We start from the raw sequence: 57671 nt of genomic DNA, 5'->3' as shown, positions 1-57671 counted from the left end.
TAGACCAGCGTCGCCGCCGTGAACGCCTCAAAGCCCTTGAAGGTGTAACTCTCCACCTGCCTCGCCTGGTAGGTAATCTCCGCCACCCCGATCGTCATGGCCAGGGACGAGTTCTTTGTCACGTTGAGGAACTGGTTGATCAGGGGCGGAATCGTCAGCCGGACCGCCTGGGGCAGGACAATGAACAGCATGGAGCGGATATACGAAAAACCGGAGCTGCGGGCCGCTTCCATCTGCTCCTTCGGGATGGAGCGGACACCGGATCGGATGTCCTCGGCGATAAAGGCGGATGTGTAGATGGTGAGCGCGATGACCGCCGCGGCGAACTCGAAATTGACGCTGTTGAGCCAGTCGTTCACGGCCTTTGGCAGGACCTGATAGGAGCCGAAGTACCAGAAGAAGATCTGGACCAGGAGCGGAGTGTTGCGGAAGAATTCCAGGTACGCGTGGGAAAACCAGAGAATGGGCCTGACATTGCTCATCCTCATGACGGCAATGATCAGGCCCAGTAGAAAGGAAAGGACAATCGACCAGACGGAGAGCTCAAGGGTGATCTTGAGCCCCGACACGAGCCACTCGAAATACTGGCCCGAAGTGACGACCGACCAGTCGAACTGATAGCTGAACACCGCTTGTTACTTCTCCCAGGGCTCTTTCTTCGTCGTAATCTTGAAAGTGCGAGCCATGTGGAAGGCCATCCCCTTGGGTCCGAACCACTTGTCGAAGATCTTCTTCGCCTCGCCCTTCTTCTCCATCTCCACGATCGTCTTGTTCACGAAGTCGACCAGGTTCTTGTCCCCCTTCCGCATGCCGAGACCATAGGGCTCGTCGGAGATCTGGATGTCGGGGATCTCGTACTTGGTCTTGTCCGGGGCCTTGTCCAGGATGTTGGCCAGGATCGACTCGTCGGTGGTCACCGCCGCGACCTTGCCCTGCTGCAGGGCCAGGAAAGCCTGGGGATAATCGTCGAAGGACAGGATGGTCGCCGTCGGCAGGGCCTTCTTGGCGTTCTGCTCGGAGGTCGAGCCCTTGGCGGTTCCGATTCTCTTGCCCGCCAGGTCCTGCAGCTTCTTCACCTCTCCCTTCCGGGTGATGAACTTCTGCCCGGTGAAGAAGTAGGTGTAGCTGAAGTCGATCTGCTTGGCCCGATCCGCCGTTTTGGTCATCGTGGCGGCGATCATGTCGATGTTGCCGGCGATGAGCTGGGGGATCCGCGAGGCCGAGGTGACGGGTTTCAGTTCCAGCCTGACGCCCATCTTCTTCGCAATGGCCCGGCAGAAATCGACGTCATAACCGACGATGTCCCGGCTTTTTTCATCGATGTAACCGAACCCGGGCGTGGAATCCTTCACGCCGCAGACGAAGACGCCCTTCTTCTTCGCGTCCGCCAGCGTGTCGGCCGCTGCAGCCGCACCACAGAGGGCCACGAAGAAAAGCACCGCCATCAACCATACCGCCGTCCTTTTCATGTTCCTTCCTCCTTCTATTATTTAAGGTTAGTGCATGGGCGACAGGATCTCTTTCAGGAAGAGCTGGGCCCTTTCATGTTTTGGATTCCGGAAGAACTCCTCCGGAGCAGCCTCTTCGAGAACAACCCCGTAATCCATGAAGATGACACGGTCCGCCACTTCCCGGGCAAACCCCATCTCGTGGGTGACCACCATCAGGGTCATGCCCGTGTGGGCGAGCCCCTGCATGACCTGGAGCACCTCGCCGATCATTTCCGGGTCCAGGGCCGAGGTGGGCTCGTCGAAGCACATGATCTTGGGCTTCATGGCCAACCCCCGGGCGATGGCCACCCGCTGCTGCTGCCCGCCGGAGAGCTGGGAAGGATAGGAATCCCGACGGTCCGCCAGCCCCACGCGCTCCAGGAGCGCCATCGCTTCCTCTTCCGCCTGCTTTTTCGGAAGTTTGCGGATCTTGATGGGGGCCAGGGTAATGTTCTTGATGGCGGTCAGGTGGGGGTAGAGATTGAACTGCTGGAAGACAAAGCCGATTTCAGCCCGGAGCTTGTTGATGTCCGTCTTCCGGTCTGAAAGGTCCTTGCCGTCGACGACAAGCCGGCCTTTCTGGATGGGCTCCAGCTTGTTGATCGTCCGGATGAGGGTCGACTTCCCCGACCCCGAGGGGCCGCAGACGACGACGACCTCGCCCTGCTTCACATGGAGATTGATGTCATTGAGAACGTGCAGATCCTTGAACCACTTGTGGACGGCATCGAACCGGATCATCGTGAACTCCGCGTTTCACTTGTCATTTCACGGAAGCGGCAGTGGGTGCAGGCAGGCAATGCCTGTAAGGTCCCATGAAATGGAAGCAACCTATAACCCATTCCACCGAACAAATCAACGGCCGCGTTTTCCCGCCGCGTTTCTCGATCCCGGAACATCCTTTTTCCCGCCGCCCCGGCCGTGCATCCGCTTCCGTCGCCAAGCGCCCTCGCGGGTTTCCGGCGTTTTGTTCCTTGAAATGGGGAGGGAATTGGTGTACGTGTGAAGCGCAAACGGAATCCCGTTTCCCGCAAGCAACTCCCTTATCCCGTTCATGGAGACGTTTCATGCAGAAGATCACCTGTCCTCTCTGTCAGAAGAGTTTCATCTGGACCGACAACATGGACCCCAAGGGGAGATGTCCCACCGAAGACTGCGAATGGCGGTACGACATCCACGAAGAGCTGCGGAAAAGCGTCGCCCAGAAGATCCCTCAGGCCGACGGGAAGATGGCGTGCCCACACTGCGGGGCCCCCGTCGAGGGACGACTCGTCGTCTGCGACGGTTGCGGCTATGTCGTGGCCGGGGCGAAAGCCTATAAAAAAACGGATGTTTTCATCTTTGTCGCCATCATCCTCCTGGCCCTGTCCCTCATCTACCGGTTCCTGTAGCGGCGGGCTCCGACCATGCGCCGCCGACATTCCGAACAAAAGCCTTTCAGGAACGAGCCATGAACAGAACCCCTCTCTTCAGCCGCCATGAAGCCCTCAAGGCCCGGATCATCGATTTCGGGGGCTGGGCCATGCCGGTCCAGTACACTAACGTCATCGAAGAGCACCATGCAACACGGGAGCGGGTTACCCTGTTCGACACCTGTCACATGGGCGAGATCGACGTATCGGGCCCCGATGCACTGCCGTTCCTCCAGATGGCTCTGACCCGCGACCTGGCCCCGCTCGAGACGGGCCAGATGCGCCTTAGCCTTCTTGTGAATGAGAAGGGCGGGATCCTGGACGACCTGACGGTATACCGTTTCGGCATGGACCGGTACCGGCTGGTGACCAACGCCTCCACCCGGGAAAAGGATTGCCGCTGGCTCCTGAATCTGCGGGAACGAACGGGTCACCAGGTCGACATCATCGATCGGAGCGACGCCATCGGCAAGATCGACATCCAGGGACCCCGGGCGGAGGGGATTCTTCAGGAACTCGTTCCGGTTCTTCTCAAGCCGCTGTCCTATTACACGTTCCTGGAAACGTCCGTCGGGTCCGTCCCGGCTGTGATCTCCCGGAGCGGCTACACCGGCGAGGACGGCTTCGAAGTCTATATGGCGTCGGAAGAGGCGGGGAGCGTCTGGGACCTCCTTCTCGACACCGGCCGGGTTCAGGGGATCCGGCCTGCCGGGCTGGGCGCCCGCGACACGCTTCGCCTGGAAGCGGGGATGATGCTCTACGGGAACGAGATGTGCGAGGGCGTCACCCCTTACGAGGTCGTCTATGGCTGGCTGGTGAACCTCGAGAAGGACTTCGTCGGCCGCGACGCCCTGGCCAGGCAGAAGCAGGAAGGAATTCGCCGCAAACTGGTGGGATTCCGGATGGAAGACCGGGGGATCGCCCGCCACGGATACCAGGTCTTCCGGGACGGCGCGGTCATCGGCGACGTAACCTCCGGCACCTTTGCGCCGACCCTGCAACGGGCCGTGGGATTGGCCTTCGTCCCTCCCGATTGCCGCGAGCCGGGAACCCCGCTCACGATCCTGATCCGGCAGAGCGAGGCCCGGGCGACCGTGGTCCCGCTTCCCTTCTACCGGAAGGAAAAGAAAAACGAATTCTACAACACCTTTCTATAAGGAGCACCTATGGCCAAACCGAATCCGACGGATCGCAGATACTCCCGGGAGCACGAATGGGCCCTCGCGGGGCCTGACGGAACGGTCACGGTGGGCATCACCGACTATGCCCAGGAGATGTTGACGGACATCGTCTTTGTAGAGCTGCCGCAGACGGGCAGAAAGGTCCGCCAGGCGGAGGCCTTCGCCGTGGTGGAATCGGTGAAATCCGTCTCCGACATCTACGCCCCCGTAAGCGGCGAGGTCATCGCCATCAATTCCGAACTGGAAAGCAGGCCCGAGCTGGTCAACCAGGACGCCTTCGGCGAGGGGTGGATCGCCAGGATCAAAATGGACGATCCGTCGGAACTGGACGGGCTGATGGACGCGGCGGCGTACAGCGAGATGATCCTGCAGGAACCACACTAGGCTGTTGAAAAAGGGCTGCCTGCTGCGTTCCCCTCGTCTCTCACCGCTCGACGTACCGAGGGGTACGACTCGCGGATCGAGACTTCGGGAGCCTTGCATTCAACCCTTTTTGAACAGCCCAGAGGATCGGTTCACAACCAGGCTGTTGAAAAAGGGCTGCCTGCTGCGTTGCCCTCGTCCCCTGCCGTTCGACGTACGAAAAAGTACGCTTCACGGCCCGGAACTTCGGGCGCCTTGCATCCGACCCCTTTTGAACAGCCTGAAAGACCGTTTCACTACTGGCTTCTTCGGACAAAGACGAGGAATGGAAACGGCGAAGCACGACAGCTAAAAGAAGCGGAAACCCCTCTCAGGACGGTGCCATGGAATACGTGCCCCACACAGAGCAGGACCGGCGGCGGATGCTGGAGACCATCGGCGTCGCCTCGGTGGAGGATCTGTTTTCCGACATCCCGGAACCTTTCCGCCTGAAGGCCCCCCTGAACCTGCCGCCGCCCCTGGCGGAGCAGGAGGCCTTCTCCATTCTGGAGGAGATAGCATCCCGGAATCGTCCGGGCCGCATCGTCCTCGCCGGGGCGGGCGCTTACCGGCACTACATTCCCGCCGTCGTGGGCCACGTAACGGGCCGTTCCGAATTTTACACCGCCTACACGCCCTACCAGGCGGAGATCAGCCAGGGCATTCTCCAGGCCATCTACGAATACCAGACCATGATCGCCGGCCTGACGGGAATGCGGGTGGCCAACGCATCCATGTACGACGGTGCCTCCGCCGTCGCGGAAGCGGCGGTCCTGGCCGCCAAGACCCTGGGACGGAACCGGATCGTCGCGGCCCGCTCCGTCCACCCCGAGTATCGCCGGGTACTCTCCACCTACGCCTGGGCGAACGGGTACGATGTGGCGGAGGTCCCTTTCGGCGCCGACGGCCGGGTCGACGGGAAAGCGCTGCGGGAAGCCGTCGACGAACGGACGGCGGCAGTCGTTCTCCAATCCCCCAACTTCTTCGGGGTCATCGAGGACCTCTCCGATCTCGAGCCGGCGGTCCATCGCCACGGCGCGCTCCTCGTCGCCGGATTCACCGAGGCCCTGTCGCTGGGTCTCCTGAAGCCCCCCGGGGCATCGGGGGCGGACATCGTCGCGGGAGAGGGGCAGAGCTTCGGCAACCCCATGGCCTACGGAGGCCCCTACCTGGGGATCTTCGCCGCCTCGGAAAAGCTGCTGCGCAAGATTCCGGGGCGCCTCGCCGGGGCCACGGTGGATCGGGACGGGAAACGCGCCTTCGTCCTGACCCTCCAGACAAGGGAGCAGCACATCCGCCGGGAGAAGGCCACCTCCAACATATGCTCCAATGAGGCGCTATGCGCTCTCGCCGCCTCGGTCTATCTCGCAAGCCTGGGGAAGAACCTGAAAAAGCTGGCCGAGCTGAATGCCTGGAAAGCCCTCTTCCTGAAGGATCTTCTCCTCGGGTTGCCGGGCTGGAAGCCCATCTTCAGCGGCCCCGTGTTCAACGAATTCGTGCTCCGCAGCCCGGACCCCCGGGGCGCCAATGAGGCCCTCGAAAGGGAGGGGATCGTCGGTGGCTTCGAGCTGGGGCGGGAATACCCGGAGCTGGAGGGCTGCCTGCTCTTCTGTGCAACGGAGATGCTCTCCAGGGGTGATATGGAAAGAGCGGCGGAGATTCTGGCCGGCGCTCGGAACTCCGACTCATAAATGAAAAAAATCATGGACGATTCCAGGCCTCCCACCCATGTCGTCACCCGGCTTGTCAAGAGCGAGGACCTGAACCATCACGGCACCCTCTTCGCGGGCCGGAACGCCGAGTGGTTCGTGGAGGCGGGTTTCATCGCCGCCGCGGGCATCACCTCCCCGGCGAACGTCCTGTGCGTCAACATCCACGGCCTGGTGTTCAAGAAGCCCGTGCCCAGCGGCTCCATCATCCGCTACGAGAGCCGCATCGTGAAGGCCGGGCGGACCAGCCTCCTGGCCTACATCCAGGTGTTCCTGCAGAACGATATGAGGCTGCTCGTGGACGGCTTCCTGACCTTCGTCCACGTGGACCGGGAGGGACGGCCGTTTCCCCACGGTGTCTCCGTCCCGGAGACCCAGGAAAACCGCCCCATCCTGGAGCGGTTCCGCACCATTTCCGCGTGACGCGGGGAGGAGGACCCCTTCCTGCCCCGAACCATTTCCAGCGAACAAGGAGGACATGATGAAAACGGCATCGAACATCCGGAAAAACCGGCTACCTCTGACCCTTCTTTCCGCCTTCCTGTTCCTGGCGGTCGCCCTGGCCGCCCCGCCGGCTGCCGTCGCGGCCTCCTCCAGGACTGCCGACGAAGCCATGCTCACGTTCGACCGGTTCATTGACCTCTATATCAAGAAGGATCTGAAAGGGGTCATGGCCCTTCACGACGACAGCGTCACGGCCATCGGTACGAACCTCGACGAGCAGTTCATCGGCCGGGAGGCGATGAGCAGGGCCTACGCCCGGGACTTCGCCCGCATCGACAAGATCAAGTCGATCGGCTGGTCCGTCCTGTCCTCCGGGGCACAGGGATCCGTTGCCTGGGTAGCCGCGGATCTCAGAATTTCCTGCATCATTGGCGGCGCTGACCGGAACATCGGCGGCCGCCTGACAGCGGTCCTCCGGAAGAAAGGCAAGAGCTGGCTGATCGTTCAGACCCACTACTCCCTGCCGGCGGACCGGATCGTACGGATGGACGCCATGGTCACCTTCGGGCAGATCGACGTCAACAGTGATGGCAAGATCAGCTTCGAGGAAATCAAGATCTGGATCCGGGACATCACCCCCGAGGCCTTCCGGAATGCCGACCGGAACGGCGATGGGTACCTGAACCGGGAGGAGTACGAGCTCCTTCGAAAGAAGTAGGACGAACAGGGGAATCCGTCATGGAACTGATTTTTGAAAAGAGCCGGCCCGGCAGGCAGGCAACGACCATTCCGGTGAGCGACGTCCCGACATCGCCCCTGGAGGAATGGATCGACCCGGACCTGCTGCGGGGCGACGTGGACCTTCCGGAGGTGGCGGAGGTGGATCTGATCCGCCACTACACGGCCCTCTCCCGTCGCAACTTCGGCGTCGACCTGGGGTTCTACCCTCTGGGATCCTGCACCATGAAGTACAATCCCAAGCTCAATGAGGAAACGGCCAGGCTGTCCGGTTTCGCCAACCTCCATCCGTACGCCCCGGACGCCTTCGCCCAGGGCACCCTGCAACTCCTTTTCGAATTGAAACAGGCGCTCGCCGAAATCTTCGGCATGGCCGACTTCGCCCTCCAGCCCGCCGCGGGCGCTCATGGAGAGCTGACGGGCGTCATGATGATCAAGAAGCACTTCGAGAAACGGGGCGAAAAGCGAACGAGGATCCTGATCCCCGATTCCGCCCACGGCACGAACCCCGCCTCGGGAGCCCTCTGCGGCTACTCCGTGACAACGGTCCGATCCAACGGCGAGGGCGGCGTGGACCTGGACCATCTGCGGTCCCTCATGACGGAGGAAGTCGCCGGGCTCATGCTGACGAACCCGAACACCCTGGGGCTCTTCGAGCGGAACATCGCCGCCGTCGCCTCGATCGTCCACGAACAGGGGGGACTCCTCTACGGAGATGGCGCCAACGCCAACGCCTTCCTGGGCATAGCCCGACCGGGAGATCTCGGATTCGACGTGATCCAGCTCAACCTGCACAAGACCTTCTCGACGCCCCACGGTTGCGGGGGGCCCGGAAGCGGACCCGTCGGGGTTTCAAAGGAACTGATCCCCTTCCTGCCCGTTCCCCGGGTCGTCCTGACCAATGCAGGCTACCGGTGGGATTCCGAAGCACCGGACACCATCGGTCGCGTCCGGGCCTTTTACGGCAACGCGGGCGTCATGGTGAAGGCCTATACGTACATCCGGACCCTCGGGGCGGCGGGGCTCCGGCACGTCGCCGAAACAGCGGTCCTGAACGCCAACTACGTGAAGGCACGCCTCGAACCCCATTTCGACCTCCCGTACCCGCGGACCTGCATGCATGAATGCGTCTTCTCCGGTCGCCGCCAGGTCCGGGAGAGCGGCGTTCACACCTCGGACATGGCCAAGCGCCTCCTGGACTACGGCTTCCACCCGCCCACCATCTATTTTCCCCTGATCGTTCCCGAGGCGATCATGATCGAGCCGGGCGAGACGGAAAGCATCGAAACCCTGGACGCCTTCTGCGATGCCATGATCGCCATCGCCGGGGAGGCCCGGGAAAATCCGGACCAGGTCCGCTCGGCCCCGCTCACGACACCGGTCCGCCGCCTCGACGAGGTGAAGGCGGCCCGGGATCCCGACGTCGTCTGGAAACGATCCTCCACGGAGACCTCCGCATGAAGAAATTCCTGGAGCCGCGCTCCGTCGCCCTGATCGGCGTCCCCCGGTCCGCGGGCCCCGACAGCTACAACAACGCCGAGACCATGCTCCGCTACGGCTATGAAGGCCGCCTCTACCCCATCAACCCCAACGCCGAAGAGATCTACGGACTGAAAGCCTACAAGAGCGTCCTGGACCTCCCCGAACGGGCGGACCTGGCGGTCATCTCCACCGGCCGGGACCGCGTCCTTCCTGCCCTTCGGGACTGCATCCGCGCCGGCATCGACCGGGTCGTCGTCATCACCCAGGGCTTCTCCGACGCCGACGAACAGGGAAAGGCGATGCAGGAGGAGATCGTCCGGACCGCCCGGGAGGCTGGAGTCCGGGTCCTGGGTCCGAACACGATGGGAATCCTGAACAACTTCAGAAACTTCACCACGGCCTTCATGGACACGGAGCGCCCCCGGGCCTACCCGCCCGTCTCCGTCATCGCCCAGACGGGCTTCATCCAGATGGCAGCCCCGAACATGGGCTACCGGCACTGGGGAAAGGCCATCGACATCGGCAACGGCGCCGACGTGGACGTCGTGGACGCTTTGGAATACCTGGAAGATGACCCGGAAACGGAGATCATTTTCATTTACATGGAGGGCGTCTCCCGGGGCGCGGCGTTCCTGGAAACGGCAGCCCGGATCACCCGCCGGAAGCCCGTCCTGGTCTTCAAGTCGGGGCGCACCCGGGCAGGGGCGCGGGCGGCCCTCTCCCACACGGGCTCCCTTGTGGGGGAAGACGCCGTCTTCGAGGCGGCCTTCCGCCGGACGGGGATCATCCGGGTGAACGACGGCTCCGAGCTGACCGACGCCGTCCATGCCCTCCTCTTGCTGGGTGAAATGAAAGGCCCCCGCATCGCCGTCCTGACGATCACCGGGGCGGGCGGCATCATGGTGGTCGACGCCTGCGAGCCCCTGGGGCTCACCCTGGCGAATCTCCCCGAAGGTCTGGCGAAGGAGTTGAAGCAGGGGATCCCCGACTGGATCGGCGTCGGCAACCCCCTGGACATCTGGCCCATCGGCATGATCGGCGGCGACTACCCGGGTGCCTTCGGCAAGGCCCTGACGGGTTTCCTTCGGGACCCCGGCGTGGACGGTGTCATGGTCATCCTGCCGGCCACGGTCTCCCCGCTTCACCAGTCCATGAATCTTGTGGAGGTGTGTGAACGATCCCGGCGGGAAGCAGGCAACGGGAAACCCGTGGCCATGTGGGTTTACATCGACGTGGAGCCCTTTCTGGACCGCTACGAGGCCATCCCGGGAATCGGCTGCTTCCCCACGATCGAGCAGTCGGTCCAGGCCCTCTCCTTCTGCCGGCGCTGGCACGAGGCGAAAAACCGGAGGGAGCCCCACCCGCGATCATTCCCGGTGGATCGATCCGTCCTCGATCCGCTCCTCGCGAAAGGACGGGAGCGTGGATTCCTTCTCGGCGAAGACGCCCTGGCGGTCCTGAAGGCCTTCGGGATCCCGGCAGCGCAGGGAGCCATTGCGGCCGGCCGCTCCGAACTGGAGGCCCTGGCCCCCCGCTTTCGCTACCCCGTGGTCCTGAAACTGGCGGGGGACGCCTTCCTTCACAAGACCGAGTGGAACGGCGTCATCCCCGGCATCGCCCGGCCCGAAGAGCTGGCCGACGCCTACGAGCGGCTCCTGGAGAACGTCCGGCGCCGCAGCCCGGGTACGGCCGTGGAGGCCGTCCAGATCCAGGAGCAGGCCCCCGGCCTGGAGATCCTCCTGGGAATCAAGCGGGATCCCCAGTTCGGCCCGGTTGTCGCCTGCGGCCTGGGGGGCATCCACGCGGAGGTCTTCCGCGACGTAAGCCGCGTCCTGGCTCCTGTCGATGCGGAGGAAGCGGAGGAGATGCTCCGCTCCCTGAAGAGCGCCCCGCTGATCGAGGGAACCCGGGGCCGCCCGGGAGCCGACCGGAAGGCCCTGGTGGACGTCCTGGAGCGCCTGTCCTTCCTGGCCCTGGAGATCCCGGACATCGCCGAGCTGGACATCAACCCCCTGATGGCCTCCGCGGAGGGCTGCCTCGCCGTGGACGCGCGGATCGTCTGGCACGGATCCCGCTGACCGGTCGTCCCGATCCTCCGATCCCGGGGATAATGCGGCGCCTATTCCTTGAGGAGGCGGCGGGCCTCGTCCTTCGATTCGTAGAGATGGGGCGCCACGTCCCGTTTTGCCAGCTCGTCGCCAAGCTTCATGCGTAGAAACGTGCTGGTGGTGTAGCGGGTCACCTTCTCGTAGAACTGCATCACGTACTTGACCATCTCCGCGTACTCGTCCACGAGCTCGGGAAGGATGTTGAAGTTGTCGTAGTTGACGATGGTGTAGACCTTCTTTCCCAGCGGCTTCAGCATGCTCTCGACATGATCCTGGATGCCGCGGATCTGCTCGACGGACTTCACGTAGAAATTCTCGAAATTCACGTAGAACGTGTTTTCCCGGGCATCGTACACCAGCCGGTCTTCGATCGGGATATCCAGGAGCTCCCGGATGATCCCCATGGGCGCGACGCCGAAGATCCGCGGGTCCATGAGCCTTGGGGGCGTCTTCATCACCGGCCGGAAGCCCATCCTGGAAAGAATGTCCCTGTCCAAATCGACCCCGGGGGCGATCTCGACCAGTTCCATCCCGTCCTGCGTGAGGCTGAAGACGCACCGCTCCGTGACGTAGAGGACGGGCTGACGCCTCAGGGCGGCGTATCTGCCGCTGAAGGTGATCTGCTCCACCTGCTTGACGAACTTCTGCTCCCGCCCCTCCGTGTCGATCCGAAGCTTGCCGTCAACGACGGAGACCTGCAGCCCCCCCGCCGTGAATGTGCCGAGGAAAACGATTTTCTTCGCGTTCTGGCTGATGTTGATGAAGCCTCCCGGTCCGACGAACCGGGGTCCGAACTTGCTCACGTTGACATTGCCCGCCTCGTCCATCTCCGCGGAGCCGAGGAAGGCAATGTCCAGGCCGCCCCCGTCGTAGAAATCGAACTGGTAGGGCTGGTCGATGAGGGCGTCGATGTTCGTACCGGTCCCGAAATTGAGGCCGCCGTTGGGCATCCCGCCGATCACGCCCGGCTCCGCCGTCAGCGTGAGCAGGTCCAGGATGCCCTCTTCGTTGGCGATACGGGCGACCCCCTCGGGCATCCCGATGCCGAGATTCACCACCTGGTTGGGCCGAAGCTCGAAAGCGGCGCGCCGGGCGATCACCTTGCGCGGCCCCTGATCCATGGGCGGAACGGAGGCCATGGGCACGCGGATCTCGCCCGTGAATCCGGGGTTGTACGGTTCCAGGAACGTCAGCTTGTGGTTCTCGGGCCTGGCAACCACGACGCAGTCCACCATGATGCCGGGGACCTTGACGCTCTTCGGGTTCATGGTGTGCCGGTCGGCGATCCGCTCCACCTGCGCGATGACAAAGCCGCCGCAGTTCTTCGCGGCCATGGCCTGGGCCAGCATCTCGATCGTGAGGGCCTCCCTTTCCATGGTGATGTTCCCGTCCGTATCGGCGGTCGTACCCCGGATGATGGCCACATCGATCGGGGGCAGCTTGTAAAAGAGGATCTCCCGTCCCTCGATCTCCATCAGCTTCACCAGGTCCTCGCCTTCCCGTTTCGTCCTCTCGTTCAGCTTGCCGCCGTCCAGCCGGGGATCGATGAAGGTGCCGAGCCCCACATAGGACAGCAGGCCCGGCTTCTGCGCGGCCAGGTTGCGGAAGAGGGTGCTGATGACCCCCTGGGGGAAATTGTAGGCGAGGACCTTCTCCTCCCGGATGAGCCTCTGGAGCTGTGGGGCGAGACCGATGTGCCCGCCGATGATGCGGCCGATCAGGCCTTCGTATCCCAGGTGATTCAGGCCCCGGGTCTTGCCGTCGCCCTGGCCGGCTGCATAGATGAGCGTCAGGTCCAGGGGGTGGCCCTCCTGCCTGAAGCGTTCTTCGAGAAAAATGAGGATATCCTCGGGAACGCCCGCGCTCACGAAGCCGCCGGTGGTAACGACGTCGCCGTCCCGGATGATCGCGACGGCCTGCTCCCCGGATACGATCTTGCCCTTGCGGCGGATCTGGGCCCGGATTTCGTCCAGGATCGGATGCTCCATCATGTTTCACCTCCTGAGAACGATCAGAGTCAAGTCTACCCGATGCCGGGAAAGACCCTGTTGCCCATTCCCGGAGACCGTTGCATCTCCCTCCCCGGGAACGGCTGCCCCGTCTGATATTGCAGCGGGCGATTGCCCGGATCCGTAAAGTCTGTTGCATGGTAGAGCAGATTCACGCTGAATACGGCCATCGTCTTGATGAGGGTGATCATCCCGATGTCGGGATACGATTGCCTGCGGGTTAGTCCACAGACGGCCAGGAGGGTGATGACGGCCCCGTTGTGAGGCAATGTATCACATCCCCCCGATGTCATGGAAGCGACCCGATGAAGAATTTCCAGAGACATGCCGATCGAATTCGCCGAGACCTGCCAGTCTCTGGACATCCGGTCCAGGGTGACGGACGCCCGAGGCCGAACTCGTAATGCCCGCCAGCGTCGTCACGGACACCGCCTGCGAAACGAGCGGCGTTCTCTCGATGTGGATGCGGTTGAAGGCGATGCCGGCAGGCGAAAATACCTTCGGCAGACAGCCGCCGATCCTTAAGCAGCCTGTCCTCCGTTGACTTCCATCCCTGGAACGGTATAGGATCGCACAAAAATGAACCGGGAATCCGCGCCCGGCGCGTCGGCGGCGAAACCACCGAACATTCAACCTCCTAAAAAAACAACGGAACCCATGAAAAAACTGCTGACTCTGTCCAGGAAGGAACTGGTGGCCAGGCTCTGGGCCGCCGACCCGAACATCCACCGGATGCTTCGCGACTCCAAGCACGTCGAAGAGGCCAGGCATCTCCTCTTCGACTACTTCAACGCCCTCGACCGCTCGATGTTCAACATGAAGCCGGGGACGTTCTTCTCGAACATGAACATCATCGAGAAGAGAAACGCCAAGGAGTGCATCCGGGTCTTCGCCAACACGATCCGCACGGAGAACGAGCACATCACGGGAACATCGCCGCTGACCCTCCTGTGCAACCTGGCCCAGGAAAAGGAAGGGGCGGTCGACGCGGTCACGGAGGCCTTTCTTTGCGAATACCTGGCCCTCTTTCTCGGGATCACCGGCAAGTACGGCAAACACACCAAAGACCGCGACATCTTCCGGATGGCCGACGGCCGGGAGGCCGCCCTCATCCGCTCCGCCCAGCTGGACGAGTACGGGGCCTTCATCCGGAAATTCCTGAAACGCTACCGGACCGGCCGGGACAAGGCCCTGGTGAAGGAGCGGGCGAAGCTCCGGGACGACATCCTCCGCCACTTCGGGGCTTCCGAGGCGGACTGGGGAAACTATCTCTGGCACCTCAAGCACGTGATCCGGGACCTGGAAACCCTTCGCGCGCTGGTCACCCTCCAGGCCGACGAGATCGAGGGGATCGAGGCGGCGAAGGAAGCCGGCATCCCCTTCGAGATCACGCCCTATTACCTGTCCCTGTTCCACAAGGAGGGCCGCGTCGACCACGACCGCCAGATCCGCGCCCAGGTCATCCCCAGCGCCCGCTACTGCAGGGGTGTCGTCGATAGCGCCCGGTCCGGGGTGGACCTGGACTTCATGGGAGAGAAGTCCACGAGCCCCATCGACGGCATCACCCGGCGCTATCCCGAGATCGTCATACTCAAGCCCTACAACTCATGTCCCCAGATCTGCGTCTACTGCCAGCGGAACTGGGAGATCAAGGCCATGGACCAGCGGGAGGTCCAGATGAGCCGGGCCAAGGTCCGGGAGGCCCTGGGGTGGATCCGGGAAACCGAGTCCATCACGGAGGTTCTCGTGACCGGCGGGGATCCGTTGACCCTGCGGAACGAATACCTCGACTGGCTTCTGGGAGAGATCGCCACCATCGAGCACGTGGAGCGGATCCGCATCGGGACCCGGATTCCCGTCACCCTGCCGTTCCGGATCAACGACGGGCTCCTGGAGATTTTCCGCCGGTACCACCAGTGGGGAAAGCGGGAGCTGGCCATCGTGACGCACTTCGAGCACCCGACGGAAATGACGGAGGACTCCCTGTCGGCCGTGGGGAAAATCAAGGCCCTGGGCATGAACGTCTACAACCAGCAGGTCTTCACCTATTACAACAGCCGCCGGTTCGAGACCTGCCTGCTCCGGAAGGTCCTGAAACTCTCCGGGATCGACCCCTACTACACCTTCAGCACCAAGGGGAAGGAAGAGACCGTCGATTTTCGGGTCCCCATCGCCCGCATCGAGCAGGAGCGGCGGGAAGAGGCACGCCTGCTGCCGGGGCTGGTCCGCACCGACGAGCCGGTCTTCAACCTGCCCCGCCTGGGCAAGTCGAACCTGAGGGCCTGGCAGGATCACGAGGTCATCATGATCCTGCCCAACGGCCACCGGATGTACCGGTTCTACTCCTGGGAGGTGCGCCTGGTCACGGCCTTCGACTACATCTATACGGACGTGCCCATTTACGAGTATCTCCAGCGCCTGGCCCGGGACGGGGAGAACGTGAACGACTACGCGACGATCTGGTATCATTTCTGACGGCCTTGCGAAGAACCCCCGGTCTTGTGCTTCCGTTCGGCCAGGGCTTTTGATGGCCTGACTCCAGGCTGTTCAGAAACGAGGAGGGAAAGGGGACGGATTTCAAACCCGTCCCCTTTTCCCTTCCCATCCTTGAACATCAGGAAGATCACTTCATGCCTGAGACGACCCTCCGAAAACCTCCCTGGCTGAAAGTCCCCCTCCCCCGGGGACCGGCCTTTGCGGCCGTCGACCGGACCCTGGCCGACCTGGATCTCCACACCGTCTGCCGGGAGGCCCGCTGTCCCAACCGGGGGGAGTGCTTCTCCGCCGGGACAGCCACGTTCCTGATCCTGGGCGACACCTGCACCCGGAACTGCCGTTACTGCAACGTCCGTCACGGGATTCCGGCGCCTCCCGCTCCGGAGGAGCCGGAACGCGTCGCCGAGGCCGCCCGGCGGCTCCGTCTCGGTTACGTCGTCATCACCTCCGTCACCCGGGACGACCTCCCGGACGGAGGCGCCTCGGCCTTCGCAGCCTGCATCGGAGCCCTGCGCCACGAGATCCCCCGCTGCCGCGTCGAGGTCCTCGTCCCCGATTTCCGCGGCGACCGGACCGCCCTGGAGCGCATACTCGAAGCCGGTCCGGACGTGATCAACCACAATATCGAGGTGGTCCCCCGGCTGTTCCCGGCGCTGCGTCCCCAGGGGAACTATCGGACGTCGCTGGAGCTGCTCCGCCGGGTCGACGAAGGGAACGTCACGGACGAGGGGCGCCCCGCGGCCAAGTCCGGCCTGATGGTGGGCCTGGGGGAAACCCGGGAGGAAATCTCGCGGGTCCTGGAGGATCTCCTGGAAACCGGATGCCGGCACCTGACGGTGGGCCAGTACCAGCAGCCGACGCGGGAGCACTGGCCCGTGGCCCGCTGGTGGACCCCGGAGGAGTTCGCCGGGATCGAAGAAGAGGCCCGGAACATGGGATTCCGGCGCGTGGCGTCGGGACCGCTGGTGCGATCTTCCTACCGGGCCGCGGAGGCATTCCCGGAAGCGCCGGGACCGGAAGCCGTCCCGTAATCTCGCGGGCGGACACGACCCGAGGCTTGGATTCCCCTGTGATGGACAAAAAACGGTGAGCAACGAGCGCAAGATCATTCTATACACCTGCTGGGCCCATTCCCTGTTCCACTGCTTCGAGGTGGCCTTCCCCGCCCTGGCCATCCCCCTGACCCTGGCCCTCGGCCTGGACCTGACGGTCGTTTTGGCCCTGGGATTCCCCATGTACCTCCTCTTCGGACTCTGCTCCCTCCCGTGGGGAATCGCCGCCGACCGTTTCGGGAACCGCCGCATCCTGGTCCTGGCCCTCTTCGGCAGCGCCGCCGGCGCCCTGTGGACCGCCCTGGCTGACTCCCCCACCGCCATCGCCGCATCCCTGGCCGTGACGGGGGCCTTCATCTCGGCGAGCCATCCCGCCGGCATGGGATTCATCACCGGGGGCGTGAAGAACCGCGGCACCGCCCTGGGCATCAATGCCGTGGCGGGTAGCGTCGGACTCGTGGCCGCGCCGATCCTGGCGGGGCTGTTGAACTGGCTCTCCGGCTGGAGGGCCGTCTATGGTGTCCTGGGCCTGGCGGCCCTCCTGGGAGGCATTGCGCTGGCGGCGGCGAGGATCGATGAAACGCCCATTCCCGGCCAGGGCCGCTTCGCGCTGCCTCCGGCAAAGGATCGGAGCGCCGGCCTCCGGCGGCTGATCCTGTTCTTCTGGATCGTCACCCTCGGGGGCCTGGCCTACCGGATCAACATCGTCTCCCTGCCGGCGTACCTGGAGTATCACGCCCCGTTCCTCCTGGAATTCATGCGGGCGATCCGTCTCCCGGACCACCCGGCAACAGCCACCTTTGCCGCCGCCGCGCTCACCTCCCTCGTCTACGTCGCCGGGATCTTCGGCCAGCTCACGGGGGGCAGGCTGGCGGACCGGCGTGATCTGATCAAACTCTATCTCCTGTTCAACATCGTCTCGATCCCCTTCGTCCTCGGGATGGGCCTGTTCCGGGAGCAGCCGCTGTTTCTCGCCTCCTGCCTCTATGTCTTCTTCGCCCTGGGCATCCAGCCCATCGAGAACAGCCTGATCGCCCTGTTCACGCCGCCGGCCTGGCGAAGCACGGGATTCGGCGTCGCCGCCGTTCTGATCTTCGGCGTCGGGTCCGCCGCGGTGTACCTCGTGGGGGCATTGAAGGACTCCTGGGGCTTCCCTTCGGTCTACTGGGCCGCCGGGGGTCTGATGGGCCTGATCGTCCTCCATATTCTGCTTTTGAAGAGCTGGACTAGGGGCGCATCCTTCCGCAACCTCTGACAGGCTGTTGAAAAGGGGCTGCCTGCTTCGTTCCCCTCATCCTTTACCGCTCGACGTACCAAAGGGTACGACTCGCGACTCAGGATTTCGGGCGCCTCGCATTCAACCCCTTTTGAACAGCCTGGAGAACAAACCTGTGACGGGCCGTTGAAAAACATCCCTCTGCTTCGTTTCTCTCGTCCCTCACCACTCGACGTACCAAGGGGTACGACTCGTGGCTTGGGACTTCGAGGGCCTCGCATCCGAACGTTTTTGACCGGCCCTGGCGGATGACGGTTTTCCGTTTACACCGGGGGGCGCTTCGTCTATGCAGAACACAGCCGTTCCGGCGAGCTATGGTTGATAGAGAGCCGATTCCCGAACGGACGGAGCAGGGAGAACCATGGAGACATTCGATCTGATTGTCATCGGCGGCGGCCCCGGCGGTCACGCCGCAGCGGAGGAATCCGCGCGTCTGGGGGCGCGCACCACCATCCTGGAGCGCAGCGGATGGGGAGGGACCTGCACGCACCACGGCTGCATCCCCACGAAGGCCCTCCTGGCCTGCAGCCGGGTTCGTTCCACCTTGAAAAAGGCGGGGCGCCTGGGCGTGAAGGTTCCCGACGCCGCGCTCGACTTCGCGACGGCACGCCGACACATGGAGCAGATGGTCCGGGTCTCCGCCCTGGGGGCCCACCAATCCCTCCGGGAGGCCGGCGCGGACTGTCGGGTCGGCACAGGATCCCTGAAGACTCCGGGGCAAGTGGAATGGACCGCCCCGGATGGAACATCCTCCCTGCTGGCGGCCCCGGCCATTATCCTTGCCTGGGGCTCCGAGCCGTCCCTCCCACCCGGCATCACTCCCTCCCAGCGGGTCCTGACTTCCGACGGATTCCTCGAATGCAGGGAACTTCCGGAGAGCGCTGTCGTCCTGGGCGGAAGCTTCATCGGCGTGGAGTTCGCCACGTTCCTGGCCGAGGCGGGCTGCAAGGTCACGCTGGCGGAAGCCCTCGACCGGATCCTTCCCATGGAGGACGACGACGTCTCCACCTTCATTTCCCGGGAGCTGTCCCGCCTGGGAATCGCCGTTCATACCTCCGTCGCCGCTGAATCCATCCGGGAGGAGGAAGGAGGCATCCGGGCCCGGCTGGCGGGCCATGCCGGTCCGCTGGAGATGGAGGCCTCGGTCGCCCTCGTCTGCACGGGGCGGCGTCCGCTCCTGGACAAGGAGCAGCTGGACCGGCTCGGCATCGTCCATGACCGGCTGGGGATCCGGGTGGACGAGAACCTGGAGACCACCTGCAGAGGGGTCTTCGCCGTCGGGGACGTGACGGGAGGGGTGCTCCTGGCCCACCGGGCGGCACAGCAGGGAAAAGCCCTGGCCAGCCGCCTCTTCGGCGACGGCTCGGTCCGTCACGACGACGCATTCGTGCCTTCCGTCGTCTATACCCACCCGCCGGCCGCCCGGGTTGGACTCACGGAGCGGCAGGCCGCCGAACGGGGTCTCGCGGTCCGGGTGACCCGGTCCGACTATGGGGCCAATATCCTTGCCCGAACCGAGCTGGCGGGCTCGGGGTTCGCCAAGGCTGTATTCCTGGGGGATCGCCTGGCGGGAGCCGCCATAGCCGGCGAGGGGGCGGGAGAGCTGATCGCGCCGCTGACGCTGGCCGTCCGGTCCGGCCTGGAGAGGACGGCACTCAGGAACTGGGTCCTCCCGCATCCGGGCTACAGCGAGGTCTTCCAGGGACTCTTCCGGGATGGAGGGGCATAGGCGGCATCCCCTGCCGCACCGGGCTCATCTCTGATGCAGAGAAATACAAGCGGGAAGAAACGAGCGCACCGGGACAGGCCGCGGAGCGGCCATCTCCGGTTTATCCGTTCCAGCCTTTCGCCGGACTCGTCAGGGACTGTCTTCTAAAAGGTAGGAGAATATCAGTGGCGCCACGATCGTGGCATCGGATTCGATGATGAAGCGGGGCGTGTCCGGATTCAGCTTGCCCCAGGTGATCTTTTCGTTGGGAACCGCCCCCGAGTAGGAGCCGTAACTGGTCGTGGAGTCGCTGATCTGGCAGAAATATCCCCAGACGGAGATTTCCCGGATCTTCAGGTCCTCCCGGATCAGGGGAACGACACAGATGGCAAAATCACCAGCGATGCCGCCGCCAATCTGAAAGAAACCGAACGGACCCACCTGCGAGGCCTCCCGGTACCACCGAACCAGCTCCATCATGTATTCCATGCCGGAACGGACGGTGTGAACGTTTCCCACCTTGCCCTGAATGCACAGCGAGGCATAGGCGTTCCCCAGGGTGGAGTCCTCCCAGCCGGGGACGAAAATGGGCAGATCCCGGTTACAGGCTGCCATGAGCCAGCTGTCCGCCGGGTCCGCCTGGCACAGCCTTTCCCGGTGGACACGGATGCAGCGGTACATGAATTCGTGGGGGAAGAACCGACTTCCCTCCCGATCGCAGGCCATCCAGTCCTCGCCGATCAGCCCTTCCAGGCTTCGCATGGCCTCCGTGGAGACACTGGTGTCCGTCACGCGGTGGAGCTGCCGGTCGTAAAGATCCTTCTCCTGTTCGGGGGTCAGGAATCGGTAATCGGGAAGGTCCAGGCGGCGGGTCTCCACCAGGTTGAAGAGGTCTTCCTCAAGGTTGGCCCCGGTGCAGGAGATGGCGTGGATCTTGTCGCGGCGGATCATCTCGGCGAGGGAAATGCCCAGGCGTGCGGTGCTCATGGCCCCGGCGAGGCTGACCATCATCCGGCCTCCCGCCTCCAGGAAGCGCCGGTAGGCCTCGGCCGCTTCCACCACCACGGCGGCGTTGAAATGCCGGTAATGCCGCTTCATGAATGCCTGGATGCTCACCGTCATCCTCCATCGCGCGCCACCTCCGTCGTTTTCAAGAGCCCTGACCGTAAAAGGCCGGCTCGGCCGCATCAGGAAAGACTCCGGATACGGACGGGCCACAAAAAAAGATGACCGTCTATAGAAAATTTTTGACCCAAGCGTCAAGGAAAAGAATGCACAAACCCAGAGGAAACGCAGAACTGGCGCGGGATTGAAAGATTTCAGCAGGTAGGATGGGCACTGGTCAGGGAAGGAGAAGCTGGTTATCCCGGGACCGCGATTCCCCCACGGACAGGACATAGATGGCGGGCATCCCCAGGACAGGGCAGCGGTTCTCGCAGATTCCGCATCCGATGCAGCGCTCCAGGTCCACCCGGGGCTGCTTCACCGTCACCGGGCGTCCGTCCCGGTCCTTCACCGTGACCTCCTCGAGCAGAACGGCCTTCTGCGGCGTCGGACACACCTCCTCGCAGACAATGCAGGGAACGGCATGCGACCAGGGAAGGCAGCGGCCCTGATCGATCATGGCCAGGCCGATCTTTACGTCCGTCTTCTCCTGCGGCTTCAGGCTGCGGATGGCCCCCGTCGGGCACACCTGCCCGCAGAGCGTGCAGCGGTACTCGCAGTAGCCGACCCGGGGCACCAGGACGGGAGACCAGATCCCCTCCAGCGAGGTCTCCGCCAGGGCCGGCTGGAGGCCGCCGGTGATGCAGACCTTCATGCACTCGCCGCACTTGACGCAGCGCCGCAGGAATTCCCTTTCCTCGAGCGATCCGGGAGGCCGGATCAGCCGGGGATCCGCCTGTCCCGCCCGGGTCGGACCGATCCGGAGAAGCGGCACCGCCGCGACCCCCGCGGCGGCGGCGGCGACAACGCGGCGGCGTCCCAGGTCCAGCGACGATCCCCCTGCCTTCCTGCCAAAGCCGAAGGAGACGGCGTTCTTGGGGCAGGCGTCGTCACAGTTCCCGCAGAGATAGCATTCGGTCTTCCGCCACTTGTCCAGGCTCTGGGGGGAGCATCCTCCCTCGCACCCGGGTACGCAGGCACCGCAGGAATCGCACCCCTCGCTGACGGAGCGGGACAGCAGGGACCAGCGGGAGAGGATTCCCAGGAGCGCACCGAGCGGGCAGAGATAACGGCACCAGTACCGCCGCTCGACCCAGTTGAGCGCCAGGATGCCGAGGAACAGGAGCCCCAGAATAAACCCCTGGCTGAACAAGGGCTGCCGGAGGGACAGGACGCTTTTGTGGAGGACATCCAGCAGCCAGTCCGCCGCCGGTGCCAGCCCCGGCACCGGCCAGCGGGACAGCGCGTCGAGGAAGGACGTGATGCCGTACTGGAAGGCCGGATAGACCGAGAGCGACAGGGAGCGGATCAAAAGGCTCAGGGGATCGAAAATGCCGGCGATCTGAAGGGTGAAAGCGGAGGATGCCAGCAGAAAGACCAGGAGCAGGTACTTCAGGCGGAAGCTTCCCATCGGGACGACCCGCCGGCGCTTCCGGACGGCGGCGCCCGCGAGGTTGTGAAGCGTCCCCAGGGGGCACACCCAGCCGCAGAAGAACCGGCCCAGAAAGACCGTCGCCAGGGCCACCGCTCCCGCCAGCAGCATCGAGGGAAGAAACGACCGGCTCGAGAGGATCGCCGTCAGCGCCAGCAGGGGATCGGCGTCGAGAAAAAACTTGACCGGGTACCCGAGCTGGTCCGCCCCTTTCGACTCCGTCTGAAGGAAGAGCCACAGGAACAGGAGCAGGAACAAGGCCTGCGAGGCAAATCGCGCTTTTCGGATCACCGTCTTTCCGCTTTCAGGGTCGAGGGAATGGTCCGCCTCCCTGGCCGCCGCGGGAGGCGGCATGCTTTTTTCACGCCCGGATCCGCCGGATTTTCTGCCTGGACAGCCGCATGTTCCCCAGGCCGGCCTGGTGGCCGAGGCGGACGCACCCCAGGGCGTCTTCCTTCAGGCCGAACAACGTGCTGCCGAAGGCGTCCACAGCGACCTGGTCCTGGCCGACCACCACCGTGTTGAGCAGGCGCACATCCGACAGGTCCCCGCCCGTGGGCCCATTGGCAACCAGAATCCGCACGGCGTCGAGAACCACCAGCGTGGGCCGGACCGTCCGGGCCATGTCGACGAGGCAGGGATCGATCCGCTGGTGAATCCGTCCCCGCGATCCCCCCATCACTCCCATCCAGTTCTTCATTCCCAGGGTCAGGATGGACGTGCCGTGGACCTTGGCAATGGGGACGTTGATGATCTTGTCGGCCTCGAAGACCTCCGTGTAAAGGGGCCAGGACTTGAGGGTCTCGCCCTGGATCTTCATCTCTTTGAACTTCCGGTCCTCCACGAAGGACACATCGGCCCCCGCTGCCCCGGCCGCATCGGCGATGCCGCTCTGCTTGTAGGCCCGCCGGGGACTGCTGACGGTGTGGTCGAAGACCTTCACCTTCTTCGCCCCGGCCTCAAAGCAGAGCCGAACCAGGGCTCCGACTACCTCGGGATTCGTGGTGGCGGCGTATTCGGGCGTTCGGTCCCAGCCGATGTTGGGCTTGATCACGACGACGTCGCCCCGGGAAACGAACCGCCGCATCCCCCCGAAGGCATCCACCGCGGCCCTGGTGATCCGGGCCGGCGAAGGCCCCGTTGCCACGATCATGTCCGGTTTCTCGGCGGCCGCCATCGAACCATCCGGCATCAGGAGACCCGGCAGCGCCAGGGTCGCCCCGGTAACGGCGGCCGTTTTCAGGAACTCCCTGCGGTTCATATCGCATTCCTCCCGGGCTTTATTTTCATGAATCCTGAACAGGTGGTCAACAGAAAAAACAGGGACTTGCGCAACTCCCCGGAAACAATTGGATTGACTCGTCCTGACTCTCTGTATGATAATGCCGGCGTACATTCAGGAGCATCAAACCGTCTGCCGCAGCAGGGAATCCCATGAGCAAAGGCAAGATTCACCCCGGCCCCCTGGAAACACGATACCGGGCAGCCCTGGAGGAGGCCCGGAGCGCCTCCGTGCGGTCGCGCCTCCGGCGGAAGGACCCGTCCCTCTGGCCGGGGCCGGCCGCGGAAACCGCCCATCGCCTGGGCTGGCTCGATTGCCCACAGTCCATGGTCCCGCATCTTCCGGACCTGGAGGCTTTTGCAGAGACGGTGCGGATGGAAGGCTTTCGGCGGCTTCTCCTCCTGGGCATGGGAGGGTCCAGCCTCGCCCCGGACATGTTCGCCCGGCTCCTCGGTACGGAGCAGGGGCTGCCCCTGGAGATCCTCGACACGACGGACCCGGCGACGATCCGCTCCTTTACGGATCGCTTCCCGCCGGAGGAGACCCTCTTCATCGCCTCCACCAAGTCGGGAGGAACCGTCGAAACCCTGTCCCTGCTGAAGCATTTCTATCGCCGCGCCTTGCACCGGCTGGGGGCGGAGCGGGCGGGCGGCCATTTCTGCGCGATCACCGACCCGGGAAGCGGCCTGGCGTCGCTCGCCGAGGCCTGCCGATTCCGGAAAACCTTCCTGAACGACCCGGACATCGGCGGCCGCTTTTCCGCCCTGTCCCTGTTCGGCCTCGTTCCCGCGGCCCTGGCGGGTGCCTCGCCCCGCCGCCTGCTGGAAGACGCCGCCAAGGCCGCGGAGAGGGAGTGGCGGGAAGCGGAGCCGGGTTCCGCAGGAGGGCTGGAGCTGGGAATTTTCCTGGGCGAGGCGGCGGTGGCGGGACGGGACAGGCTGATCCTGTGCCATCCCCCGGAGCTGGCACCCCTGGCGGACTGGCTGGAGCAACTCCTGGCGGAGAGCACCGGGAAACAGGGGAAAGGAATCCTGCCCGTTCCCGGCGAGGTCCCGGACGGGCATCCCCTGTCCTGGAATGACGGAGTCTTCGCCTTCCTGTACCCCGGGGAAACCGGGCCTCCCGGGGACCGGCTTCGTCATGCCGAGCGGTGCGGCTGCCCCTGGGTCGCCCTCGATGCGGATCCCCGGCGGGACCTGGGAGCATTCCTCTTCCTCTGGGAAACGGCCACGGCCTGTGCCGGCTGGAGGCTGGGGGTGAATCCCTTCGACCAGCCCGACGTGGAGTCCGCCAAGGAAGGAGCCCGCCGGTTCCTGCAGGATCCCGCCCGGGCGGGGCGGGTCTCCGGCGAGCCGTCCCTTCATTCCGGAGAAGGACGGGAAGACCGGGCGGCCGCGGACATCCGGGAGTTTCTCGGGGATCCCTCACCACATGGATACACCGCCATCCAGGCGTTTCTCCCCTGCGAGCCGGAGATCCGGTCCGCCCTGGAGGACCTCCGCCGGGCGGCCCAGGGTCTGTCAGGCCGTCCGGCGACGGCCGGTTTCGGCCCCCGCTACCTTCACTCGACGGGACAGCTCCACAAGGGAGATGCCGGGCAGGGCCGCTTCATCCAGATCACCGCCGACGACCGGGAGGATCTCCCGATCCCCGGAACCATGGACAGCGACGAGTCGACCCTGACCTTCGGAACACTGAAGGCCGCCCAGGCGGCGGGTGACCGCGAGGCCCTCGCACGGGCGGGCCGCCGGGTTTTCCACCTGCACCTGGGCCATAATCCGGCGGAGCGGCTGCACGATCTGACGAAGCATCTCCGGGACTGACCAACCCGGAGCAAACGATGGATGCTCCGGCAGACGGCATCCTGCATCAGGCCCCCAGACAGCAAAGGATGGAATCATGGCTGGAACAAACCGCCTCGCCGGCGAAAAGAGCCCCTATCTCCTGCAGCACGCCTCCAATCCCGTGGACTGGTACCCCTGGGGAGAGGAGGCCTTCACCCGGGCCAGGCGCGAAGACCGCCCCGTGTTCCTGTCTATCGGCTACTCCACGTGCCACTGGTGCCACGTCATGGCCCACGAGTCCTTCGAGAACGAGGAGGCGGCAGCCCTGCTGAACGGGGCCTTCGTCTGCGTCAAGGTGGACCGTGAGGAGCGGCCGGACCTGGACCATCTCTACATGACGGCCTGCCAGATGATGACGGGTTCCGGAGGCTGGCCCCTGACGGTCGTCCTAACACCGGACCGGCGACCCTTCTTTGCGGCCACCTACATCCCCCGGGAGACCCGCCTGGGCCGCACCGGCCTGATGGACCTCGTTCCGAAGATCGTCCATCTCTGGCGGACCCGGCGCCAGGACGTCCTCGAGTCCGCCGGCAGGGTGCTGCAGGCCCTCCAGGAGTCCGGGAAAGACGCTCCCGAAGAGGATCTCCCGAAGGACATCCTCGATCGAGCCTACGGTGAGCTGCGGGACCGGTTCGACCACGAGTCCGGCGGCTTCGGGGAGCGTCCCAAGTTCCCGGTCCCCCACCAGATCCTCTTTCTGCTCCGCTATTCCCGATCGACCCGGACCGGCTGGGCCCTGGAGATGGCGGAGAGGACCCTGAAGGCCATGCGGGCGGGGGGGATCTGGGACCACGTGGGCTTCGGCTTTCACCGCTACAGCACCGATGACCAGTGGCACCTGCCCCACTTCGAGAAGATGCTCTACGACCAGGCCCTTCAGGCCCTGGCATACACAGAAGCCTTCCAGGTCTCGGGAAATCCCCTGTACCGTTCCGTCGCCGGAGACATCATGACCTACGTGCTCCGGGACCTGGCAGACCCGGGCGGCGGGTTTTGCAGTGCCGAGGACGCCGACAGCGAGGGTGAAGAAGGAACCTTCTACGTGTGGAAAGCGGAGGAGATTCGGCGGATTCTGGGGAAAGAGGCGGCCCGGGCCTTCGGGGAGGCATACCAGGTCCGCGAGGAGGGCAATTACCTCGAGGAGGCCACGGGACAGCGGACGGGCAGGAACACCCTCCACTGGAGAGGGGATCCCCCGGCGGAACTGCCGCCCGATCTGGAAAAGGCCCGGCGGACGCTCTTCGCCGCTCGGGAGAAACGGCCCCGCCCCCACCGGGACGACAAGGTCCTGACGGACTGGAACGGCCTGATGCTGGCCGCCCTGGCCAGGGCGGCGGCATCCGGCGACTCCCGCTGTGCCCAGGCCTACCGGCGCTGCCTGGCCTTCTTCTCGGAGACGATGCTCAGCAACGGGATGCTGCTCCACCGCTGGCGGGACGGGGAAGCGGCCATCTCCGCCAACGTGGACGATTACGCCTTCCTTATCCGGGGGCTCATCGAGGGCTACCAGGCCTTTCTGGACCCGTCCCTCCTGGCGGCGGCGATCCGCCTCCAGGTGGAGCAGGACCGCCGTTTCTGGGACGACCGCCTGGGGGGATACTTTTTCTCCCCCGCGGAAAACCGCGACCTCCTGGTCCGTAAAAAGCAGATCTACGATGGTGCCATCCCGTCGGGCAACTCTGTCTCGGCGCTGAACCTGGCCCTCCTGGGCCGGCTCACCGGCGAGAGCGGCCATGAGGAGCGGGCCGTGCGGATCCTGCGCTGTTTCTCTTCCGCTGTTGCCGCGATGCCCTCGGCCTATACCATGCTCATGGCGGCGCTGGACTTTCTCACCAATCCATCCTATGAAATCGTCATTGTCGGAGACCCCGCCGCCCCGGACACGGCGGCCCTGCTGACGGTCGTCCGTGAGCGGTATCTTCCCGGCGGGACGATCCTGCTCCGGCCGGCGGGGCGAGGCGCCGGGGAAATCGGGAAGATCGCCCCCTTCGTGAAGGACATGAAACCGGTCGGAGGCAAGGCGGCGGTTTACGTGTGCCGGCATTTCAGTTGCCGGGAACCGGTCACGGATCCCCGGAAGCTCCGGGACGTACTGGAAGAGGAAGGATCATGAGCACGCTGGAGACCTGGAAAGAGCGGCACCCGGAGAAATTCGCCCCGGAAGAGGCGATTTTCGGCCATATCCACCGGGGTGATGTGATCTTCGTAGGCTCCGCCTGCGCAGAGCCGCAGTACCTGGTCCATTCCCTGATCCGGTACGTCAAGGCCCACCCGAAGGCCTTCTTCGACGCAGAGGTCCTCCACATCCGGACCCTGGGCGTTGCACCCTACGCCTACGAGCGGTTCAGGCAGAACTTCCGCCACAATTCCTTCTTCATCGGCGAAACCACCCGGGACGCCGTCAACCAGGGCGTGGCGGACTATACGCCCATATCCCTCTCCAAGGTTCCGGAGCTGTTCTACCGGGGGCTGGCCAACGTGGACATCGCCCTGATCCAGGTCTCGCCGCCCGACGACCACGGGTACGTGAGCCTGGGAGTCAGTGTCGACATCGTCAAGGCCGCCGTGGATCAGGCCAGCCTGATCGTGGCCCAGGTGAACCGGCATATGCCGCGGGTTCACGGAGACGGATTCCTCCACGTGGAAGACGTCGATTTCCTGGTGCCCCACGACGAGCCTCTCCTGGAGTACGCCCCCGAGACCGACACCGAGATCATCCAGCGCATCGGCCGCTACGTCTCGAAGCTGATCCAGGACGGGGACACGATCCAGGTGGGACTGGGGAGCCTGCCCAACGGCGTCTTCACCCACCTGGGGGACAAGCAGCACCTGGGGATCCACACGGAGCTCCTGGGCGATGGGATCGCGGACCTGATGCGCCGGGGCGTCGTGGACAATTCCCGGAAGACCGTCGACCGCGGGAAGACCGTGGCCACCTTCTGCATGGGCCACCGGGAAACCTACGAGTACATCCACGACAATCCCGCCGTCGAGTTCAAAGCCATCGACTACACGAACAACCCTCTCGTCATCGCCCGGCAGGATAATATGGTAGCCATCAACAGCGCCCTGGAGATCGACCTGACGGGGCAGGCGACGGCGGAGTCCATCGGCCGCCGATTCTATAGCGGGATCGGGGGACAGGCGGACTTCATGCGAGGCGCCTCCCTGTCACGGAACGGAAAGACCATCCTGGCCCTCCAGTCCACCGCCTCGGCAGAAATGATCTCACGGATCGTGCCGTTCCTCAGGGAAGGAGCGGGAGCCACCCTCATCCGGGGGGATGTCCAGTACGTGGTGACCGAGTACGGCATCGCCTATCTCCACGGGAAGAACGTCCGGGAGCGGGCCATGGAGCTCATCGGCATCGCTCATCCGAAGTTCCGTGCCCGGTTGATGGAGGAGGCGAAGAAGGCCGGCCTCGTATACCGCGACCAGGCCTATATCCCCGGGGAGCGGGGGATGTATCCGGAACACCTGGAGTCCTACCGGACCACCAGGAAGGGCTTCAACATCTACTTCCGGCCCATCAAGATCAGCGACGAGCCGCGCCTGAAAGACTTCATCTACTCCCTGTCGGAGCAGAGCATGTACCGGCGCTTCATTTCGTCCCGGAAGGACATGCCCCATGAGCGGCTGCAGCCTCTGGTGATCATCGACTACACCAGGGAGATGGCCATCCTGGCCGTGACCGGAACGGAAGAGAAGGAGACCATCGTGGGCGTGGGCCGCTACTACATCGAGCCGGACAGCCACTCTGCAGAAGTGGCCTTCGCCGTACGGGACGACCAGCAGAACCGGGGAATCGGCATCGAGCTCCTTTCGTACCTGACGTTCCTCGCCAAGCGCCAGGGTCTCCTTGGCTTCACCGCTACCGTCGTGGCGGGGAACGAGCCGATGCTCCACGTCTTTGAAAAGGGCGGCTTCGAGATCGAGCGGCGCAGCGGCGGCGGCATCCACGAATTGAAGATGACCTTCCGGGAGGAGGGTTACAATCAGGGAATGCGTTGAAAGGAACGTTGCAATGAAAGTGGCGGGGGTCGAAGAGATCCGGGCGATGGACCGGTGGGCGATCGAGAAGCTGGGAATTCCGGAAGAGATCCTGATGGAAAATGCGGGACTGGCCGCGGTCGCCCTTCTGGAGCGTCGGGTCGGCGTGGCCGGGAAACGATTCGTCGTCCTCTGCGGAAGCGGGAATAACGGCGGGGACGGGCTGGTCGTGGCCCGGAAGATCCATTCCCTGGGCGGGATCCCCAAGGTCTTCCTCCTGGGCGATCCGGGCCGGTTCCGGGGGGCCTCGGTGACGAACTTCGGGATTCTCCGGCGCCTGCCCGTGGACATGCGCCCCGCGGACGACCTCCTGGAGATCCGAAAATACATCGTCCATGCAGACGCCGTCGTCGACGCCCTGCTCGGCACCGGTCTCGACCGGGAGGTGTCCGGTCTCTACCGGGAGGCCATCGATCTCATCAACGACAGCGGACGAAAGACCCTCAGCCTGGACATCCCTTCCGGCGTCAACGGCGACACGGGAGAAATCATGGGCACCGCCGTGAAGGCCTCCTGGACGGTTACTTTCGGGCTCCCGAAGCCGGGAAACATTCTCTACCCGGGGTTCGGCCACTGCGGAGAGATCTTTGTCTCCGGCATCTCCTTTCCGCCGGAGCTGACCGGCCGGGAGGAACTGAAGATCGCCCTGAACGGTTTCATCCCCCTGCCGCCCCGGGACCCGGAGGTCCACAAGGGAGCCGTCGGGGACGCCCTCTTTATCGCCGGAGCCGCGGGCTACCTCGGGGCACCCCAGTTTGCCGCCCTGTCGTTCCTCAAGGCCGGCGGAGGCTATGCCCGGCTGGCGGCTCCCGCCTCGATCGTGCCTTTCCTGGCGCAGGGCGCCGCCGAGGCCGTCTTCACCCCCCAGCGGGAGACGGCCTCCGGCAGCCTCTCCCGGAGGAGCAAGGCGGACATCCTGGCCGTTGCCGGGAAGGTGGACATGGTGGTCCTGGGACCGGGCCTTTCCCTGGCGGCGGAGACACAGACACTGGTGCGGGAGCTGGTCAAGGGGATCGGGAAACCCGTCCTGATCGACGGCGACGGCCTGACGGCCCTGGCGGTGGATCCGGGAATCCTTCGGAAGCGGAAGGCGCCGACGGTTTTGACGCCGCATCCCGGCGAGATGTCCAGATTAACGGGGAAAACTGCGGCCGACATCCGCCGGAACCGGATCGCCGTCCTCCAGGCCGCAGCGCGGGACCTGAAATCCATCATCGTCCTGAAGGGCGCCCACAGCCTGATCGGCTGCCCCGACGGCCGGGTCTTCGTCAACCTGAGCGGAAACGCCGGGATGGCCACGGCGGGGTCGGGAGACGTCCTCACGGGAACGATCGCCGCCATGTTCGGGATGGGCCTGCCGATGGAAGAGGCCGTCCGGAAGGGGGTTTTCCTCCACGGCCTGGCGGGGGACCTGGCGGCGGACGCAAAGGGGGAAGACGGCATCACCGCCCGGGACATCCTGGAATTCCTGCCCGCCGCCCTGAAGAGGGACCGCGAAACGCCGCCGCCGGAACGGTCCGGCCTCTGTCGCCTCCCGGCGATGATCGGATGACGGATATCCGGAAACGTGTTTTCCGGCGAATCAGGTCCGCCGTTCCAGGATAAACCCGGCGATGGCGAGCAGATGCTGCCTGGCCTCTGAGGAATCGAACCCGTCCAGGCATGCCCTCGCCTCCGCCACGAACGCCTCCGCCTTTCCGAGGGTATAGGAAATGCCGTCGTTACGGCGGATGCAATCCACCACTTCCCCGACTCCGTCGGCGCCGCCCGACCGCTTCATCTCCTCAACCAGTCCGACGACCCGGTTGCGCTCCGTTTCGGGGCAGCGGGCAAGTGCGGCAATCAGCGGGAGGGTCAGCTTTCCCTCCTGGAGGTCCTTGCCGATGGTCTTGCCGAAGAGGGCCTCCTCGGCCATGTAGTCCAGGGTGTCGTCGGTCATCTGGAAGGCCATGCCCAGGAGAAGGCCGAAGCGCCGGAGCGCCTCCACACCCGCCGCCCCCCGGTCGCCCAGAATCCCGCCGATAGCGCAGGCCGCCGCCATGAGGATGGCCGTCTTCTTCTCGATGATGGTCAGATAGTCCTCTTCCGTGATGCGGACGTCCCCGCTCCGGATAAGCTGAAAGACCTCCCCCTCGGACATGATGTTCGTTGTCTCCGACATCAGGCGGAGCACGTCGATGCTCCCGTCGTCCGAGAGGATGCGGAAGGACTTGGAATAGAGGAAGTCGCCGACGAGTACGCTCGCCGCATTGCCCCAGACGGTGTTGGCCGATGCCTTGCCCCGGCGGAGCTGTCCCTCGTCGATGACGTCGTCGTGGAGAAGGGTGGCGGTGTGGATGAACTCCAGGACCGCGGCAAGGCGGGCGCATCGTTCGCCCCTGTATCCGCTGAGGTTGGCGCAGGCAATCAGAAGCAGGGGCCGGAAACGCTTCCCGCCGCTTCCGATCAGGTAGCGCGAGATCTCCGGAATCAGAGCCACCTCGGAGCGGAACTCCCGCTCCATGAAGGCCTCGACCTGCCGGAGATCGCCGGCGTAATGCTGGAAAACGTCCTGGATCGTCATGGAAACCACCGGTTTGAAGTGAGCCCGATGATAGGGAAGAGGGGATGCCTTGTCAATCCGAATCGGGCAAAAAAAAGCGCCGGCCTCGGGGCCGGCGCCGGTGTTCTGCAGCCCGGGTTATCTCTTGGGCGGCTTCATCATGAAGAAGGCGATGATGATGCCCAGCACCGCGAGCCCGGCCGTGGGGTAAAAGGCAATGGCATAGGAGCCGAAGGCGTCCTTTGCCTGCCCGGAAATGATGCCGCCGAGGATCGCCCCCACGCCATAGGCGAAGTACACGAGGCCGTAGTTCCTGGCGTAATTCTTCACGCCGAAGAAGGTGGTCGTCGCCGTCGGGGCAATGGCAAGCCAGCCGCCCAGGCAGAGCCAGAAGCCGACGAAGCAGGCGACATACATGGTCACGCTGCCTTCACCCGCCGTAAGCATGCCCAGGGAGCAGACGAGGATGATGACAAAGGAGATGATGGCGGCTATCCTGGGTGAGAGCTTGTCTGTCAGGACGCCGAAGAGCGGCCGGCCCACGCCGTTGAAGATGGCGAAGACACCCACCAGCGTGGCGGCGGTTGCCGCGTTGATCTTGATGATCTCCTGGGCCACGGAGCTGGAGATGCCGATGGCCATGAGGCCCGCGAGACAGCCGATGGTGTAGCAGAGGAAGAGGCCGTAGAACGTGGTGGTCTTTGCCATTTCACCCATGGCGAAGTCGTTTCCACCGCCCGCTGCCGCGGCCGGGGCCTTCCAGCCCGCGGGGACCCATCCGTCCTTCGGGTAGCGGAAGGGCAGGAAGCACACAGCAACGATGACCAGGAAGGCCGCTCCCATGTACATGAATGTTTCCATGGGGCCGACGGCCTTGATCAGGGCCGCCGCCACATTGGCGGAAACGAAGGGCGATCCGCCGAAGCCGGCCAGGGTGAGACCCAGGGCCAAGCCTCGCTTGTCGGGGAACCAGCGTCCCACGACCGCCAGGGGCACTCCGTAGGCGAGCCCCACGCCTGCGCCGCCGATGAGGCCATAGGTAATGGTGAGCATGTTAATGCTTGTCGACTGGCTGGCCATGATCCAGCCCACGCCGACGATCACGCCGCCCAGGATGCCCAGGTTCCGGGGGCCCAGCTTGGCGATGATCTGGCCGCCGAAAAAGACCATGACGGCAAAAAGGGCCAGGAAGATCATGAACGGCATTCCCGCTTCCGTGGCGCTGGCGTTCAGGAGCTTCTGGACGGGCCCCCGGAACACGCTGTAGGCGTACACGCTCCCGAGGCAGATGTTGATGATGAATCCGAGAACAACGAAGATCCAGCGGCCTGATTCCGCCGGCATACCGAAAACCTTGTTATCACTCATGCGATACCCCCCTCTCCTCTCATAGATAATTGGTCGCGACGATAGCCAAGCGGGGAGTCTTTGTCAAGGATTAAGGGAAATTGCCGCCTGGACAGGGGATGGAAGAAGACGCGGTGCCACGCATCCGGCATTCAGGTGCGGCTTCCCGGCGCGGACGGTTGACGGCCCAAGGCCCGGAGCTGTTCCCGGGTGTTGACATTGAGGAAGGGGTCCTGACCGGCGAAGAACGGCGCGGTTTCCGCCTCTCCGACCGTCAGGATGTGAAATCCTTTGTAAAATCCCGTTACTTTCCGTTCATTCCGCTCCAGGAGACTCCGTATGACAGGCAGGCATTTCAGGCTGTAGACAGCATGCAGGGGCTCCGGGCGATCTCCCCGGCAGGGAACGACGATGTCGTATCCCTCCGCCAGGGACACCAGGTAGCGGATAAACGGGGCGTCCAGGTACGGCATGTCGCAGGCACAGACAAAGGCCCGCGGAGCCCCGGCGTGAAAGAGGCCGGAATGGATGCCCGCCAGGGGCCCCATTCCCTTGAAAATGTCCGTCACCACGGTGACGCCAAGATCCAGGTACTCCAGGGGCTCGTTCGTCACGACCAGGATCTCGTCACAGACATCCCGAAGGATCTGGACGGCCCGGTCGATCATCCGCTCCCCTTCCACCGTCAGGAAGGCCTTGTTGGCTCCCATCCGGGTGTTTTTGCCGCCCGACAGCACGATTCCCGCAATGCGCTCCATGGTCCAGGCTCCGAATTTCAGTTCATGCCGGGATACAATTTCCGGGACCGGTCGACGATCCTCTCGATGGCGTCGGTGAGGGCGCCGTTCAACTGGGCCTGCAGGGTTTCCCGGGAGAAGCCGAGGTCCTTGAGGGAGGCGGTGCTCTCCACCGTCGTTCGATGAACGATCTTCCCGCTTTTGATGTCGGCCATGACCAGCGTCAGCTTGACCTTCGCCTGGTAAAGGTTGACGGGATTGAGGCGATTCGAGCGGTCACAGGTCACTTCCAGGGTGTCGATGGTTCCCCCTACCAGGACGTCTCCCCACTCGGGCCGGATCGTCTCCGCGCGAAGGTCCCAGGACGGCGAGATCCTCGCCACGGAGCAGCCGGAGCGCAGGAGATAGGAGCGGATGCCCGATGAAACGGCCTCCCCGGCGGTCACCCGCTCCGGAAGGACCGGGATCCGCTTCTCCCCGGCCTCGATCACCGTTCCGATCCGCAGGGGATCTCCGGAAGGCCTGGCGTCACGGAGGGCCGCCACGGCCACCAGCCGGTCCCCGCAGGGCCGCTCCTGGACCGTGATCGGTTTTGTGGGCATGTACCGCATGTCGATGCTGTAAAGGCTCGTTCCGGCACATCCTCCGAGGGCGGCCGCGAAGAACAGGATCGCGCAGGCCGCCGACAGCATTTCGATGGTTCTTTTGTGCTTCATTTCTCACCTCTTGAGGAATCGGGAGATGTCCCGGCCGGATCCCGGCGGCTTTTCCATTTCCAACCAGGGAAAACATCGAACCATAGCGATGCATCCCGCGCCCGGCCCCCTATCCGTTGTCCCGATCGACCGCTTCCGTCAACCGGCTGGAGAAATCCGGGATTGCCGCGGCAACCCGCACCCAGGCGCTCATCAGTGGAATGCCGACCGGATCCGCCTGGAATTTTTCCTGCGCGCGGCGAAGGGATCCGACGAAGGCCTCGGAGGCTTCGATCTCACTGTGCCGGTCGTACACGAGCCCGTTGATGAGGGAAAGGGCATGATACTTCTCCACGGTGACCCTGGATTCCTCGATGTAGGCGGCGCACAGGGTCCGGTAGAACGCCTGGCTCATGACGATGCCGTCCTGGCTCAAGACCCGGAAGAGGGCCTCGGCGATGTCCGTGGCCATCCGGATCAACCCGTCGTCCGGCTTTTGCCGGTCCAGGGATTGATGCTTGTGCTCATAGGTGTCGGCGATCTCCACCTGGCAGATCCGGTTGACCGACGCGCGCCGGTACACCTCGGAGAGGAGGGAAACCTCCAGGCCCCAGGTGGGGGAGATGCGCATGCCCCGGGCGAGGGTGGAGATAAACGCGAACTCTCCCGACAGGGGATAACGGAAGTTGCCCAGGTATTCGAGAAACGCATTGTACTCCAGGATCCGCTTCAGCGCCCGGATCAGCGGCGTGTAAAAGAGCCGCGTCACCCGGCCGTAGAGCCGGTCGGTTACGCGGGCATAATATCCCTTGCTGAACTCGAAATCAACGGCCGGATGAACGACGGGATAGACCAGGCGGGCCAGCATCTCCGAACGGTAGTTCCGGATGTCCGTATCGTGAAGCGCCATGGCATAGACACTCTCGTCCGCGAGGATGTATCCGATCGTCATCCAGACGGAGCGTCCCTTTCCGGGGGTGTCGAGATTGAAGTCGCTGCCCCGGAGTTCATCATAGAGGGCCTGCATGCGGGGGCCGTCGTGCCAGACGATCCGGACGTCCGTCGACAGTTCGGAGAGCAGGCGCCGGACACGCCGGAAATCCGCCTCGTCCGCCCGGTCGAGGGAGAGAACAATCTTGTGCAGGAACGTGATCTTTTTCAGCTCCTCCAGGATGACCGGCATGGACGGCGTGTCGAACTCGCTGATGAGGGCCGGCAGGAGGAGAACAGTCTTCCTCCGTCGGGCAATGGCCATGAGCTCCTCGTTCAGTTCTCCCGCGGGCCGCTCCCTCAACTTCTGAAGTGTAGTGATCATACCGTGCTGATAGAAATCGGACATGGCTTTTCCTCCTTATGTCTTATTCCACTGTTCCAGGAGATAGGGTTTCATTTCCTCGAACGTCCGCGCCTGGTCCGCGAACAGCTTCTCCGCCCGGTCCGCATCCGCATCCTCCAGTTCCAGGATGAGAGAGGCGACCCGCGCATTGTAAAGGGGAATCATCGTATCGAGGAGCTTCATCCGCTGCCGCGGAGCGGCATGGAAGGCCGAGGCATAGCGGTAGACAATCCGCACCCAGGTCTCGATGGGCAGAAGGAACCGGGATGCACGGCCATTTTCCGCCAGGTCCCGGATGATGGCAAAATCCGCCTCCTCGACGATCTGCCGCCAAACTTCTCCAAAGTGGAAGAAACCGACCCGGAAATACTCGATCAGGGCTTCCTGGTTGACCGTGAACGCCTCGGGCGTTCCCCCGTCGCTCGTCCCGACCGTCGGGATATCACTGGACCCGTGGATACCCTTCCAGAACGCGTCATGGGTTTCCATCATCTGAAAAATTGTCCCCACAACCTGCCGGAACATGGGGCTCAGATCCGCCGCAGGATCCTTCCGGTCGTGGACCTTCACGCCCATTTTGGCCTGGCAGAGGCGGAAGCCGTCGACAATGGCCGTGGTGGTCATCCAGATGTCGATCCCGAAGCGGGCCACATCGGTCTCCCAGACATTCTGTCTCAGAAAGTGCCTGGCCATGGCACCCGACAGCCCGAAGTCGCCGCCGATGGGCTGGCGGATCCGCCGGCCATAAAGAGCACGCGTCAGGTTGTGGGCGATCGTGTTGGTAATGGTCCCGTCCAGCTTGAATCGATCATAATCGGGGGCGACGAAGTCGTACCCCTCGAAGACCGGCTCCAGGAGATTCCGGACCCATTGGGGCGAGATGGAGACCAGGTCGGAGTCGAAGACGGCCAGTGCCCTGGGCCGGAGAAAGTCGGCGGCCTCGAAGATCGCCCGCAAGGCCGATCCCTTGCCGGGGACCCCGCGATAGATCGTGACAACCTTCACAATCCGGAACGTCTTCTCGTCAAACATATCGGCGATCTCCCGGGTGTCATCGGTGGATCCCCCATCGGAAACCATGATCAGGGAGCTGGCATTGGGATAATGCGTGGCCAGTCCGTGAAAAACCATCTCCAGAACGTGTTGGACGGTTTTCCCGCTCTGGTAGCAGGGGATCCCGATAACAACATCCGCCTTTCCGAGGTGCTCGATCTGCCTCCTCACTCCGATCCTCAATGCCGTGCTGAAACGCTGGTCCGGATTCATGGTATCTCCCTTCCGCCGGGGCCATCCCCTGTTCTGCCGCCGCCCTGCACATTCCGTCCGTTTTCGGTGATCTTGCTGTCGAAGGTCCCGGCCCAACCCAGGATTTCCTCGACCGACTGCTTCCAACCCAGACTGCCCTGTTCCCGCGCCCGGACAAGACCGGGGAGGGATATCGCCAGGTTCCTCCCTCCCGGTGACGGAATCAGGACCGGGCAATCCACAGCCATGAGCAGGGGCAAATCGTTCAGGCTGTCTCCCAGGCCGACCGTCCGGATTTCATCATTCCAGGTTCTCCGGAAAATCTCCTTCACGAACCGGGCGGCCGTTCCCTTGTCCTGGCCACGCCGGAAAAGGTGATAAAAGCGGCCGCCACGGGTGATGGAAAGCCCGCTCTCCTCCGCCAGGGCCGTCAGTTCGGAGATTCGTTCCGCTTCATCCAGGAGAAAGGGCTCGGAGAATTCCCTTTCCTTTGCCAGCCGCGCCTTCTCCGGGGGAAGGTCCGTCAGGCGGGCCACCTCATCGACGGTCATGTCACCGAATCCATGAAGGGGGATCCGCTGGCGCACCCGGGCGACAAACTCCCGGATCTTCCCGTATGCCAGTCCCAGGCGGATGACAAAATAAGGCTCCCGCTCGGCCCCCGGTTTGAACGGAATCCCCCGATAGCCCCCCGGAAAGTAGATGCCTCCTCCATTCTCGACGATGAAGGGCGTCTTGAACGCAAGTTCCTCCTGGATCACTTCGATTTCCGCCCGGGTCTTGCTGGAGGCAATGATCAGCGGGATCCCTTCACGCTGAATGCGTTCCACCACCGGGCGGGCCGCTTCGCAGGAATAGTCGTCTTGATTCAGGAGCGTTCCGTCGAGATCCGTGAACACGATCCATTTCATAAGGGAATGCCTTTTCGTTGCCGGAACCGGGATCGGCCTTCTTACACGGGATCCCCCCCGGAGGGATTCCAGGCAACCGTTGAACGGAAAACGCTTGTTATCCTGATGATGAGACGACGCGGGCGTGGTCGGGAGTGGGAGTGAAAAGGAAAGCGAGGACTTTCCGCCTCTTCCCGGGATCACCCGGCTCGTGTCAGGACATTCATGGTTCCCTCTTCCGCTGGTCAAGTGATGGATGTTCCTTCGCCGGCACATTCCATTCCGGTGACCGGATCAGCTGTGGCGGCACGGTCTGGGCGCCGAATATTTCAACCAGTTGTATGAGTCCATGGTTGATGTCCCGGAGTTTGCCCTCCCCCAGCGTCTCGAGTCCCGAGGCGAGAAGCCCCTGGGCCACTTCGGGCGCCGATGAGAGAAGGTCCTTCCCCTTTTCCGTCAGTTCCAACCATACAACACGCCGGTCCTCTTCGGACCGCTTCCGCAACAGGTAACCCCGCGTCTCCAGGCGATCCAGGATGCCGACCACCGTGGCGGGGTGAAGGTAGATGCGCCGGGCCAGGTCGAGCACCCGCACAGGCGAGGACTCGTCAATGGCCTTGATCGTCCAGAGCTGCGGCCCCGTCAGACCGGTTTCCCGCTCGATCTTCTTGGACTGTTCGTTTAGAATCTGAAAGATTCTTCTCACGTTATCGATGATGTCCGCGATGGCCCGGTGCTTTTTGTCCAAAAGAGAAACCTCAAAAAAGGGGTTGCAGGCAGAACGGCAATCTGTTAGTTGCAGATCAAATCGTTTGTATAGAAATTATATAGCAGCATGGGCCTGATCCGTCAACCAAGGCCCGGTAAAATGAAATAAATCCATATGAAACGTCGTGTCTCCATATTATTCCTGGTTTTCCTTCTCGGCTTCTTTTCCGGAACAGCCGTCCCGGCGGATTATGCGATCCCGGACCTGCGGGGGAGCTGGACGGGATGTTCAACGCTAAGGGCGGACCAAACGGGTTTCGCCCCCGTCCCTTCAACGTTTCTGATGGAGATCGAGAGCCAGTCGAACCGCCAGTTCAGCGGACGCCTCGCCACCGACGACCAGGCACCGGCCTGGCGGAAGTTCCGCGGAACACTGGATGACCAGGGGCGTTTTTTGACCGTCCTGCTCTCGGACCGCACGGTCAACATCGGTTACATCATCAGTAGAAACCGCCTTCGGCTCATTTTTTACGGAGCCCCGGAAGACGGAGTGGTTGCGATCCATGTCCTGAAAAGGGAACATCCTCAAAGCGCCGCTCTGGACAGGCAACGGTAAGACCCCTTCGGCAGAGCAGGGTGTCACAGGTCAGGGACATACAGCCTCCTCATTCTTTCTGTGTTCGTCCAGCCCTGCTCTGCTTTTCTTTTTCCGCTCCCAGGTGGTCAGGTCAATCCCGTTGTCTGGCCGTTCCTGCCCGCTTTGATCTTTTCGATCTGATCATAGTAGATTCGAATAATGTCCTTGCGGCTGATCATGGAAATCACCTTTCCAGGGTCGCGGGGATCCACGATGGGCAGTTCACGGATTTCCGCTTTCGTCATCATCCGGAGCACCGTCTTCAGGTCGTCGCCGGGGTTCACGGTGAAGACATGATCCGTTGCAACATCCTTCGCCACGACCAGGTTGTGAAGTTCCTCATCCAGCATGACCCGGCGCACATCCGATATGGAGAGGATCCCCGTCAGACGGCCTGCTGCGTCAACGACTGGAAAATTGGATTGCGTGGAATCGACCATCCGCTGGAGAAGGGCATCGAAACGGCAGCCCTCCGGAATGGTCTCCACTTTTCGGTCCGGAGGCACAGCATCCGACACGGTGACGTGCTCGAGCATATCCACCGCGAAATCGCCAAGATGGGCAGGCGAATCGATGCGTGCGGGCACCTGTTTCTCGTAAAGCGAGACGTCGCCCAGCAGGAGATAGGAAATCGTCGAAACGATCATGAGGGGCACGATCAGGCTGTAGCCGCCGGTCATTTCCGCCACCATGATCAGGGAAGCGATGGGAACCTTGGCCACCCCCGCAAAAAACCCTCCCATTCCCACCAGGACGAAGGCGCCGGGATGAAGGGACAACGGATCGAAGATGCTTCCGCACAAATGGCCGTACGCCCCCCCCAGCATGGCCCCGATGAAGAGCGAAGGCGCGAAGACGCCCCCGCTCCCGCCCGAGCCGATCGTAAGGGACGTAGCGACGATCTTGGCAAAGACCAGAATCAGCATCATAAGCATCGCCATCTTTCCGTCAATGGCGGATTGAATCCAATCGTAGCCACCACCCAGGACCTCCGGCAGGAAGAACGCGAGAACACCCAGCAGCAATCCGCCGATGGCGGGCCGGTAGATCTTGTTCATCCGGAGCCAGCCGGTGAAAAGGTCGCGCATGCCATAGAAAACCCGGACATAGACATACCCCACGGCGGCGCAAAGGATGCCGAAGATTCCGTAGAGCAGGAGCTCCACCGGGGCGGTCACGGGGGCCAGGTTGGGAATGGTGAAGATCGTACCATATCCGGTATGGAGGGAATAGACGGTGAAGGCCACAATGGAGGATATGATGCAGGGGATGATCCCCTCGAACTCGAATTCCGGTTTCCGGTAGAGCACCTCCACGGCAAAGAGTGCGGCTCCCAGCGGTGCTTTGAAGATGGCACCGATTCCTCCCGCGGCGCCGGCGAGAAGCATAAGCCGGCGGCTCGGCTCGTCCATCTTGAGAAAAGCGGCCAGAATGGAGGCGAAGCCGGAACCGATCTGGGCGATGGGACCTTCCTTGCCGGCGGACCCTCCGGAACCGATGGTGATCGCCGAGGCGATGGTCTTGATGACCGGAACCGGCGGGCGGACCGCCCCTCCCTTCCGGTGAAAGCTGTCAATCATGGCGTCGGTCCCGTGACCCTCCGCCTCCGGGGCAAACCGGTAAACCAGGAATCCGGAAATCAATCCGCCCAGGGCCGGGATGACGATCATCAGCCATCGAGCCGGTGGAAAACCGAGGATGTGAACGGACTGGTAGGATTCCGGGGTCATCCAGGCAACGAGATCCATCATGAAGAACCGGGTCCCGCTTATCAGCAGATAATTGAAGAGCATGGCTCCCAGCCCGGAAACCACCCCGACCGTGATCCCCAGAACAATCCAGCGCCCGATGGATTTCATCCTCACGGTTGAAAGCGTCTGCCGATATTTGCCGAATCTGATTTCCATTCGATCCCATCCCTCGCTACTGTCCGGTGACATTAGTTTGTATCGCAATCAATGTCAACCGTGGACGACCCCGGAAAACCCGTTTCTGCCTGCTTGCCATCAATCGGTACGATGCCCGGCGGACCCGATGGTTTTGCACATCGGCCCTCCGGCATCGCCCGGACCTTCAACTGCCTGCATCAACGGCGTTCAAGGGAGAATTGTCTTGCGAAAACACCGTCCCTCTTGTAGGAATTTTTCACGGACAATCAGCGGGAGGCAAGCGATGTACTGGGAAAAAGAACTGGAAACGATGGACCGCGGACGACTGGCGGCCCTTCAGCTGGAGCGGCTCCGGGAAACCGCGAAACGGGCCGTCCAATCCTTTTATTACGGGAAAGCCTTCTCGGATGCGGGCCTCCACCCGGAGGACATCCGCACCCTCGACGATCTGCAGAAAATCCCCTTCACCACCAAGGACGACCTCCGGGAAAACTGGCCCTACGGATTCCTGGCCGTTCCGAAGGACGATCTGATCCGCATGCACTCGTCCTCGGGGACCACGGGCCGGGCCACCGTCATATTCCACACGAAGAGCGACGTCGACGCCTGGACGAACCTGGTGGCCCGCTGCATGTACATGACGGGGCTCCGAAAAAGCGACGTCTTCCAGAACATGATGACCTACGGCCTGTTCACCGGCGGCCTGGGCTTCCATTACGGGGCGGAGCGGGTCGGTGCCCTCACGATCCCCGCCGGGGCGGGCAACAGCAAGCGCCAGATCCAGCTCATGCGGGACTTCGACACGACGGCCATCCATATCATCCCCAGCTACGCCCTGCACCTCTACACCGTCTTCGAGGAGCTCGGCCTCAAGCCGGCGAAGGATACGAAAGTCCGCATGGCCTTCATCGGCGCGGAGCCCCACTCGGAAAAAATGCGGAAGCGAATTGAGGAATTCTACGGCTTCAAGGCCTTCAACTCCTACGGCCTTTCGGAGATGAACGGACCCGGCGTGGCCTTCGAGTGTCCCGAGCAGAACGGGATGCACATCTGGGAGGACAACTTCATCGTCGAGATCATCGATCCGGTTACCCTCCGGCCTGTCCCGGACGGCCAGGAGGGGGAGCTGGTCATGACTACCCTTCTCCGGGAGGGCATGCCGGTCATGCGGTACCGGACGAAGGACCTGACCCGCATCCTCCCCGGCGAATGCCCCTGTGGGCGCACCCATCGCCGTATCGAGCGGATCACCGGCCGCACCGACGACATGATGATCCTCAAAGGGGTCAACATCTTCCCCATCCAGATCGAGAAGAAGCTCATGGAGATCCCGGGAGTCGGCCGGAATTTCGTCATCCTCCTGGAGCGGGAAGGCTTCAACGACCTGATGCACATCAAGGTCGAGGTGGAGCGGGATTACTTCAGCGGCGAGCTTCGCCACCTGGAGGCCCTGCGGCGCCGCATCGTGGAGGAGCTCAAGAGCGACATCCTCATCACGCCGAAAGTGGACCTGGTGGAACCCGACAGCCTCCCGAAGACGGAGGGGAAAGCGGTCCGGGTCATCGACAACCGCGAAAATTGAAAAAGGAGGATTTTTCATGATCGCACATCAGCTTTCCATTTTCGCGGAGAACAAGCCCGGCAAGCTTGCCGCCGTCACCTCCGTCCTGGCCAAGGCAAAGATCAGCATCCGGGCGACCACGATCGCCACGACGGACACCTTCGGCGTCATCAACCTGATCGTGGACGATCCCAAGGAGGCCCAGGCCGCCCTGACCAAAGCAGGGATGATGGTGAAACTGAGGCCCGTCCTGGCGATCCTTATCGACGACAGGCCCGGCGGGCTGGACCGGCTCACCCAGCTTCTCTTCAAGGAAGGCGTCAACGTGAACAACGCCTACGGCTTCGTCCTGGAAAGCCGGGAAAAGGCCGTGTTCGTGGTGGACGTGGACCAGATGGACAAGGCAGAAAAACTGGTTGAAAAGAACGGATTCCGGACACTGGACACGGAGGCCCTGTCGGCCATTGAACCGTTTCACTACATGAAGTACTGACGACAGGCTTTCCGTCACCGGCAGGAGAACACGGAAAGCAACGGTAAGAATTTTTCACCGCGGCCCCACACACTCAAGCAGTCGGGCAGAACAGGGGGAGAGACATGAAGCACGAGAACAAGAGTTCCTTCAAAGACAAGCACCCGAATGCCGAACCGGACCCGGAAATCGCCGAGGCGCTGCGAAACGCATCCGAGAAGGGAACCCTCTCCTGCGCCGCCGCGGCTAAGATGGCGGATTATCTCCGGAAGGACATGGCCACGATCGGTATGCACCTGGACCTGCTGAACATCCAGCTCACCCGGTGCCAGCTCGGTCTCTTTGGGTATCCCCAGGGCAGGATTGTGAATGCCGCCCTCGCGGCCCCGCCGGACATCGAGAGGGCCATCCGGGCGGCCCTCCACGACGAGCGCCTGCCCTGCATCGACTCCTGGGAAATCGCCCGCCGGTTTGCCGTCCCGAAGATGGAAGTGGCCGCCATCTGCGAGACCCTGAAGATCAAGATCAAGCCCTGCCAGCTCGGTGCTTTCTGAGCACCTCGCTGCGTCCGGACACACCCCGACCCGCCGTCAGAGAGAATCCGCCCGGAGATCCCGCATCTCCTCCGGCGGATTCCCTGCATCCGGCTCCTGAAAGGTCGAGACCTGTTCATACCGGTTGCCGCCTGCTTCCTTTGCCCGGTACATCGCCTCGTCGGCCTTCCTGAGCAGGGTCCTGCCGTCCTTTCCGTCCTCCGGGAAACGGGCGATCCCGACGCTTGCAGAGGTATGGACAGGATGCCCTTCCAGGACAAAATCCATCCCCAGAGACTCGACGATCTTTTCGGCCACCACGAGAGCCGCCTTCTCCTTCCGGATTTCCGGCAGAAAGACCACAAACTCGTCCCCTCCGAGACGGGCCACCGTATCGCTTTCCCGAACCGCCTGGCGGAGTCTTCCCGACACCTCCACCAGAAGTTGATCTCCCAGGGCATGTCCAAGGGTGTCGTTCACTTCCTTGAAGCGATCCAGGTCGAGAACCATCAGCGCCGCGTGGCGGTTTGCGCGGCTGGCGGCCGCAAGGGCCGTATCGACGCGGTCCTGCAGCAGGGAACGGTTCGGCAGCCCCGTCAGGGAATCGTGGTAGGCCATGTAACGGACCGCCTCCTGGGCCCGGATGTGATTCGTCACATCGATTACGGTTCCCATGATGGCCACCCTTCCCTGATAGGTGATCATGACCGAGTGGACCTCCACATTCAGCACCGATCCGTCCTTGTGCACCGCCCGGTAGGGGGTGTGGATCACATTTCTGTCTCCGGCCACGCGCCGCCGCAGGTTCTCCTCCAGAATGGGAAGGTCTTCGGGAACGATGATTTCGGCCGGAGACATGCGGTTGATGACCTCCTCCGGCAAATAGCCGAACATCTCGATGAGGCGGTGGTTGGCGTAGCGAATCCGGTTGTCCTGCAGGACGAGAACCCCGACAATGGATTCCTCCGCCAGTCTCCGGAACTGCTCTTCCGAGCCGCGAAGGGCTTTCTCGCTTTCCTTGAGGCTGCGGAACAGCAAGTCATAGGGGCGCCTGAGCCCCGTATCGATCAATGCCAGGTAGACCAGCCACAAGGCAACGATGTTCAGGAAATGCTGCAGAACGCCTGCGTATCCGGACACGCCGGAGACGAAAACGAACGCCGTCTCCTGAACCGCCTTGATCAGGATGGCGGCCATCACCAGTCGATATACGATCCCGTCAAAGGCCGTCCGGACCCGGAAAAGGAGAATCGCCGCAACGGCAAGGGTTCCACCGACGGCATACCCTCCGGCGATCCGGAAGAGGGTCGGTCCGGACCCTTCACGGACGCATTCCGGAAAGGCCCCGGGCGTAAAGACCGCGAAAAGGACTGCGACCGTAACCAGCAGGTAAAGAAAAAGGGACTCCCAGGCGGGAAGACGGCGGCCGACGAAGGCGGGAGCCACCGCGAACGTCAGGCCCTCCAGGAAGCGGGCGGCGATCCAGAGCTGAACCTGCAGATTGGCGCCATGCTCCGGGAAGACGCCCATTCCCGGATGGGAAAGCATGTGAACGAAATCAAGGACGGCCGCGGACAGAAGAGAGACGGCGACGAGAAGGAAGAAATGATTGTCCAGGACCCGCCGGGCATTCCAGGCAATGGCGAACACCGTGCAGGCAATGGCGACGGAGAACCCTTCGGCGATGGCGCTGGAAAGCAGGATGCTGTGGACTCCGGCGAGGGCCAGGCCGGCCAGGAGAACCAGCCCGAGAACTAGATGTCCTGCTGCACGTTTCACGATCGTTGGTTTCTCTTTCCAATGCAGTCTTGTACCACCGGCCGGCACCGGTCACCAGCCGACGGGGGCAGCCTTATCCGTTCTGCTCCTCGTAGCGAGCCAGCGTGAAAAGCATGTCCGCGAGCCGGTTCATGTATTCATGGACGGCATCGTTCTTCACGAGACCCTCCGCCTTGAGCAGGGCGGCCTTCCGCTCCGCTCGCCGGATGACCGTGCGGGCCACGTCGATCTGGGCGGAGACGACCGTTTTCCCCGGATAGATGAATTCCCTTCCCAGCGTCACATCCTTCTGGAGTTCGTCGATGAGGTCCTCCAGCCGTTTCGCATCCTGCGGGCCGATGCGGCGGGACAGCTTCGGCAGGTCTTCCGGAAGGGCCGACAACTCCGCCCCCAGAACGAGGAGGTCTTTTTGGACATCCAGCAGAATGTCCTTGATTTTCACGTTCCCCGTCATCGCCCGTGCAACCCCCATGACGGAGCTGGCCTCGTCGAGAACTCCGTACGTCTCCGGCCGGGGATCGTATTTGGGCACCCTCTGTCCTCCCAGGAGACTCGTCTCCCCACCGTCGCCCTTCTTCGAAAATTTCATGCGTTTCCCCTCCTTTTCTCCAGCAGCCTCTTGACGATTCGCACGACGGCCTCGGCGTTCTCCCGGGCGCATCGGCTGATTGCCTTCATGGTCAGGGGTTTTTCCCCGATCCCGTGGGCGAAATTGTCGACGGAACAGAGGGATGCGTAATCGAGGCCCAGCTCCTTCGCCACGGAAGCCTCCCCGCCCAGGGTCATCCCGACGATGTCGGCGAAGGCGGATGCCATGCGGACTTCCGCTTTCGTCTCCAGCCTCGGACCCGTTGAATGCCAGTACACGCCGCCACCGATCGCGGCCAGGCCGCACTCCGCCGCGGCCGACAGCAGCTCTTCCCGGAGATCCTCCGACAGCCCCGGGGTCACATGGACCGGCCGGTCGTGGAACACCGTCGGTGAGGCGGCCAGCATGATGTAATCGTCCGGTACGACCAGGGTCCCCGGCGGAAAGGCCGCTTTCAGCGATCCCGTGGAATTGGCCGATACGACCTGACGGACCCCCAGGTCCCGGAGGGCGGCCATGTTGGCCGCATGGTTGATCCGGTGGGGAAGGATGTAGGGCTCCCCGTCCAGGCCGTGGCGGGGGAGAAAGGCGATGTCTTCGGAGAGAAGGACCATGGCGGGTCCAAAGGGCGTTTCCACCATGTTCGGCTTCAACCTTCCCAGGACATGGCTTTTGAGGAGCATGGGGCCGGAGATGATTCCCAGGGGCGGCACGACGTTCCCTCCAGATGAAGAATGGCCAAGCAGGTTGATATTACCCCAGAAATGCCCTGTCCGGCAAGGAATCCTTTACGGATGCCCGATGCGCGCGCGGTGCGGCGGCAAAGGGATTGACAGCCTCTTTCTTTGTATGCCATAGGCACAGAAAAAACAGGGAGGATACGCCATGGCGGAAGGAAAACTTTTCGAAGCCGGCGACGATAACTTCGATCAGGAAATCCTGCATGCCGACAGGCCGGCCCTGGTTGATTTCTGGGCGCCCTGGTGCGGCCCCTGCAAGGCCCTCGGGCCGATTGTGGAGGAAGTCGCGGCGGCGTACGGGGACCGGATCCGGTTCGCCAAGGTCAACGTGGATGACAACCCCAGGATATCCGCCACTTACGGGATCCGCAGCATTCCCACGCTGCTCCTGTTCAAGGACGGGAAAGTATTGGATACCCTGATCGGGCTGGCGCCGAAGGACAAGGTGGAAACCTTCGTGAAGAAGGGGCTGTGATGCATAATGTGAGAAAACGACAGGCTGTCCTGCTGATCCTGATCGTCCTGATTTTCATGACGACGGGCTGCGGATGGGTGAAAGGCCTCTTTACAAAGAGGGACATGAGCCGCTCCACTCCGGACGCAATCTACGCCCGGGGGTACGAGGACTACCAGGAGGGCCGCTACAAGAAGGCCATAGAATCGTTCCAGCGGCTCAAGGAGGTCTACCCCCTGAGCCCCTTGGCCATTCTGGCCGAAATGGGCATCGCCGACGCCCACTTCAGCGACAAGTCCTATGCAGAGGCGGAGGTGGCCTACGCAGACTTCTACAACCTGCATCCCACCAACGAGAACATTCCCTACGTCCTGTACCAGATCGGAATGTGCCACTTCAACCAGATGCCGACCATCGACCGGGACCAGTCGGAGGCCTTGAGGGCGAGAAAGGACTTCGAACGGCTCATCGCCCGGTTCCCCAACAGCAAATTTGCATTCCTGGCGGAAAAGCGGCTTCGGGAAGCCAAACAGCAACTGGCGGAACACGAGTTTTACGTCGGCCAGTTTTATTACCGGACGAAGAAATACAAGGCCGCCCTGAGGCGGTTTGAGGGCATTGCCAAGGAGTATCCGGGCCTCGGGCTGGACTACAAGCTCAACTGGTACCTCGCCGAGACGAAAAAGCTCGCCGCGGCACAGGAGATCGAGGAGCAGAAGGAAAAGGAAAAGAAGCGGCTTAAGGAAGCAAAAGAGAGAGAAAAAGAGGAGAAAAAAGACAAGGCAAAGAACGGGGACCAGAACCGGAACAACAAGGAAAAGCAAAGCGGCTGAAACGGCTGCATGGGACAGGCCGCCGGCAGAAATGCAGAAAGGAGCCCGAGAGGCTCCTTTTTTTATGTCTTTTTCATGAGGGCCGGCCGGGCATGCCGCAGTCAAGCGGACGGACCACTCGCTTATCACGCCCGGATCCGGCTTCACTCCTCCGGGAAACGAAGGCGGCGCAGCGCGCGGTCGGCCGCCTCCGCCGGGGAGACATCCGTCTCCACGATGCCGTGGCACTCCTTCGGCAGTTCGGAGACGGCGTCGTAGTCCGCCTGCTGTTGCCGGAAAATCTCCCAGCGCCCGTCGGAGGGCTCGCCCGCCTCCAATTGCCGAGACTCAAGCCTTTGCCGCACCTTCTCTTCATCGCATCGGCACTCCAGAACGATAAAATCCGCTCCCAGGTTCCGGGCCGCCTCCAGCGCCCGCAGGCGCTCCTCCCGCTTCTTGTAGGAGCCGTCGATGACGGCCGACCGGCCCGACCGGATCGCCGCCGCAGCGCGGTCCAGGGCGGCCTCATACGTCCTGCGCGAGACCTCTTCCGAATAGAGGCCCGCGCCGAAAGCCTCGGGACGCTTTTCCTCCGGCTTGAGTCCCGCCAGCTCCTTGCGCAGGGCGTCCATCTGAATGACGACCGCGTCCAGGCGGGGAGCAACCTGCCTTGCCACAACGCTCTTGCCTGTCCCCATGAGCCCCGCCGTCAGGATCAGCATGGGGCGTTCCGGTCGAGCGGCGTACGTATAGGCCCAGTCGAAGTATTTCTCCGCCATCTCCCGGGCATCCCGGCGTCCCTCCTCGCCGATGGCCGGGTCGTCGAGGCGGAAGCTGACCACCTTCCCCCGGACAAAGGCGTAGTAGCATTTGTAGAAATTGAGAAGCCTCCGTACGTCACCATCTCCGGAATGGCGGATATAGGCCTGCACGAAGGCATCCGCCCACGGCGGGTAGCCGTTGTAGTCCAGGTCCATGGCGAGGAAGGCGGCCTCGGCCGCGGTGTCCTCGAAGCGGAAGCGCTCGTTGAATTCGATGCAGTCGAAGATGACGATCTCCCCCGCCAGGCAGATGTGCTCCAGGTGCAGGTCCCCGTGGCAGTCCCGGATCCGGTGCTCCGACACCCGGCGGAGCAGCAGGTCCCGGTTCCGATCCATGAAAAAGGCGACATAGTCCCGGATGAAGGTCCACTGGTGGACCGGGATGGTCACCCCCCGATACTTCGCCGTCTGTTCGAAATTCTCGTCGTGATTGTGCCGGATCGTGTCGATTCCCCCCACCTCGTCGATGCGCCCGCCCGTCTCGGCGGCGGCATGAAACGCGGCAACCTTTCGCGCCACGTCGTCCATGACGGAGATGTCCACGGCACCATTCCGGAGCAGCCCTTTGAGCATCCGGTCCTGGGGCAGCCGCCGCATCCGGACGGCGTATTCGACCACGGGCCCGTCCCCGGAAAGAGACAGGCCGCCGTCCAGACCCTCGTGGATCTCCGCCACGCCTAAGTAGGTGTCACCCGCCAGCCGCCGGTTCAGCCGGACCTCCTCGCCGCAGTAAAATTTTCTCTTCTCCGGTGTGGTGAAATCGAGAAATCCGAAGTCCACGGGCTTCTTCACCTTGAAGACCTCGCCGCCGGCGATGAAGACATAGGAGATGTGGGTCTGGACCAGCTCGACCGTCTCCGGCCGGTGGGGATAGAAGTCGGGGCGCAGCATGCATTCGACAAGTTTCGGGTGGGTCATGGCTTTACGCGTTCTCCTCACGATGATTTCTTCTTTTGTTAAGCCCGGGGGCATCCCGGCAAGCGCCGGGAAACCGGTCCCGGCGGAGCGATGGATTCCTTTTGCAGCATGGCGACGGACGGGCTCGCCGGCGGCCCGGTGCGGGGAAAGTCGGAGCCTTCACTTTTTCCGGTAATCCAGCCGCCTACTCCTTTTCCAGGCGCTCCTTCCACTCCTGGATGCGCTGCAGGGCCTCCAGCGGCGTCATGTTCAGGGGATCCGCCGCCCGGATTTCCTCCAGGAGGTCATCCCGGACACCCGCGAAAAGGCTGAGCTGGTTCGACTCCTTCCGGGGCGCCCGCTTTCCCCGGGCGAGGCGGGGCATCCCGCCCTCGTCGAACTCGCCGTTCTCGATGTTGTGCAGGATCTCCCGGGCACGCAGGATCACCTCCTCGGGCACACCGGCGATGCGGGCCACCTGGATGCCGTAGCTCCGGTTCGTCCCGCCCTCCATGATCTTCCGGAGGAAGATGATCCGGTCTCCCCACTCCCGGACGGCGATGTTGTAGTTCTTCACGCCCTCCTTCGCGGCGGCCATCTCCGTGAGCTGGTGGTAGTGCGTGGCGAAGAGGGTCCGGCACCGGAGGCTCGGCGCGTCGTGGAGATGCTCCGCCACGGCCCAGGCGATGGACAGGCCGTCAAAGGTGCTGGTCCCGCGGCCCACTTCGTCGAGGATGACGAGGCTCCGGGGCGTGCCGTGCCGGAGGATGCCGGCGACCTCGTTCATCTCCACCATGAAGGTGCTCTGACCCCGGGCCAGGTTGTCGGCGGCGCCGATGCGCGTGAAGATCCGGTCGGCCACCCCGATCCGGGCGGAGGCGGCGGGGACGAACCCCCCCATCTGGGCCAGGATCACGATCAGCGCCACCTGCCGGATGTAGGTGGACTTGCCGGCCATGTTGGGCCCCGTGATGATGAGGAAGCGGTTTTCACTCCCGTCCAGGCGGGTGTCGTTGGGGACGAAGGTCTCGGGAAAGACCGCCTTTTCGACCACTGGATGCCGGCCGTCCCGGATGTCGATGACGTCCCCGTCGTCCACCTCGGGGCGGCAGAAGTTGTCTCGCTGGGCCACCTCCGCCAGGGACGCCAGGGCATCCAGGTCGGCCAGGGCCGAGGCGGTGGCCTGGATCCGACGCACCTGCCGGGCCGCCTCGTCGCGCACCGCCGTGAAGAGTTCGTATTCCCGCTCCCTCCGGCGCTCCTCCGCGTGGAGAACGGAGTGCTCGTATTCCTTCAGCTCCTGGTTGATGTAGCGCTCCGCGTTCACCAGGGTCTGCTTGCGGACGTACTCCGGAGGCACCCGGTCGGCGTTGGCCTTCGTCACCTCGATGTAGTAGCCGAAAACGCTGTTGAAGCCCACCTTCAGCGTGGAGATGCCCGTCTTCCGCCGCTCCGTCTCCTCCAGCGAGGCGATGCCCCGCTTGCCGTCGCGACTCAGGGCGATGAGCCCGTCCAGGTCGGCATCGTACCCCTCCCGGATGATCCCACCCTCTCGGACGGTGAAGGGCGGATCGTCCACGATGGCCCTGCCGATGAGGTCGCGCAGGTCCTCCAGCCCGTCCGCCTCCGCCGCCAGGGACTCCGCCAGCGGCGCGGTCCATTCCGCGGCAGCGGCCCGGACGGCCGGCACCTGCTCCAGGGAGGAGCGGAGGGCCGCCAGGTCCCGGGCATTGGCCACGCCCATGGACACCCGGGCCGCCAGGCGCTCCAGGTCCTGCACCCCCGCCAGGGACTTGCGGAGGCGGTCCCGGAGGAGGTTCCGCTCCCGGATCGCATCGACCGCCTCCAGGCGCTCGCGGATCCGCAGGGGATTCACCAGGGGATAGGAGAGCCACCAGCGGAGGCGCCTTCCCCCCATGGGGGTGACCGTCTCGTCCAGGGCATGAAAGAGAGATCCCGCCTTCTTCTGCTCCCGGATCGTCATGAAGAGCTCCAGGTTCTCCCGGGCCGTCTCGTCCAGAACGAGGTATTCCGAGGCATCCTGGAACTGGATCTCCCGGAGATGCCCCAGGCGCTCCTTCTGGGTCTCCTCCACGTAGCGGAGCAGCGCCCCCGCCGCTCCCGCCGGGGCCGGCTCGACGGCGAGGCCCTCCCTGCCCGGAGACTCGCTTGGGAAATAGGAATCCAGGCGCTCCCGGGCGGCATCGCCATCAAAGTAGTCCGACGGAAGAAAATTCACGAGCAGCGGCCCTGACCGCTGCCGGAGAGCCTTGATCCACGGATCCGTCCGGTCCTCCTCCCCGGCAATCAGCTCCCGGAATCCCAGGCCCGCCGCCTCGGCCAGGAAGAACTCCCGGTCCCGGAACCGGGTGACCCGGAAGTCGCCGGTGGAGATGTCCAGGAAAGCCAGTCCGTACGTCCCCTCGCGGACACAGACGGAGGCGAGAAAGTTGTTTTCCTTGGCCCGGAGGTTGTCCGGCTCCAGGACCAGCCCCGGCGTCACGACGCGGACCACATCCCGCTTCACGACCCCCTTCGCCTGCCGGGGATCTTCCATCTGTTCGCAGACGGCGACCTTGAACCCGTTCTCGATGAGCCGGGCGATGTAACCGGACGCGGAGTGCCAGGGCACGCCGCAGAGGGGAACGGCGTCCTCCTTCCCCTTGTTGCGAGACGTCAGGGCGATGTCCAGGACGGGCGCCGCCGTGACGGCGTCGTCGAAGAACATCTCGTAGAAGTCGCCCATCCGGAAAAAGAGAATGCAGTCGGGATACTTCTCCTTGAGCGCCACATACTGGCGCATGGCGGGGGTCAGGTCCCCTACTCCCATCGGTCGCCTCCCCGGCGCGTGAGGTCGATGGTGCCGTTCCCGGAACGGCGGGTTCCCGGGCCGGAGCGGAATCCGGGACCGGGTCCTGAGAAGAAGGAGTTGAGGATCCAGCTGACGATGCTGATCAGGATCGCACCCAGAACGGCGGGCCAGAAACCCTGGACGTCGAACCCGGGAATCACCCCCGAGGCCATCTTCAAAAGCAGCGCGTTGATGACCAGGGTGAAAAGCCCCAGGGTCAGGATGTTCACCGGCAGCGTGACGATGATCAGAACCGGCTTGAGAATCGTGTTCAGGATCCCCAGGGCGGCGGCGGCGAAGAAGGCGGACCAGAAGCTTGCCACGTGGATGCCTTCCACGAAGTAGGCCGCCGCGAGGACGGCAACGGTGAGGATCAGCCAGCGAATGAACATTCCTGTCATGGCAAGGCCTTCCCGGTCCCGGCCGGGCCCGTAGAAAGAAAACCCCGCCTCGCCCGCAACGGAGACTGCGGGCAATACGAGCGGGTTGCGTGGGATGAGCCCAGGCGCCTTATCAACCGCGGCGGCGGGGCATGACGGGCGGCGGGACGGCCGGGCCTGTTCGGGCCGTCGTCACACCTGGGTAAAGTACTCCGGCTTGGCGGAACAGACGGGACATCTGTCCGGGAGGACGCCGTCGGAGACATAGCCGCAGATCGTACAGACGTGATAGGTCGTCTCCCGCTCTTCCATGAAGTGGCCCATGGCCTCCTTGTACAGCTTCGCGTGTACCTCCTCGACGTCCCGGCTCTGGCTGAAGTGCAGGGCGGCGCCGCGGTTTCCCTCTTCGTTGGCGATTTTGATGAAGTTGTCGTAGGCCACGCCAGCCACCTTCGTCTCCGACTCGAAACTCGCCGCCAGGTTCTCCTCGGTGCTCTTGATCTCCTTGAGGAGCCTGAGCGCCCGGGTTCCGTGAACCTCCTCCGACAGGGCGATGGCCCGGAACAGCCTGGCCATCTGGGGATAGCCCTCCTTTTCGGCCTTGTCGGCGTACACCTTCAGCCGCAGGACTGCCTTGGCCTCACCGGTATAGGCCTGGTGAAGGATCTCCATGATCTTGCTCATCGGGCCTCCCTATTCCTCCGGTACGAAAGAGTCCTTGCCGGAACCGCAGATGGGGCAGACCCAGTCTTCGGGCAGGTCTTCAAAGGCCGTTCCAGGCGCGATGCCGGCATCGGGGTCCCCCTTCGCCGGGTCGTACACATAGCCGCACACGTCGCAAACATATTTTTTCATGCTGTCCTCCACGGTTGCCTTGTTTTCATCCCCGGGAAACGATGTCCTTCACAGCCGCGGCCACCTGGCGCCCCTGCTCGCAGCAGCGGGCCAGCGTGTCCCGGTCCGGGACGTGCTTGGCCCGGATGGCCTCGCCGACGATCTTCACCTTCGTGTCTTCCAGGTACTCCTGGACCTGTTTCGCCGATTCGCCGCTCCAGCCATAGGAGCCGAAGGCGCACCCCAGCAGGTTGGCCGGCCGCAGTCCCTTCAGGTACGTCAGGACGTCGGCCATCTGGGGAAGCAGGTTGTTGTTCAGGGTGGGGGATCCGGCGCAGAGGGCCCCCGCCTCCAGGGTCTCGTAAACCACGTCGCTCCGGTGGACCTCGTCCATGTTCATGAGCTTCACCCGGAGCCCTCCTTCGGCCAGGCCCTCGGCCATGGCCCGGGACATCTTCTCGGTGCTCTTCCACATGGTGGCATAGACCACGACGGCCTTGTCCGTCGGCCTCTGGGCGGCCCAACGGCCGTAGCGGGCGAGGATTCCCGCGAGGTCCTTCCGCCAGATGGGTCCGTGGTCCGGGGCGATGGTCTCGATGGCCAGGCCCGAGGCGGCGACCCTCTCCAGGAGCTTCAGGACGAGCGGAGAATACGGCAGGAGGATGTTGGCATAGTACGTGGCCGCTTCGAACTCGAGGATGGCCGGGTCGATCTCGTCGTCGAACCGCTCCGACGTGGCCAGGTGCATGCCGAAGCCGTCCTGGGAAAAGAGCAGCCTGTCCTCCTGGAGATAGCTGAACATGCTGTCGGGCCAGTGAAGCATCCGCGTCTCCATGAAGTCCAGGGTCGCGTTGCCAAGGCTGAGGCGGCTGCCGTCCTTCAGCGGAACAATCTCCGCCGGACGGTGGAAAAGCTCCTGCAGGGTCTTCACCCCCATGGGGGATGCAAAGACCTTCTCCGGCCGGATCATCTCGATGATCTCCGGCAGGCAGCCCGAGTGGTCCATCTCCGAGTGGTTGGAGACGATGTAGCGGATTTCCTTCGGGTCCACGACGGAGGCGATGCGGGAGAGCATCTCCTCCCGGAACGGGGCCTTCACCGTGTCCATCAGGGTGATCTTGTCGGCCATCACCAGGTAGGCGTTGTAGGTGCTTCCCCGGCGGGTCGTGTAGCCGTGGAAATCCCGGATGTTCCAGTCGATCGCCCCGACCCACCAGACCCGGTCGGTGATCCGGACGGCCTTGTAGAAATCGGCATGATTCATGGGTGTACCTCGCATCGGAATGGGGATGGGAAATGCCGGGCATTGGATAGCATTACCCCGAGGGAGGTGTCAATCCCGACGGCGTCGGGTGAGCAGCTCTCCTGGTCGGCCCACTTCATCATTCCGTTTCCGGTTCCGGGAAGTCGGTGAAGACGCCGTCGACGCCCATGTCCATCAGGGATTGGAAGTCCTCCTCCCGGTTGACGGTGTAGACGAACACCTTCAGGCCCCGCCGGTGCGCCCCGTCCACGAAACGGGAACGGACCCGGTCCAGGCGGATATGGATGGAAAACGGGGCCAGTTCCGCCAGGAGCCGCTTCGACGGGAGAATGGGAGAGCGCGTCAGGAGTCCCCGTGGAATCCGGGGCGCCTCCTTCCTGGCAACGGCAAGCTCGCGACGCAGAAAGGAAGAAAAAAGGATGCTCCCGTGGTGCCATCCCCGGTCCCTTACATACCTCTCCACCAGGGCCGCCGCCGGGCCGGCCGTGCCGGGTCCCTTCAGTTCGACATTGACCGCGACCCGCCGGTCCACCAGGTCCAGGACCTCGCGGAGAAACGGAATGCGTTCCCCCTGCCCGGCATCGAGGGAGCGCAGGCAGGCAAGGGAGGAGGCCATGACCCGGCCCCGTCCGTTCGTGGTCCGCTCCAGGCGGGAATCGTGGATCACGACCAGTTCCCCCTCGACGGCATACACGTCGATCTCGATGCCTTCCGCCCCCAGGGCGATGGCCTCCCCGACCGCCCGCAGGGTGTTCTCCGGGGCCCGGCCGGAGGCTCCGCGATGGGCAAAACGGAAAAGGCCGCCTGATGGGGGGTGGGACTCGAACAGATTGGGAGTTTCCCGCACAGTCTGCTCCTCGATCAACGGGGATGCCTGCGATCCCGTTAAAATGTGAGGGGAGGACGCTTCCATTCGGAATGCGGAGCACAGGGGATCACCGGGAAGTCATGCCGTCGCGGCCCCCCGGACCAGCACCTTCAAGTCTGGAAAGACCGCGCGGTCCCCGTCCCAGGCATAGGGCAGGATCTCCAGTCCGAGTGCTTTCAGGGACTCCTCCAGGGCCGCCGGCAGGACGTCCGGAACAGCCAGGGCCAGGCGGGGTTTTTCCGCCATGGAAACGCGGTCCACCAGGAGTCCCGCCGCCCCTCCTAAGATCTCATCCTCCCGGATGCCCGCCAGGACCCTGAACAGGATGGTCATGCGACCCTGGCGGTCCACGGCGAAGCAATCCCGCCCGTCCCCGTTTCCTGCCCTGATTCCCAGCGATCGAAGGGCCTCCGCCAGGTCCCGGGCGGCCAGGCCCCGGTCGCAAACCCGGGCTAGGCTGTCAGGAACAGGCAGGGAGGCATCCCCGGTGAATTCCTCCCGAAAGGCCACCTCCGGAAAGGCAATGGCGAGCTGCTGGTCCCGCGAAGCGGCCAGGTCCTTCATTTTCTGCACCTTGCGGACAAACTGACCGAGTTGGCGAACAAAGCGGGGGGAGAAAAGGACGCCCACAACGGCCACCGTCGCCCGCTCGTCGCCGTCCTCCATCAGGGCCCAGACGCCGCGGTAGCGGCTCCCGAACAGGGTCTTGCCGATTCCCTTCCGGCTGCCCCCGAGACGTCCCCGGTGGACGACATAGACCGTTCCCTCCAGGTCCCGGGCCAATGCACCGCCGATCTTCCGGTCGATTCCGCGGATGGGGAAGTTGATCTCGCAAGTGATGGCGACGCGCCCTTCAGGCACCGGTTTGCCGATCCCCAGGACATTCCAGTGATTCCTCTCCTGGACCCGCCTGGAATAAAGCCAGAGGCCCAGTTCGTCCGACCAGTGCACGGAGGCCCGGAAACTGGCCCCGGGGTGTCCCACCCGGACAGGCAGCCGGGTATCCGCAACGGCCCGAAAGCTGCGGTTGAACTGCTGCTGGCAGCGCCGGATGGTGGCTTCGTCCTCGATGACCTTCAGCATGAATCCTTCCTCTCCGACCGGACCTCCGCTCCGACAGGCGGGGCTCCGGATCGAAACGGCGTTTCTCAAGGGTTGCTTTTTCTACCATGGGAAAGCGGTCACAGCAACGTTCATCACGGGAATACGGAAGAATTTCTTCATGAAAGGCATCGGGAGGAATGGATCGGGCTCAGCAAAAGAATAACTATGATATTATCGATTGACACATATCGTAACATTGTTTATTTAAAAACCACGTTTCGAAACGATGTTATTTCACTGGAGGTAATCAAGATGACTTGGACAAGCCTTACACAGACCTGGCATTACGTTGAGAAGTGGGCCTCAAGGAAACCGGAGGCCGAGGCCCTGGTCTTCGAAGACGAGCGCCTCACCTGGAGTGATTTCAAGGCGCGCATGGACGGCATCGCCAAGGCCTTCCTCGCGGC

Annotated in this window: 50 protein-coding genes (1 of these 50 running past the window's edge); 22 read left to right on the top strand and 28 right to left on the bottom strand. The window is 63.4% G+C overall.

Annotation, left to right across the window (positions count from 1 at the left end; all coding sequences use genetic code 11):
• The 3 genes in view from PLO63_13215 to PLO63_13205 are tightly spaced (at most 27 nt apart) and all read right to left on the bottom strand, a layout consistent with a single transcriptional unit that may run on beyond the window.
• On the bottom strand, positions 1-629 hold the 5' portion of the coding sequence (locus PLO63_13215) for an amino acid ABC transporter permease (GenBank protein HOI75098.1). Its footprint begins 82 nt before the window's first position; 629 of the gene's 711 nt are visible here — the first part of the coding sequence; its start codon is at positions 627-629; its stop codon lies beyond the left edge, outside the window.
• 6 nt (positions 630-635) lie between these two features.
• On the bottom strand, positions 636-1469 hold the full coding sequence (locus PLO63_13210) for an ABC transporter substrate-binding protein (protein HOI75097.1): 834 nt from the start codon (positions 1467-1469) through the stop codon (positions 636-638).
• Positions 1470-1496: 27 nt separating this feature from the next.
• Positions 1497-2231, bottom strand: a complete 735-nt coding sequence (locus PLO63_13205) for an amino acid ABC transporter ATP-binding protein (GenBank protein ID HOI75096.1) — start codon at positions 2229-2231, stop codon at positions 1497-1499.
• A gap of 326 nt (positions 2232-2557) precedes the next feature.
• Between PLO63_13205 and PLO63_13200 the strand changes: the two genes are divergently transcribed.
• From PLO63_13200 to PLO63_13165, 8 genes are all read left to right on the top strand, one after another.
• On the top strand, positions 2558-2881 hold the full coding sequence (locus tag PLO63_13200) for a hypothetical protein (GenBank protein ID HOI75095.1): 324 nt from the start codon (positions 2558-2560) through the stop codon (positions 2879-2881).
• A 59-nt stretch (positions 2882-2940) separates the two neighbouring features.
• Positions 2941-4059, top strand: a complete 1119-nt coding sequence (gcvT, locus tag PLO63_13195) for a glycine cleavage system aminomethyltransferase GcvT (protein HOI75094.1) — start codon at positions 2941-2943, stop codon at positions 4057-4059.
• Between the two features lie 9 nt (positions 4060-4068).
• A complete protein-coding gene (gcvH, locus tag PLO63_13190) occupies positions 4069-4467 on the top strand; it encodes a glycine cleavage system protein GcvH (protein HOI75093.1) in 399 nt (132 codons plus the stop codon).
• 362 nt (positions 4468-4829) lie between these two features.
• Positions 4830-6176 (top strand): aminomethyl-transferring glycine dehydrogenase subunit GcvPA, encoded by a 1347-nt coding sequence (gene gcvPA, locus PLO63_13185; GenBank protein HOI75092.1) that lies wholly within the window; start codon positions 4830-4832, stop codon positions 6174-6176.
• Entirely contained in the window at positions 6177-6617 is a 441-nt protein-coding gene (locus PLO63_13180; protein ID HOI75091.1) for a hotdog domain-containing protein, read from the top strand.
• Between the two features lie 58 nt (positions 6618-6675).
• Entirely contained in the window at positions 6676-7356 is a 681-nt protein-coding gene (locus PLO63_13175; protein ID HOI75090.1) for a nuclear transport factor 2 family protein, read from the top strand.
• A 20-nt stretch (positions 7357-7376) separates the two neighbouring features.
• Entirely contained in the window at positions 7377-8837 is a 1461-nt protein-coding gene (gene gcvPB, locus PLO63_13170) for an aminomethyl-transferring glycine dehydrogenase subunit GcvPB (GenBank protein HOI75089.1), read from the top strand.
• Positions 8834-10936, top strand: a complete 2103-nt coding sequence (locus tag PLO63_13165; protein ID HOI75088.1) for an acetate--CoA ligase family protein — start codon at positions 8834-8836, stop codon at positions 10934-10936. Before gcvPB ends, PLO63_13165 begins: the two co-directional genes overlap by 4 nt.
• A 41-nt stretch (positions 10937-10977) precedes the next feature.
• Here the strand turns inward: PLO63_13165 and PLO63_13160 are convergent, their stop codons facing one another.
• Both PLO63_13160 and PLO63_13155 read right to left on the bottom strand, forming a co-directional pair.
• Positions 10978-12957: a CoA-transferase gene (locus PLO63_13160; GenBank protein HOI75087.1), complete on the bottom strand. Its 1980-nt coding sequence runs from the start codon at positions 12955-12957 to the stop codon at positions 10978-10980.
• A gap of 32 nt (positions 12958-12989) precedes the next feature.
• A complete protein-coding gene (locus PLO63_13155; GenBank protein ID HOI75086.1) occupies positions 12990-13244 on the bottom strand; it encodes a hypothetical protein in 255 nt (84 codons plus the stop codon).
• 388 nt (positions 13245-13632) lie between these two features.
• Here PLO63_13155 and PLO63_13150 point away from each other — a divergent pair, with 388 nt between their 5' ends.
• The 4 genes from PLO63_13150 (at position 13633) to PLO63_13135 (ending at position 19528) form a co-directional block, all read left to right on the top strand.
• Positions 13633-15450, top strand: coding sequence for a KamA family radical SAM protein (locus PLO63_13150; protein ID HOI75085.1), 1818 nt, complete (start codon positions 13633-13635; stop codon positions 15448-15450).
• 155 nt (positions 15451-15605) lie between these two features.
• Positions 15606-16502 carry a lipoyl synthase gene (lipA, locus tag PLO63_13145; GenBank protein HOI75084.1) on the top strand — a complete coding sequence of 299 codons (897 nt, stop codon included), beginning with the start codon at positions 15606-15608 and terminating at the stop codon, positions 16500-16502.
• Positions 16503-16557: 55 nt separating this feature from the next.
• Positions 16558-17778, top strand: coding sequence for an MFS transporter (locus tag PLO63_13140; protein HOI75083.1), 1221 nt, complete (start codon positions 16558-16560; stop codon positions 17776-17778).
• A 382-nt stretch (positions 17779-18160) separates the two neighbouring features.
• The gene (locus PLO63_13135; GenBank protein HOI75082.1) at positions 18161-19528 is read left to right on the top strand and encodes an NAD(P)/FAD-dependent oxidoreductase; all 1368 of its coding nucleotides are present in this window, start codon (positions 18161-18163) and stop codon (positions 19526-19528) included.
• 129 nt (positions 19529-19657) lie between these two features.
• Here PLO63_13135 and PLO63_13130 read toward each other — a convergent pair whose 3' ends face one another.
• The 3 genes from PLO63_13130 to PLO63_13120 all read right to left on the bottom strand — a co-directional run bounded on the left by PLO63_13130 (position 19658) and on the right by PLO63_13120 (position 23364).
• A complete protein-coding gene (locus PLO63_13130; protein ID HOI75081.1) occupies positions 19658-20623 on the bottom strand; it encodes a deoxyhypusine synthase family protein in 966 nt (321 codons plus the stop codon).
• Between the two features lie 226 nt (positions 20624-20849).
• Positions 20850-22394, bottom strand: coding sequence for a 4Fe-4S binding protein (locus PLO63_13125; protein HOI75080.1), 1545 nt, complete (start codon positions 22392-22394; stop codon positions 20850-20852).
• Between the two features lie 70 nt (positions 22395-22464).
• Positions 22465-23364, bottom strand: coding sequence for a DUF362 domain-containing protein (locus PLO63_13120; GenBank protein HOI75079.1), 900 nt, complete (start codon positions 23362-23364; stop codon positions 22465-22467).
• Positions 23365-23537: 173 nt separating this feature from the next.
• Between PLO63_13120 and PLO63_13115 the strand changes: the two genes are divergently transcribed.
• The 4 genes from PLO63_13115 to PLO63_13100 all read left to right on the top strand — a co-directional run bounded on the left by PLO63_13115 (position 23538) and on the right by PLO63_13100 (position 30831).
• The gene (locus tag PLO63_13115; GenBank protein ID HOI75078.1) at positions 23538-25208 is read left to right on the top strand and encodes a hypothetical protein; all 1671 of its coding nucleotides are present in this window, start codon (positions 23538-23540) and stop codon (positions 25206-25208) included.
• A gap of 76 nt (positions 25209-25284) precedes the next feature.
• Positions 25285-27342, top strand: coding sequence for a thioredoxin domain-containing protein (locus PLO63_13110; GenBank protein ID HOI75077.1), 2058 nt, complete (start codon positions 25285-25287; stop codon positions 27340-27342).
• Complete coding sequence (locus PLO63_13105; GenBank protein HOI75076.1) at positions 27339-29240, top strand: GNAT family N-acetyltransferase; 1902 nt, start codon at positions 27339-27341, stop codon at positions 29238-29240. The genes PLO63_13110 and PLO63_13105 overlap by 4 nt, the downstream gene beginning before the upstream one ends.
• A 13-nt stretch (positions 29241-29253) precedes the next feature.
• Complete coding sequence (locus tag PLO63_13100; protein HOI75075.1) at positions 29254-30831, top strand: NAD(P)H-hydrate dehydratase; 1578 nt, start codon at positions 29254-29256, stop codon at positions 30829-30831.
• A gap of 30 nt (positions 30832-30861) precedes the next feature.
• Here the strand turns inward: PLO63_13100 and PLO63_13095 are convergent, their stop codons facing one another.
• The 8 genes from PLO63_13095 to PLO63_13060 form a co-directional block, all read right to left on the bottom strand.
• A complete protein-coding gene (locus tag PLO63_13095) occupies positions 30862-31842 on the bottom strand; it encodes a polyprenyl synthetase family protein (protein HOI75074.1) in 981 nt (326 codons plus the stop codon).
• Between the two features lie 117 nt (positions 31843-31959).
• Positions 31960-33189: an OFA family MFS transporter gene (locus PLO63_13090; protein ID HOI75073.1), complete on the bottom strand. Its 1230-nt coding sequence runs from the start codon at positions 33187-33189 to the stop codon at positions 31960-31962.
• A gap of 131 nt (positions 33190-33320) precedes the next feature.
• Positions 33321-33926, bottom strand: coding sequence for a molybdenum cofactor guanylyltransferase (locus tag PLO63_13085; GenBank protein HOI75072.1), 606 nt, complete (start codon positions 33924-33926; stop codon positions 33321-33323).
• A 17-nt stretch (positions 33927-33943) separates the two neighbouring features.
• Positions 33944-34621 carry a hypothetical protein gene (locus tag PLO63_13080; GenBank protein HOI75071.1) on the bottom strand — a complete coding sequence of 226 codons (678 nt, stop codon included), beginning with the start codon at positions 34619-34621 and terminating at the stop codon, positions 33944-33946.
• A gap of 109 nt (positions 34622-34730) precedes the next feature.
• On the bottom strand, positions 34731-35939 hold the full coding sequence (locus PLO63_13075; GenBank protein HOI75070.1) for a glycosyl transferase: 1209 nt from the start codon (positions 35937-35939) through the stop codon (positions 34731-34733).
• Between the two features lie 12 nt (positions 35940-35951).
• The gene (locus PLO63_13070) at positions 35952-37202 is read right to left on the bottom strand and encodes a glycosyltransferase (protein HOI75069.1); all 1251 of its coding nucleotides are present in this window, start codon (positions 37200-37202) and stop codon (positions 35952-35954) included.
• Entirely contained in the window at positions 37199-38092 is an 894-nt protein-coding gene (locus PLO63_13065) for an HAD-IIB family hydrolase (GenBank protein ID HOI75068.1), read from the bottom strand. The genes PLO63_13070 and PLO63_13065 overlap by 4 nt, the downstream gene beginning before the upstream one ends.
• 202 nt (positions 38093-38294) lie before the next feature.
• On the bottom strand, positions 38295-38819 hold the full coding sequence (locus tag PLO63_13060; GenBank protein HOI75067.1) for a MarR family winged helix-turn-helix transcriptional regulator: 525 nt from the start codon (positions 38817-38819) through the stop codon (positions 38295-38297).
• 135 nt (positions 38820-38954) lie between these two features.
• On the opposite strand from PLO63_13060, the gene PLO63_13055 reads away from it, so the two are divergent.
• Positions 38955-39395, top strand: a complete 441-nt coding sequence (locus PLO63_13055) for a hypothetical protein (GenBank protein HOI75066.1) — start codon at positions 38955-38957, stop codon at positions 39393-39395.
• A gap of 107 nt (positions 39396-39502) precedes the next feature.
• Here the strand turns inward: PLO63_13055 and PLO63_13050 are convergent, their stop codons facing one another.
• The gene (locus PLO63_13050) at positions 39503-41323 is read right to left on the bottom strand and encodes a chloride channel protein (GenBank protein HOI75065.1); all 1821 of its coding nucleotides are present in this window, start codon (positions 41321-41323) and stop codon (positions 39503-39505) included.
• 265 nt (positions 41324-41588) lie between these two features.
• On the opposite strand from PLO63_13050, the gene PLO63_13045 reads away from it, so the two are divergent.
• From PLO63_13045 to PLO63_13035, 3 genes are all read left to right on the top strand, one after another.
• Positions 41589-42887: a phenylacetate--CoA ligase gene (locus PLO63_13045; GenBank protein HOI75064.1), complete on the top strand. Its 1299-nt coding sequence runs from the start codon at positions 41589-41591 to the stop codon at positions 42885-42887.
• A gap of 16 nt (positions 42888-42903) precedes the next feature.
• Complete coding sequence (locus PLO63_13040) at positions 42904-43359, top strand: ACT domain-containing protein (GenBank protein ID HOI75063.1); 456 nt, start codon at positions 42904-42906, stop codon at positions 43357-43359.
• Between the two features lie 104 nt (positions 43360-43463).
• Positions 43464-43892: a hypothetical protein gene (locus PLO63_13035; protein HOI75062.1), complete on the top strand. Its 429-nt coding sequence runs from the start codon at positions 43464-43466 to the stop codon at positions 43890-43892.
• Positions 43893-43928: 36 nt separating this feature from the next.
• Here PLO63_13035 and PLO63_13030 read toward each other — a convergent pair whose 3' ends face one another.
• From PLO63_13030 to PLO63_13020, 3 genes are all read right to left on the bottom strand, one after another.
• Complete coding sequence (locus tag PLO63_13030) at positions 43929-45650, bottom strand: MASE3 domain-containing protein (GenBank protein ID HOI75061.1); 1722 nt, start codon at positions 45648-45650, stop codon at positions 43929-43931.
• Between the two features lie 73 nt (positions 45651-45723).
• The gene (locus PLO63_13025) at positions 45724-46239 is read right to left on the bottom strand and encodes a cob(I)yrinic acid a,c-diamide adenosyltransferase (GenBank protein ID HOI75060.1); all 516 of its coding nucleotides are present in this window, start codon (positions 46237-46239) and stop codon (positions 45724-45726) included.
• Positions 46236-46952 (bottom strand): MTAP family purine nucleoside phosphorylase, encoded by a 717-nt coding sequence (locus tag PLO63_13020; GenBank protein HOI75059.1) that lies wholly within the window; start codon positions 46950-46952, stop codon positions 46236-46238. The genes PLO63_13025 and PLO63_13020 overlap by 4 nt, the downstream gene beginning before the upstream one ends.
• Before the next feature lie 172 nt (positions 46953-47124).
• Between PLO63_13020 and trxA the strand changes: the two genes are divergently transcribed.
• Positions 47125-47454, top strand: coding sequence for a thioredoxin (trxA, locus tag PLO63_13015; protein ID HOI75058.1), 330 nt, complete (start codon positions 47125-47127; stop codon positions 47452-47454).
• Positions 47454-48266, top strand: a complete 813-nt coding sequence (locus PLO63_13010) for an outer membrane protein assembly factor BamD (protein ID HOI75057.1) — start codon at positions 47454-47456, stop codon at positions 48264-48266. The genes trxA and PLO63_13010 overlap by 1 nt, the downstream gene beginning before the upstream one ends.
• Positions 48267-48409: 143 nt before the next feature.
• Here the strand turns inward: PLO63_13010 and PLO63_13005 are convergent, their stop codons facing one another.
• The 8 genes from PLO63_13005 to PLO63_12970 all read right to left on the bottom strand — a co-directional run bounded on the left by PLO63_13005 (position 48410) and on the right by PLO63_12970 (position 57243).
• Positions 48410-49984: an AAA family ATPase gene (locus PLO63_13005; protein HOI75056.1), complete on the bottom strand. Its 1575-nt coding sequence runs from the start codon at positions 49982-49984 to the stop codon at positions 48410-48412.
• 184 nt (positions 49985-50168) lie between these two features.
• Entirely contained in the window at positions 50169-52793 is a 2625-nt protein-coding gene (mutS, locus tag PLO63_13000) for a DNA mismatch repair protein MutS (GenBank protein ID HOI75055.1), read from the bottom strand.
• Positions 52784-53215, bottom strand: coding sequence for a phage holin family protein (locus PLO63_12995; GenBank protein ID HOI75054.1), 432 nt, complete (start codon positions 53213-53215; stop codon positions 52784-52786). Before PLO63_12995 ends, mutS begins: the two co-directional genes overlap by 10 nt.
• A 171-nt stretch (positions 53216-53386) precedes the next feature.
• Positions 53387-53878 (bottom strand): rubrerythrin family protein, encoded by a 492-nt coding sequence (locus PLO63_12990; protein HOI75053.1) that lies wholly within the window; start codon positions 53876-53878, stop codon positions 53387-53389.
• A gap of 9 nt (positions 53879-53887) precedes the next feature.
• Positions 53888-54049 (bottom strand): rubredoxin, encoded by a 162-nt coding sequence (locus tag PLO63_12985; protein HOI75052.1) that lies wholly within the window; start codon positions 54047-54049, stop codon positions 53888-53890.
• A gap of 25 nt (positions 54050-54074) precedes the next feature.
• A complete protein-coding gene (locus PLO63_12980; GenBank protein ID HOI75051.1) occupies positions 54075-55292 on the bottom strand; it encodes a flavodoxin domain-containing protein in 1218 nt (405 codons plus the stop codon).
• A gap of 118 nt (positions 55293-55410) precedes the next feature.
• Positions 55411-56139, bottom strand: coding sequence for a glycerophosphodiester phosphodiesterase family protein (locus PLO63_12975; protein HOI75050.1), 729 nt, complete (start codon positions 56137-56139; stop codon positions 55411-55413).
• 99 nt (positions 56140-56238) lie between these two features.
• Positions 56239-57243 (bottom strand): hypothetical protein, encoded by a 1005-nt coding sequence (locus PLO63_12970; GenBank protein HOI75049.1) that lies wholly within the window; start codon positions 57241-57243, stop codon positions 56239-56241.
• Between the last annotated feature and the right edge of the window lie 428 nt (positions 57244-57671).

The sequence above is a fragment of the Syntrophales bacterium genome (assembly GCA_035363115.1).
In the GTDB taxonomy this organism is placed as follows: domain Bacteria; phylum Desulfobacterota; class Syntrophia; order Syntrophales; family PHBD01; genus PHBD01.
The sequence above is the reverse complement of the archived record's forward strand: the minus strand, read 5'-3'. Positions and strand labels throughout refer to the sequence as shown.

What these genes read in the sequence shown, in the direction of transcription:
- PLO63_13210 (HOI75097.1), bottom strand. Translation starts at nt 1,469, where the DNA reads ATGAAAAGGACGGCGGTATGGTTGATGGCGGTGCTTTTCTTCGTGGCC.
- PLO63_13205 (HOI75096.1), bottom strand. Translation starts at nt 2,231, where the DNA reads ATGATCCGGTTCGATGCCGTCCACAAGTGGTTCAAGGATCTGCACGTT.
- PLO63_13200 (HOI75095.1), top strand. Translation starts at nt 2,558, where the DNA reads ATGCAGAAGATCACCTGTCCTCTCTGTCAGAAGAGTTTCATCTGGACC.
- gcvT (HOI75094.1), top strand. Translation starts at nt 2,941, where the DNA reads ATGAACAGAACCCCTCTCTTCAGCCGCCATGAAGCCCTCAAGGCCCGG.
- gcvH (HOI75093.1), top strand. Translation starts at nt 4,069, where the DNA reads ATGGCCAAACCGAATCCGACGGATCGCAGATACTCCCGGGAGCACGAA.
- gcvPA (HOI75092.1), top strand. Translation starts at nt 4,830, where the DNA reads ATGGAATACGTGCCCCACACAGAGCAGGACCGGCGGCGGATGCTGGAG.
- PLO63_13180 (HOI75091.1), top strand. Translation starts at nt 6,177, where the DNA reads ATGAAAAAAATCATGGACGATTCCAGGCCTCCCACCCATGTCGTCACC.
- PLO63_13175 (HOI75090.1), top strand. Translation starts at nt 6,676, where the DNA reads ATGAAAACGGCATCGAACATCCGGAAAAACCGGCTACCTCTGACCCTT.
- gcvPB (HOI75089.1), top strand. Translation starts at nt 7,377, where the DNA reads ATGGAACTGATTTTTGAAAAGAGCCGGCCCGGCAGGCAGGCAACGACC.
- PLO63_13165 (HOI75088.1), top strand. Translation starts at nt 8,834, where the DNA reads ATGAAGAAATTCCTGGAGCCGCGCTCCGTCGCCCTGATCGGCGTCCCC.
- PLO63_13160 (HOI75087.1), bottom strand. Translation starts at nt 12,957, where the DNA reads ATGATGGAGCATCCGATCCTGGACGAAATCCGGGCCCAGATCCGCCGC.
- PLO63_13150 (HOI75085.1), top strand. Translation starts at nt 13,633, where the DNA reads ATGAAAAAACTGCTGACTCTGTCCAGGAAGGAACTGGTGGCCAGGCTC.
- lipA (HOI75084.1), top strand. Translation starts at nt 15,606, where the DNA reads ATGCCTGAGACGACCCTCCGAAAACCTCCCTGGCTGAAAGTCCCCCTC.
- PLO63_13135 (HOI75082.1), top strand. Translation starts at nt 18,161, where the DNA reads ATGGAGACATTCGATCTGATTGTCATCGGCGGCGGCCCCGGCGGTCAC.
- PLO63_13120 (HOI75079.1), bottom strand. Translation starts at nt 23,364, where the DNA reads ATGAACCGCAGGGAGTTCCTGAAAACGGCCGCCGTTACCGGGGCGACC.
- PLO63_13115 (HOI75078.1), top strand. Translation starts at nt 23,538, where the DNA reads ATGAGCAAAGGCAAGATTCACCCCGGCCCCCTGGAAACACGATACCGG.
- PLO63_13110 (HOI75077.1), top strand. Translation starts at nt 25,285, where the DNA reads ATGGCTGGAACAAACCGCCTCGCCGGCGAAAAGAGCCCCTATCTCCTG.
- PLO63_13105 (HOI75076.1), top strand. Translation starts at nt 27,339, where the DNA reads ATGAGCACGCTGGAGACCTGGAAAGAGCGGCACCCGGAGAAATTCGCC.
- PLO63_13100 (HOI75075.1), top strand. Translation starts at nt 29,254, where the DNA reads ATGAAAGTGGCGGGGGTCGAAGAGATCCGGGCGATGGACCGGTGGGCG.
- PLO63_13095 (HOI75074.1), bottom strand. Translation starts at nt 31,842, where the DNA reads ATGACGATCCAGGACGTTTTCCAGCATTACGCCGGCGATCTCCGGCAG.
- PLO63_13090 (HOI75073.1), bottom strand. Translation starts at nt 33,189, where the DNA reads ATGAGTGATAACAAGGTTTTCGGTATGCCGGCGGAATCAGGCCGCTGG.
- PLO63_13085 (HOI75072.1), bottom strand. Translation starts at nt 33,926, where the DNA reads ATGGAGCGCATTGCGGGAATCGTGCTGTCGGGCGGCAAAAACACCCGG.
- PLO63_13080 (HOI75071.1), bottom strand. Translation starts at nt 34,621, where the DNA reads ATGAAGCACAAAAGAACCATCGAAATGCTGTCGGCGGCCTGCGCGATC.
- PLO63_13075 (HOI75070.1), bottom strand. Translation starts at nt 35,939, where the DNA reads ATGTCCGATTTCTATCAGCACGGTATGATCACTACACTTCAGAAGTTG.
- PLO63_13070 (HOI75069.1), bottom strand. Translation starts at nt 37,202, where the DNA reads ATGAATCCGGACCAGCGTTTCAGCACGGCATTGAGGATCGGAGTGAGG.
- PLO63_13065 (HOI75068.1), bottom strand. Translation starts at nt 38,092, where the DNA reads ATGAAATGGATCGTGTTCACGGATCTCGACGGAACGCTCCTGAATCAA.
- PLO63_13055 (HOI75066.1), top strand. Translation starts at nt 38,955, where the DNA reads ATGAAACGTCGTGTCTCCATATTATTCCTGGTTTTCCTTCTCGGCTTC.
- PLO63_13050 (HOI75065.1), bottom strand. Translation starts at nt 41,323, where the DNA reads ATGGAAATCAGATTCGGCAAATATCGGCAGACGCTTTCAACCGTGAGG.
- PLO63_13045 (HOI75064.1), top strand. Translation starts at nt 41,589, where the DNA reads ATGTACTGGGAAAAAGAACTGGAAACGATGGACCGCGGACGACTGGCG.
- PLO63_13040 (HOI75063.1), top strand. Translation starts at nt 42,904, where the DNA reads ATGATCGCACATCAGCTTTCCATTTTCGCGGAGAACAAGCCCGGCAAG.
- PLO63_13035 (HOI75062.1), top strand. Translation starts at nt 43,464, where the DNA reads ATGAAGCACGAGAACAAGAGTTCCTTCAAAGACAAGCACCCGAATGCC.
- PLO63_13025 (HOI75060.1), bottom strand. Translation starts at nt 46,239, where the DNA reads ATGAAATTTTCGAAGAAGGGCGACGGTGGGGAGACGAGTCTCCTGGGA.
- trxA (HOI75058.1), top strand. Translation starts at nt 47,125, where the DNA reads ATGGCGGAAGGAAAACTTTTCGAAGCCGGCGACGATAACTTCGATCAG.
- PLO63_13010 (HOI75057.1), top strand. Translation starts at nt 47,454, where the DNA reads ATGCATAATGTGAGAAAACGACAGGCTGTCCTGCTGATCCTGATCGTC.
- PLO63_13005 (HOI75056.1), bottom strand. Translation starts at nt 49,984, where the DNA reads ATGACCCACCCGAAACTTGTCGAATGCATGCTGCGCCCCGACTTCTAT.
- mutS (HOI75055.1), bottom strand. Translation starts at nt 52,793, where the DNA reads ATGGGAGTAGGGGACCTGACCCCCGCCATGCGCCAGTATGTGGCGCTC.
- PLO63_12995 (HOI75054.1), bottom strand. Translation starts at nt 53,215, where the DNA reads ATGACAGGAATGTTCATTCGCTGGCTGATCCTCACCGTTGCCGTCCTC.
- PLO63_12990 (HOI75053.1), bottom strand. Translation starts at nt 53,878, where the DNA reads ATGAGCAAGATCATGGAGATCCTTCACCAGGCCTATACCGGTGAGGCC.
- PLO63_12985 (HOI75052.1), bottom strand. Translation starts at nt 54,049, where the DNA reads ATGAAAAAATATGTTTGCGACGTGTGCGGCTATGTGTACGACCCGGCG.
- PLO63_12980 (HOI75051.1), bottom strand. Translation starts at nt 55,292, where the DNA reads ATGAATCATGCCGATTTCTACAAGGCCGTCCGGATCACCGACCGGGTC.
- PLO63_12970 (HOI75049.1), bottom strand. Translation starts at nt 57,243, where the DNA reads ATGCTGAAGGTCATCGAGGACGAAGCCACCATCCGGCGCTGCCAGCAG.